Origin of the sequence: Gilliamella sp. B3817 (assembly GCF_026536705.1) — a bacterium.
GTDB classification, from domain to species: Bacteria; Pseudomonadota; Gammaproteobacteria; order Enterobacterales; family Orbaceae; genus Gilliamella; species Gilliamella apicola_I.
This window is the reverse complement of record NZ_JAFNNV010000003.1, coordinates 115,343-172,414: the sequence shown is the minus strand read 5'-3', so window position 1 is coordinate 172,414 and position 57,072 is coordinate 115,343. Positions and strand designations below refer to the sequence as shown.

At 36.6% G+C, this 57,072-nt stretch carries 70 protein-coding genes (2 of these 70 only partly in view); 22 read left to right on the top strand and 48 right to left on the bottom strand.

Annotation, left to right across the window (positions count from 1 at the left end; translation table 11 throughout):
• Nucleotides 1-371 carry the 3' portion of a gluconokinase, GntK/IdnK-type gene (locus J3U36_RS05795; protein ID WP_416379834.1) on the top strand. Its footprint begins 124 nt before the window's first position, so the window shows 371 of its 495 coding nt (coding positions 125-495); its start codon lies off the left edge, out of view; the stop codon is at nt 369-371.
• Nucleotides 372-464: 93 nt separating this feature from the next.
• On the opposite strand, the gene J3U36_RS05790 is transcribed toward J3U36_RS05795, so the two are convergent.
• On the bottom strand, nt 465-2,186 hold the full coding sequence (locus J3U36_RS05790; protein ID WP_267379683.1) for a thiamine pyrophosphate-dependent enzyme: 1,722 nt from the start codon (nt 2,184-2,186) through the stop codon (nt 465-467).
• Between the two features lie 272 nt (nt 2,187-2,458).
• Between J3U36_RS05790 and J3U36_RS05785 the strand changes: the two genes are divergently transcribed.
• Both J3U36_RS05785 and fmt read left to right on the top strand, forming a co-directional pair.
• Entirely contained in the window at nt 2,459-4,315 is a 1,857-nt protein-coding gene (locus J3U36_RS05785; RefSeq protein WP_411589700.1) for an SLC13 family permease, read from the top strand.
• A 115-nt stretch (nt 4,316-4,430) separates the two neighbouring features.
• Nucleotides 4,431-5,393 carry a methionyl-tRNA formyltransferase gene (gene fmt / locus J3U36_RS05780; protein WP_267381808.1) on the top strand — a complete coding sequence of 321 codons (963 nt, stop codon included), beginning with the start codon at nt 4,431-4,433 and terminating at the stop codon, nt 5,391-5,393.
• Nucleotides 5,394-5,436: 43 nt separating this feature from the next.
• On the opposite strand, the gene tehB is transcribed toward fmt, so the two are convergent.
• On the bottom strand, nt 5,437-6,297 hold the full coding sequence (tehB, locus tag J3U36_RS05775; protein WP_267358894.1) for an SAM-dependent methyltransferase TehB: 861 nt from the start codon (nt 6,295-6,297) through the stop codon (nt 5,437-5,439).
• A gap of 194 nt (nt 6,298-6,491) precedes the next feature.
• Here tehB and fabI point away from each other — a divergent pair, with 194 nt between their 5' ends.
• The 4 genes from fabI (at nt 6,492) to J3U36_RS05755 (ending at nt 9,298) form a co-directional block, all read left to right on the top strand.
• A complete protein-coding gene (gene fabI / locus J3U36_RS05770; RefSeq protein WP_065558597.1) occupies nt 6,492-7,280 on the top strand; it encodes an enoyl-ACP reductase FabI in 789 nt (262 codons plus the stop codon).
• A 351-nt stretch (nt 7,281-7,631) separates the two neighbouring features.
• Nucleotides 7,632-8,201, top strand: a complete 570-nt coding sequence (gene slyD / locus J3U36_RS05765) for a peptidylprolyl isomerase (protein ID WP_267379676.1) — start codon at nt 7,632-7,634, stop codon at nt 8,199-8,201.
• A gap of 166 nt (nt 8,202-8,367) precedes the next feature.
• Complete coding sequence (radC, locus tag J3U36_RS05760) at nt 8,368-9,036, top strand: RadC family protein (protein WP_267379674.1); 669 nt, start codon at nt 8,368-8,370, stop codon at nt 9,034-9,036.
• A gap of 58 nt (nt 9,037-9,094) precedes the next feature.
• A complete protein-coding gene (locus J3U36_RS05755) occupies nt 9,095-9,298 on the top strand; it encodes a SlyX family protein (protein WP_267350314.1) in 204 nt (67 codons plus the stop codon).
• Nucleotides 9,299-9,680: 382 nt separating this feature from the next.
• Here J3U36_RS05755 and rplQ read toward each other — a convergent pair whose 3' ends face one another.
• The 35 genes from rplQ to iscR all read right to left on the bottom strand — a co-directional run bounded on the left by rplQ (nt 9,681) and on the right by iscR (nt 28,970).
• Nucleotides 9,681-10,067 carry a 50S ribosomal protein L17 gene (gene rplQ / locus J3U36_RS05750; protein ID WP_065558593.1) on the bottom strand — a complete coding sequence of 129 codons (387 nt, stop codon included), beginning with the start codon at nt 10,065-10,067 and terminating at the stop codon, nt 9,681-9,683.
• A gap of 29 nt (nt 10,068-10,096) precedes the next feature.
• Entirely contained in the window at nt 10,097-11,086 is a 990-nt protein-coding gene (locus J3U36_RS05745; RefSeq protein ID WP_065558592.1) for a DNA-directed RNA polymerase subunit alpha, read from the bottom strand.
• Nucleotides 11,087-11,111: 25 nt separating this feature from the next.
• A complete protein-coding gene (gene rpsD / locus J3U36_RS05740; RefSeq protein WP_065558591.1) occupies nt 11,112-11,732 on the bottom strand; it encodes a 30S ribosomal protein S4 in 621 nt (206 codons plus the stop codon).
• A 43-nt stretch (nt 11,733-11,775) separates the two neighbouring features.
• Entirely contained in the window at nt 11,776-12,165 is a 390-nt protein-coding gene (gene rpsK, locus J3U36_RS05735) for a 30S ribosomal protein S11 (protein WP_034948028.1), read from the bottom strand.
• A gap of 15 nt (nt 12,166-12,180) precedes the next feature.
• On the bottom strand, nt 12,181-12,537 hold the full coding sequence (gene rpsM, locus J3U36_RS05730; RefSeq protein ID WP_065558590.1) for a 30S ribosomal protein S13: 357 nt from the start codon (nt 12,535-12,537) through the stop codon (nt 12,181-12,183).
• A 170-nt stretch (nt 12,538-12,707) separates the two neighbouring features.
• Nucleotides 12,708-12,821, bottom strand: a complete 114-nt coding sequence (rpmJ, locus tag J3U36_RS05725; RefSeq protein WP_025314403.1) for a 50S ribosomal protein L36 — start codon at nt 12,819-12,821, stop codon at nt 12,708-12,710.
• 26 nt (nt 12,822-12,847) lie between these two features.
• Complete coding sequence (gene secY / locus J3U36_RS05720; RefSeq protein WP_065558589.1) at nt 12,848-14,188, bottom strand: preprotein translocase subunit SecY; 1,341 nt, start codon at nt 14,186-14,188, stop codon at nt 12,848-12,850.
• 8 nt (nt 14,189-14,196) lie between these two features.
• Complete coding sequence (rplO, locus tag J3U36_RS05715) at nt 14,197-14,631, bottom strand: 50S ribosomal protein L15 (RefSeq protein ID WP_065558588.1); 435 nt, start codon at nt 14,629-14,631, stop codon at nt 14,197-14,199.
• Nucleotides 14,632-14,636: 5 nt separating this feature from the next.
• Nucleotides 14,637-14,816: a 50S ribosomal protein L30 gene (gene rpmD, locus J3U36_RS05710; RefSeq protein WP_267350311.1), complete on the bottom strand. Its 180-nt coding sequence runs from the start codon at nt 14,814-14,816 to the stop codon at nt 14,637-14,639.
• Between the two features lie 6 nt (nt 14,817-14,822).
• Nucleotides 14,823-15,323: a 30S ribosomal protein S5 gene (gene rpsE / locus J3U36_RS05705; protein ID WP_025314399.1), complete on the bottom strand. Its 501-nt coding sequence runs from the start codon at nt 15,321-15,323 to the stop codon at nt 14,823-14,825.
• Between the two features lie 14 nt (nt 15,324-15,337).
• Entirely contained in the window at nt 15,338-15,691 is a 354-nt protein-coding gene (gene rplR / locus J3U36_RS05700) for a 50S ribosomal protein L18 (protein ID WP_025314398.1), read from the bottom strand.
• A gap of 9 nt (nt 15,692-15,700) precedes the next feature.
• Nucleotides 15,701-16,234 (bottom strand): 50S ribosomal protein L6, encoded by a 534-nt coding sequence (gene rplF / locus J3U36_RS05695; RefSeq protein ID WP_065558586.1) that lies wholly within the window; start codon nt 16,232-16,234, stop codon nt 15,701-15,703.
• 11 nt (nt 16,235-16,245) lie between these two features.
• Nucleotides 16,246-16,638 carry a 30S ribosomal protein S8 gene (gene rpsH / locus J3U36_RS05690; RefSeq protein ID WP_065558585.1) on the bottom strand — a complete coding sequence of 131 codons (393 nt, stop codon included), beginning with the start codon at nt 16,636-16,638 and terminating at the stop codon, nt 16,246-16,248.
• 17 nt (nt 16,639-16,655) lie between these two features.
• On the bottom strand, nt 16,656-16,961 hold the full coding sequence (gene rpsN, locus J3U36_RS05685; RefSeq protein WP_025314395.1) for a 30S ribosomal protein S14: 306 nt from the start codon (nt 16,959-16,961) through the stop codon (nt 16,656-16,658).
• A gap of 11 nt (nt 16,962-16,972) precedes the next feature.
• A complete protein-coding gene (gene rplE, locus J3U36_RS05680) occupies nt 16,973-17,512 on the bottom strand; it encodes a 50S ribosomal protein L5 (RefSeq protein ID WP_065558584.1) in 540 nt (179 codons plus the stop codon).
• A gap of 17 nt (nt 17,513-17,529) precedes the next feature.
• Nucleotides 17,530-17,844, bottom strand: coding sequence for a 50S ribosomal protein L24 (gene rplX, locus J3U36_RS05675; protein WP_065558583.1), 315 nt, complete (start codon nt 17,842-17,844; stop codon nt 17,530-17,532).
• Between the two features lie 10 nt (nt 17,845-17,854).
• Entirely contained in the window at nt 17,855-18,226 is a 372-nt protein-coding gene (gene rplN / locus J3U36_RS05670) for a 50S ribosomal protein L14 (protein WP_025314392.1), read from the bottom strand.
• A 196-nt stretch (nt 18,227-18,422) separates the two neighbouring features.
• Nucleotides 18,423-18,683, bottom strand: coding sequence for a 30S ribosomal protein S17 (gene rpsQ / locus J3U36_RS05665; RefSeq protein ID WP_025314391.1), 261 nt, complete (start codon nt 18,681-18,683; stop codon nt 18,423-18,425).
• Between the two features lies 1 nt (nt 18,684).
• Nucleotides 18,685-18,876 carry a 50S ribosomal protein L29 gene (rpmC, locus tag J3U36_RS05660; RefSeq protein ID WP_267379663.1) on the bottom strand — a complete coding sequence of 64 codons (192 nt, stop codon included), beginning with the start codon at nt 18,874-18,876 and terminating at the stop codon, nt 18,685-18,687.
• On the bottom strand, nt 18,877-19,287 hold the full coding sequence (gene rplP, locus J3U36_RS05655) for a 50S ribosomal protein L16 (protein ID WP_025314389.1): 411 nt from the start codon (nt 19,285-19,287) through the stop codon (nt 18,877-18,879).
• A gap of 12 nt (nt 19,288-19,299) precedes the next feature.
• On the bottom strand, nt 19,300-20,037 hold the full coding sequence (rpsC, locus tag J3U36_RS05650) for a 30S ribosomal protein S3 (RefSeq protein WP_065558582.1): 738 nt from the start codon (nt 20,035-20,037) through the stop codon (nt 19,300-19,302).
• A gap of 14 nt (nt 20,038-20,051) precedes the next feature.
• Nucleotides 20,052-20,384 carry a 50S ribosomal protein L22 gene (rplV, locus tag J3U36_RS05645; RefSeq protein WP_034884235.1) on the bottom strand — a complete coding sequence of 111 codons (333 nt, stop codon included), beginning with the start codon at nt 20,382-20,384 and terminating at the stop codon, nt 20,052-20,054.
• A 13-nt stretch (nt 20,385-20,397) separates the two neighbouring features.
• The gene (gene rpsS / locus J3U36_RS05640) at nt 20,398-20,676 is read right to left on the bottom strand and encodes a 30S ribosomal protein S19 (RefSeq protein WP_065558581.1); all 279 of its coding nucleotides are present in this window, start codon (nt 20,674-20,676) and stop codon (nt 20,398-20,400) included.
• Between the two features lie 19 nt (nt 20,677-20,695).
• Entirely contained in the window at nt 20,696-21,520 is an 825-nt protein-coding gene (gene rplB / locus J3U36_RS05635) for a 50S ribosomal protein L2 (protein ID WP_065558580.1), read from the bottom strand.
• A gap of 18 nt (nt 21,521-21,538) precedes the next feature.
• Nucleotides 21,539-21,841 carry a 50S ribosomal protein L23 gene (gene rplW, locus J3U36_RS05630; RefSeq protein ID WP_065558579.1) on the bottom strand — a complete coding sequence of 101 codons (303 nt, stop codon included), beginning with the start codon at nt 21,839-21,841 and terminating at the stop codon, nt 21,539-21,541.
• Nucleotides 21,838-22,440: a 50S ribosomal protein L4 gene (gene rplD / locus J3U36_RS05625; protein WP_065558578.1), complete on the bottom strand. Its 603-nt coding sequence runs from the start codon at nt 22,438-22,440 to the stop codon at nt 21,838-21,840. The genes rplW and rplD overlap by 4 nt, the downstream gene beginning before the upstream one ends.
• Nucleotides 22,441-22,456: 16 nt before the next feature.
• Entirely contained in the window at nt 22,457-23,083 is a 627-nt protein-coding gene (rplC, locus tag J3U36_RS05620; protein WP_065558577.1) for a 50S ribosomal protein L3, read from the bottom strand.
• Nucleotides 23,084-23,114: 31 nt separating this feature from the next.
• Nucleotides 23,115-23,426 (bottom strand): 30S ribosomal protein S10, encoded by a 312-nt coding sequence (gene rpsJ / locus J3U36_RS05615; RefSeq protein ID WP_006120582.1) that lies wholly within the window; start codon nt 23,424-23,426, stop codon nt 23,115-23,117.
• A 329-nt stretch (nt 23,427-23,755) separates the two neighbouring features.
• On the bottom strand, nt 23,756-24,094 hold the full coding sequence (gene fdx / locus J3U36_RS05610; RefSeq protein WP_065558576.1) for an ISC system 2Fe-2S type ferredoxin: 339 nt from the start codon (nt 24,092-24,094) through the stop codon (nt 23,756-23,758).
• Nucleotides 24,095-24,108: 14 nt separating this feature from the next.
• Nucleotides 24,109-25,968 (bottom strand): Fe-S protein assembly chaperone HscA, encoded by a 1,860-nt coding sequence (gene hscA / locus J3U36_RS05605; RefSeq protein ID WP_267379659.1) that lies wholly within the window; start codon nt 25,966-25,968, stop codon nt 24,109-24,111.
• A gap of 37 nt (nt 25,969-26,005) precedes the next feature.
• Nucleotides 26,006-26,524, bottom strand: coding sequence for a Fe-S protein assembly co-chaperone HscB (hscB, locus tag J3U36_RS05600; RefSeq protein WP_267350304.1), 519 nt, complete (start codon nt 26,522-26,524; stop codon nt 26,006-26,008).
• Nucleotides 26,525-26,538: 14 nt separating this feature from the next.
• Entirely contained in the window at nt 26,539-26,862 is a 324-nt protein-coding gene (iscA, locus tag J3U36_RS05595; protein WP_065558573.1) for an iron-sulfur cluster assembly protein IscA, read from the bottom strand.
• A complete protein-coding gene (gene iscU, locus J3U36_RS05590) occupies nt 26,862-27,248 on the bottom strand; it encodes a Fe-S cluster assembly scaffold IscU (RefSeq protein ID WP_065558572.1) in 387 nt (128 codons plus the stop codon). The genes iscA and iscU overlap by 1 nt, the downstream gene beginning before the upstream one ends.
• A gap of 15 nt (nt 27,249-27,263) precedes the next feature.
• The gene (locus J3U36_RS05585) at nt 27,264-28,478 is read right to left on the bottom strand and encodes an IscS subfamily cysteine desulfurase (protein WP_065558571.1); all 1,215 of its coding nucleotides are present in this window, start codon (nt 28,476-28,478) and stop codon (nt 27,264-27,266) included.
• Nucleotides 28,479-28,520: 42 nt separating this feature from the next.
• Entirely contained in the window at nt 28,521-28,970 is a 450-nt protein-coding gene (gene iscR, locus J3U36_RS05580) for a Fe-S cluster assembly transcriptional regulator IscR (RefSeq protein WP_065558570.1), read from the bottom strand.
• Between the two features lie 163 nt (nt 28,971-29,133).
• Here iscR and sltY point away from each other — a divergent pair, with 163 nt between their 5' ends.
• Both sltY and trpR read left to right on the top strand, forming a co-directional pair.
• Entirely contained in the window at nt 29,134-31,071 is a 1,938-nt protein-coding gene (gene sltY / locus J3U36_RS05575) for a murein transglycosylase (protein WP_267379654.1), read from the top strand.
• Between the two features lie 11 nt (nt 31,072-31,082).
• Nucleotides 31,083-31,364 carry a trp operon repressor gene (gene trpR, locus J3U36_RS05570; protein WP_218837341.1) on the top strand — a complete coding sequence of 94 codons (282 nt, stop codon included), beginning with the start codon at nt 31,083-31,085 and terminating at the stop codon, nt 31,362-31,364.
• A gap of 61 nt (nt 31,365-31,425) precedes the next feature.
• Here the strand turns inward: trpR and robA are convergent, their stop codons facing one another.
• From robA to J3U36_RS05555, 3 genes are all read right to left on the bottom strand, one after another.
• Entirely contained in the window at nt 31,426-32,340 is a 915-nt protein-coding gene (gene robA, locus J3U36_RS05565) for an MDR efflux pump AcrAB transcriptional activator RobA (protein ID WP_267379652.1), read from the bottom strand.
• A 94-nt stretch (nt 32,341-32,434) separates the two neighbouring features.
• Nucleotides 32,435-33,010: a Fe-S biogenesis protein NfuA gene (nfuA, locus tag J3U36_RS05560; RefSeq protein ID WP_065558691.1), complete on the bottom strand. Its 576-nt coding sequence runs from the start codon at nt 33,008-33,010 to the stop codon at nt 32,435-32,437.
• 105 nt (nt 33,011-33,115) lie between these two features.
• Complete coding sequence (locus J3U36_RS05555; RefSeq protein WP_267379649.1) at nt 33,116-33,787, bottom strand: phosphoribosyltransferase family protein; 672 nt, start codon at nt 33,785-33,787, stop codon at nt 33,116-33,118.
• Nucleotides 33,788-34,097: 310 nt separating this feature from the next.
• On the opposite strand from J3U36_RS05555, the gene J3U36_RS05550 reads away from it, so the two are divergent.
• Nucleotides 34,098-34,661 (top strand): peptidylprolyl isomerase, encoded by a 564-nt coding sequence (locus tag J3U36_RS05550; RefSeq protein ID WP_267379647.1) that lies wholly within the window; start codon nt 34,098-34,100, stop codon nt 34,659-34,661.
• A 100-nt stretch (nt 34,662-34,761) separates the two neighbouring features.
• On the opposite strand, the gene J3U36_RS05545 is transcribed toward J3U36_RS05550, so the two are convergent.
• Together J3U36_RS05545 and pepB are read right to left on the bottom strand one after the other, a co-directional pair.
• Nucleotides 34,762-35,364: a tetratricopeptide repeat protein gene (locus J3U36_RS05545; protein WP_267358907.1), complete on the bottom strand. Its 603-nt coding sequence runs from the start codon at nt 35,362-35,364 to the stop codon at nt 34,762-34,764.
• A gap of 153 nt (nt 35,365-35,517) precedes the next feature.
• Nucleotides 35,518-36,810 (bottom strand): aminopeptidase PepB, encoded by a 1,293-nt coding sequence (pepB, locus tag J3U36_RS05540; protein WP_416379833.1) that lies wholly within the window; start codon nt 36,808-36,810, stop codon nt 35,518-35,520.
• A 94-nt stretch (nt 36,811-36,904) separates the two neighbouring features.
• Here pepB and J3U36_RS05535 point away from each other — a divergent pair, with 94 nt between their 5' ends.
• Both J3U36_RS05535 and ftnA read left to right on the top strand, forming a co-directional pair.
• On the top strand, nt 36,905-37,678 hold the full coding sequence (locus J3U36_RS05535; RefSeq protein ID WP_267379642.1) for a tyrosine-protein phosphatase: 774 nt from the start codon (nt 36,905-36,907) through the stop codon (nt 37,676-37,678).
• A gap of 107 nt (nt 37,679-37,785) precedes the next feature.
• Entirely contained in the window at nt 37,786-38,304 is a 519-nt protein-coding gene (gene ftnA / locus J3U36_RS05530; RefSeq protein ID WP_267358913.1) for a non-heme ferritin, read from the top strand.
• Nucleotides 38,305-38,355: 51 nt separating this feature from the next.
• Here the strand turns inward: ftnA and J3U36_RS05525 are convergent, their stop codons facing one another.
• Nucleotides 38,356-38,994, bottom strand: a complete 639-nt coding sequence (locus J3U36_RS05525; protein WP_267379640.1) for a 4'-phosphopantetheinyl transferase family protein — start codon at nt 38,992-38,994, stop codon at nt 38,356-38,358.
• A 77-nt stretch (nt 38,995-39,071) separates the two neighbouring features.
• Here J3U36_RS05525 and metC point away from each other — a divergent pair, with 77 nt between their 5' ends.
• Both metC and tilS read left to right on the top strand, forming a co-directional pair.
• Entirely contained in the window at nt 39,072-40,289 is a 1,218-nt protein-coding gene (metC, locus tag J3U36_RS05520; RefSeq protein WP_267379637.1) for a cystathionine beta-lyase, read from the top strand.
• 32 nt (nt 40,290-40,321) lie between these two features.
• Entirely contained in the window at nt 40,322-41,602 is a 1,281-nt protein-coding gene (gene tilS, locus J3U36_RS05515; protein ID WP_416379832.1) for a tRNA lysidine(34) synthetase TilS, read from the top strand.
• Between the two features lie 91 nt (nt 41,603-41,693).
• On the opposite strand, the gene J3U36_RS05510 is transcribed toward tilS, so the two are convergent.
• A complete protein-coding gene (locus J3U36_RS05510) occupies nt 41,694-43,883 on the bottom strand; it encodes a heavy metal translocating P-type ATPase (protein WP_267379631.1) in 2,190 nt (729 codons plus the stop codon).
• A 240-nt stretch (nt 43,884-44,123) separates the two neighbouring features.
• Here J3U36_RS05510 and J3U36_RS05505 point away from each other — a divergent pair, with 240 nt between their 5' ends.
• A complete protein-coding gene (locus tag J3U36_RS05505; RefSeq protein WP_267379861.1) occupies nt 44,124-44,450 on the top strand; it encodes a winged helix-turn-helix transcriptional regulator in 327 nt (108 codons plus the stop codon).
• Between the two features lie 108 nt (nt 44,451-44,558).
• On the opposite strand, the gene suhB is transcribed toward J3U36_RS05505, so the two are convergent.
• Entirely contained in the window at nt 44,559-45,362 is an 804-nt protein-coding gene (gene suhB, locus J3U36_RS05500; protein WP_267379629.1) for an inositol-1-monophosphatase, read from the bottom strand.
• A gap of 425 nt (nt 45,363-45,787) precedes the next feature.
• On the opposite strand from suhB, the gene J3U36_RS05495 reads away from it, so the two are divergent.
• From J3U36_RS05495 to csdE, 5 genes are all read left to right on the top strand, one after another.
• Nucleotides 45,788-46,738, top strand: a complete 951-nt coding sequence (locus tag J3U36_RS05495) for a tetratricopeptide repeat protein (RefSeq protein WP_267379626.1) — start codon at nt 45,788-45,790, stop codon at nt 46,736-46,738.
• 306 nt (nt 46,739-47,044) lie between these two features.
• Nucleotides 47,045-48,040 (top strand): ubiquinone anaerobic biosynthesis protein UbiU, encoded by a 996-nt coding sequence (ubiU, locus tag J3U36_RS05490; RefSeq protein ID WP_267379622.1) that lies wholly within the window; start codon nt 47,045-47,047, stop codon nt 48,038-48,040.
• 158 nt (nt 48,041-48,198) lie between these two features.
• Nucleotides 48,199-49,077 carry a U32 family peptidase gene (locus J3U36_RS05485; RefSeq protein WP_267358926.1) on the top strand — a complete coding sequence of 293 codons (879 nt, stop codon included), beginning with the start codon at nt 48,199-48,201 and terminating at the stop codon, nt 49,075-49,077.
• On the top strand, nt 49,034-50,257 hold the full coding sequence (csdA, locus tag J3U36_RS05480; protein ID WP_267379619.1) for a cysteine desulfurase CsdA: 1,224 nt from the start codon (nt 49,034-49,036) through the stop codon (nt 50,255-50,257). Before J3U36_RS05485 ends, csdA begins: the two co-directional genes overlap by 44 nt.
• 69 nt (nt 50,258-50,326) lie before the next feature.
• On the top strand, nt 50,327-50,722 hold the full coding sequence (gene csdE / locus J3U36_RS05475; protein WP_267379617.1) for a cysteine desulfurase sulfur acceptor subunit CsdE: 396 nt from the start codon (nt 50,327-50,329) through the stop codon (nt 50,720-50,722).
• Nucleotides 50,723-50,771: 49 nt separating this feature from the next.
• Here the strand turns inward: csdE and dolP are convergent, their stop codons facing one another.
• Nucleotides 50,772-51,350, bottom strand: a complete 579-nt coding sequence (gene dolP / locus J3U36_RS05470) for a division/outer membrane stress-associated lipid-binding lipoprotein (protein WP_267358932.1) — start codon at nt 51,348-51,350, stop codon at nt 50,772-50,774.
• Nucleotides 51,351-51,579: 229 nt separating this feature from the next.
• On the opposite strand from dolP, the gene J3U36_RS05465 reads away from it, so the two are divergent.
• Nucleotides 51,580-52,278 carry a DUF1266 domain-containing protein gene (locus tag J3U36_RS05465; protein WP_267379613.1) on the top strand — a complete coding sequence of 233 codons (699 nt, stop codon included), beginning with the start codon at nt 51,580-51,582 and terminating at the stop codon, nt 52,276-52,278.
• The gene (locus J3U36_RS05460) at nt 52,275-54,950 is read left to right on the top strand and encodes a J domain-containing protein (protein ID WP_267379609.1); all 2,676 of its coding nucleotides are present in this window, start codon (nt 52,275-52,277) and stop codon (nt 54,948-54,950) included. Before J3U36_RS05465 ends, J3U36_RS05460 begins: the two co-directional genes overlap by 4 nt.
• 75 nt (nt 54,951-55,025) lie before the next feature.
• On the opposite strand, the gene J3U36_RS05455 is transcribed toward J3U36_RS05460, so the two are convergent.
• Together J3U36_RS05455 and xseA are read right to left on the bottom strand one after the other, a co-directional pair.
• The gene (locus tag J3U36_RS05455; RefSeq protein WP_267358938.1) at nt 55,026-56,696 is read right to left on the bottom strand and encodes a molecular chaperone HscC; all 1,671 of its coding nucleotides are present in this window, start codon (nt 56,694-56,696) and stop codon (nt 55,026-55,028) included.
• A 178-nt stretch (nt 56,697-56,874) separates the two neighbouring features.
• On the bottom strand, nt 56,875-57,072 hold the 3' end of the coding sequence (gene xseA / locus J3U36_RS05450; RefSeq protein WP_267379607.1) for an exodeoxyribonuclease VII large subunit. The gene runs 1,134 nt beyond the window's last position; the window shows 198 of its 1,332 coding nt (coding positions 1,135-1,332); its start codon lies off the right edge, out of view; it ends in the stop codon at nt 56,875-56,877.

Genomic DNA, 57,072 nt, shown 5'->3' with positions numbered 1-57,072 from the left:
TGCCTCTAGATGATGAAGATAGAATGCCGTGGCTTCGTTTAATTAGTGATGCAGTATTTGCCATGAGCAATGTTAATCCTATTTCAATTATTATATGCTCAGCGTTAAAAAAACAATACCGAGATATTATTCGAGGCGAAAATAAAAATATTCATTTTATTTATTTAAAAGGTGGGTTTGAGGTCATTGCAAACCGTTTAGCTGAACGTCAAGGTCATTATCAAAAAACGGGAATGTTACAATCCCAATTTGATACTTTAGAAGAACCATCACAAGATGAAAACGATGTTTATACCGTTAATATCGAACAACCTTTAGCCGATGTAGTCAATGATACCGAATGTATCATACAGAAAATCTGTAACAGCTAAACAATCACTCAAAGCAATGATTGTTAATCAGTTGGTAATGTATCATCAACTATTCTGCCGATGTATCGGCAGAATAATCGAGATAATTTATCATTATTTTTTAATAAAATTATCCACTAATAAATTTACAACATCCCCCATTTTGCCACTCAATGATGCTTTGACGCTATATAGCGCCATTCCCATCACTTGAGACGCTTGAATTTCCGGTGGCATAACCAGCTCATTAGCACTTGTTTTGACATCTAATAAGGCAGGTCCAGAATGTGCTAAAAATGATTGCATCGCTGCTTCAAGTAAATCTGAATCTTCTACTCTGATCGAAAACAGTCCCATTGCATTAGCCACTTTAGCAAAGTCTGGATTGTGTAAATCGGTGTAATGATCCACAATTCCTTCTACTTTTTGCTCTAATTCGACAAAGTTGAGAGAGCTGTTATTTAATACAATAATTTTTATCGGTAACTGTTCTTGAATTGTCGTCAGTAAATCCCCTAATAGCATACTAATGCCACCATCACCCGATAACGTTATCACTTGTCGGTTAGGAAATGCTTTTTGTACGCCTAAAGCTTGTGGCATAGCATTAGCCATGGTGCCATGTTTTAAACTGATGACCGTGCGTCTTTTTCCATTAGTATTAAAGTGTCGACAAGCCCAAACCATTGCTGAACCCACATCAGCACATAGAACAGCATCATCATTAGCATATTTATCAACTAATTCCGTTAAATATTGCGGATGAATCGTTGATTTTGAAGGCATGGCTTTTTTGTTCAATTTATCCATTGCTTTCATATATAATTGGCGGCATTTTTCTAAAAATGCAGCATCTTGTTTTTTTTCAACTAAAGGGATTAAAGCCGCCAAAGTAGGTTGACTACTGCCGACAACACCTACACTCACTGGATGACGTCGACCAAGGTGAGTTGCATCGATATCAACTTGAATAATGGTGGCATCATTTGGGTAAAATTGAGACCATGCAAAATCAGCGCCTAACATTAGCAGCACATCACACTCTTTAATGGCGGTTAATCCTGATTCAACGCCAAACATGCCCGTCATACCGACATTATAAGGGTTATTGTATTCGACAAAATCCTTACCTCTTGATGTATGCACAATGGGCGATTTCAATTTTTCGGCAAGTGCAATTAATTCATCATGAGCGCCATTCGCGCCTTGTCCGGCAAAAATAGCCACTTTTTGATTTTTATTTAAGATTTCTGCAATTTGGGTAAGCTCTGTATCTGATGGGCGAATGATCGGATTAGGATGATAAATTTTATGCCCACTTTTATCTTCCACTTTTTCTAAACTAATATTATAAGGGATAACCAGAACAGCAACGCCACGTTGATTTACTGCGGCTTGAACGGCAGCCGTCGTAATCTGTCTTGCTTGAGTAGGATCGTTAATTTGACGACAAAATACAGAACAATTTTTATAAACAGACTCAAAATCAACTTCTTGCGGGAAATCTGTTCCCTGTTGTGAGGTAACCAGTTGACTGGCTAAGAGAATAACAGGTGCTTTATTGCGCTGAGCTTCATAAATACCATTGATAAAATGTAAGCTTCCCGGCCCACAAGAACCTGCACATGCAGTTAGCTGATCAGTCAGATAAGCCTCGGCTCCTGCTGCAAAAGCTCCAACTTCTTCGTGTCGAACATGCACCCACTCAATGTCACTTTTTTTAATGGCACTGGTAATGTAATTGAGTGTATCACCCACAATACCATAACAGTGTTTAACACCAGCTTCCTCTAAGACTTCGATAATAATTTGTGCAACTGATTTTTTTAATGACATACTGTCTCCTAGACACAATTAACAGATTAAATAATCTAAGTTAACTAAATTACACCTAAGTTTTAATAAAGCGAATAGGTTATGAAAAAAAAAGCAAAAAATGTTAAAAATGTAATGTTCGTTAATTTTTTTGAGAATAAACTTTTTTGGAAAATATTCCCTATTACAATAAATCAAGGTAATATGGTTAAAATCCAATCGTTCTCATAGAGTGACTTTTTGTGGAAAATTTGTCATCCGGGCAAAATTTATTAACCTCTTTAACTGCATTTTTGCCTCATTACTTTATCGAATATTATCCGCTTATTACTGTTTGTTTATTGCTATTTATAGCAATTTTAATGTTTTCATTCAGCAAATTAAGAATGGATATTATTGCATTGCTAACCATTACAGCTATTTCAGTCACGGGTATTTTAACGCCTGCTGAAGCGTTTTCGGGGTTTAGCGATCCTAATATCATTTTAATTGCGTTATTGTTTATCATTGGTGAAAGTTTAGTCCGTACTGGCATTTCGTTCAAAATGAGCGAATATATTCTTAAGGTATCCGGAAAAAATGATGTTCGAATTATTACCTGTATTATGCTCGGTGTGGCGTTACTGGGTTCAATAATGAGTTCCACAGGCGTTGTCGCTATCTTTATTCCTGTTGCCATCAGTATTGCCAATCATACGGGTATTCATGTTAAAAAATTAATGATGCCACTGTGTATTGCCGCTTTAATTAGTGGCATGATGACATTGGTTGCAACCGCACCTAATCTGGTGGTTAATAGTGAGTTAAATCGAGCAAATTTAACCGAATTCGGTTTTTTCTCTATCACCCCTATTGGGTTAGGCGTGCTTGTTGTTGGCGTCATTTATTGTATATTAACGCGCAATTGGTTATTAACAGCTCAACAAGTTTCTCCGACAAATACCCAGCCACAAAGAAGAAAAATCACAGATTTAATCAGAGACTATAAATTAATTGGTCGGGCACATCGTGCACAAATATTACCAGGCTCGCCTTTTGTTGGTCGTACGATTGATGGTCTACATTTACGAAGTGAACACGGTGTCAATGTTATTGGTATTGAACGTTGGCGAAAATTTCAAAAAGTATTAATCCCCGTAAATGGGGCAACAGAATTTCGGGAAAACGATATTTTATTATTAGATATGTCCCACTCCGAAGCCGATTATCGAACATTTTTATCGACCAATAATCTTGAACCTAAAGTTTTACGAGGTGAATATTTTTCGGAACAAGTGAAAGAAGTTGGCATGGCAGAAGTGGCGCTATTACCTGAATCGTCACTTTGTGGCAAAACACTCAATGAAATCGATTTTAGAGAAAAATACTTTTTAACCGTAATTGGAATTTGGCGTAATCATGCCCCTGTTGATACCAATAACTTATTCCAAGAACGTTTAGAAATGAGTGATACTTTACTGGTATGTGGGGATTGGGGATCGATTCAAAAATTACAAACTCGTACCAATGATTTTGTTGTTTTAGATTATCCGTCGGATATTGATGATGTTGCACCTGCAAGTTCTCAAGCATTTGCAGCATTAATTAATTTGGCCATTATGATTATATTGATGGTAACGGGGCTTGTTCCTAATGTCGTAGCTGCCCTAATAGCTTGTCTTTTAATGGGAGCAACACGCTGCATCGACATGAATAGTGCTTATAAATCGATACACTGGCCAACACTCATTTTGATCATCGGTATGATGCCGTTTGCTTTAGCACTGAATAAAACCGGCGGCATTTCGCTCATATCGGCATGGTTAGAAATTCATTTACGTTCTTTCAGTCCGTATATGGTGCTGACCTTCATTTTCTTATTATGTTCAACTGTTGGTCTCTTTATTTCTAATACGGCTACAGCAATACTCATTGCCCCTATTGCAATTGATCTGGCAATAAAATTTGGTTATTCACCTTATCCGTTTGCAATGACTGTGGCTATAGCGACCTCTGCTTCCTTTATCACGCCGGTCTCTTCGCCGGTAAAAACCATGGTCGTTGCGCCAGGTGGTTACAGCTTTAGTGACTTTGTAAAAGTCGGTGTACCTTTAACCTTTCTCGTTATGGCGGTGAATATTGCATTAGTACCTATATTTTTTCCTTTTTAATTATTAATTCATCATCAGTTTGATAAAACCAACATATCGATTCTTTTTGATTAAAGATTCTTAATGAAAATTAAGTTATAATTATCCGAGTTTTTTGATGATGGACTATAGACATATGCCACAAACAGCCAAGCCATTAAATATTATTTTTGCTGGTACTCCTGACTTTGCAGCAACCCATTTAAAAGCATTAATTGATGCTAAACATAATGTCATTGCGGTTTTTACTCAGCCCGATCGCCCTGCCGGACGTGGTAATAAGTTAACCGCAAGTTCGGTTAAACAATTAGCAATTGAAAATCATCTTCCTGTTTATCAACCGGCAACACTCAAAACGGAAGAAAATCAAAAAATCATCGCGGAGCTAAATGCCGACATTATGATTGTGGTGGCATATGGTCTTATTTTACCGCAAGCTGTGCTTGATATGCCTAAACTAGGTTGTTTAAATGTGCATGGTTCATTACTACCAAGATGGCGAGGCGCAGCTCCTATTCAACGCGCTTGTTGGGCTGGAGATACTTTAACCGGTATCACAATTATGCAAATGGATGCTGGGCTTGATACGGGTGATATGTTATATAAACTCACCTGTCCAATTGAACCTTCTGATACAAGTGCAACGTTATATAACAAACTGGCGCAATTAGGTCCACAAGGACTACTTGATACTTTAACACTCATTGCTGAAGGGAAAATCCAACCTGAAAAACAGGATCCATCACAGGTCACTTACGCTGAAAAATTATCTAAACAAGAAGCTAAACTTGATTGGAATTTATCGGCACAGCAACTTGAACGTTGTGTTCGCGCCTTCAATCCTTGGCCTGTTAGTTATTTTGAAGTTAATGGTGAACCAGTGAAAGTATGGCAAGCAGAAGTGATATCCACTCACCACAATCAACCAGTCGGTACTATTTTACAAGCAGACAAAAAAGGGATATGCATTGCAACAAGCGATGGTGCATTAAATATGACACTGTTACAACCAGCCGGAAAAAAACCGATGTCAGCTCAAGATTTATTAAACTCTCGCAAAGCTTGGTTTGTTGTTGGTGAAAAACTAAGTACCAACTAATTAATCAATGTAAAAAATTACAGGATGAATCATCCTGTAATGATTATCTTTTTTTAGCCAGCAAAGTCGCAAATCTCAATTTAATTCGATTACCATGACTATCGGTTTTATGTAATTCTCCAACATTTTCGTTATATTTCAGTATTTCCCAATCCTGATAATATTCCCGCAATTCATTTTCTTTAAACGTAAATGAAAAACCCACAGAACAAGGATAATCAGAAGTAGACATAGCGCTTACAATAAGATTATAACCACCCGATTTAGTCAATTTTTGCATATTATCAATAATTTTAGGGATTTTTTCAGGTTGTAAAAACATCATGACAACCGTTGAAAGAACAAAATCATACTCACCTTCTAAATTTGCTTGATTGATATCATATACTTTTGCATTAATGTGCTTTAGGTTTTCATCATTGATGATTTGATTTAAATTACCAATACTTAATTCGGATTTATCAACTGCATTCACATCAAAACCAAGTAGCTGTAAATAGAGCGAATTGCGTCCCGAACCACAGCCTAAATCCAATACCTTTCCTAACGGGATAATTTTGCTTGCCGCTAGCACTTCAGAATGTGTTTTGGTCATTTGATACTTTTTAAAAGTATAGTCTTCTGGTAAACAGTAAAATGATAGTTGGCATTGTAAATTTTCAGATACCTGAGCGATACGATGCCATTGCTGAGGCAAAATAAAGGGAGGCTGGTGAGAAACATCATAATGATGTTGCGATATGATTTCCCCTTGTTCAGTTAATATCTCAAAATCGATACTGCCCACCAGGATATTGAGCTTAGCCCAAGTGCCAACTTGCGTATTATGTTTTTCACAAAATGATTGAGGTAATGATTTAGCATTCCAAACAGGTAATGTTTTATAACAAATTAGGTTTTTCAAAATTTTATCACGAGTTAACTAAATTAATAGTTGACTATTATAGTCAATTATTGATGAGATAAACAACGTTTTGTTGGTAACTCAGCAACCAAAACAAAATCATTAAAAGTAAATTTATAGTAGCGAAGTTGACTTTATCAACATATAATCTTCATCATCCTAGACTGTATAGTAAAATAATAGAGGAAAACTTTATGGGATTTTTAACAGGTAAACGCATACTCGTTACCGGTGTTGCAAGTAATCGTTCTATTGCTTATGGTATTGCACAAGCAATGCATCGTGAGGGTGCAGAATTAGCATTCACTTATCAAAGTGATAAATTAAAAGCACGCGTTGAAGAATTTGCGGCTGACTTTGGTTCTAAAATCGTGTTACCTTGTGATGTTGCTCACGATGATAGTATTACTAACCTATTTACAGAACTGGCAAAAACATGGGATAAATTTGACGGTTTTGTTCATGCTATTGCTTTTGCGCCTGGCGATCAATTAGATGGTGACTATGTTAATGCCGTCACTCGTGAAGGTTTTGCTATCGCTCACGACATTAGTTCTTATAGCTTTGTTGCAATGGCTAAAGCATGTCGTTCGATGTTGAATCCAAATTCAGCGTTAGTGACCCTTTCTTATCTTGGTGCTGAAAGAGCGATCCCTAACTATAATGTAATGGGTCTTGCTAAAGCGTCTCTAGAAGCAAACGTGCGTTATATGGCAAATGCTATGGGGCCAGAAGGAATTCGTGTGAATGCTATCTCTGCTGGTCCAATTCGTACTCTTGCTGCATCAGGCATTAAAGATTTCAAAAAAATGCTATCACATTGTGAATCGGTTACGCCAATTCGTCGTACAGTTACAATTGAAGACGTGGGTAATTCTGCGGCATTTTTATGTTCAAACTTAGCATCGGGTATTACGGGTGAAGTTGTGCATGTTGACGGTGGATTTAGCATTGCTGCAATGAACGAGTTAGAACTTAAATAATGGGTATTATTTAAAAAATAAAAAAAGGGCATCAACATTGATGCCTTTTTTATTCGTCTATTTTCTAATTTTTTAGGATTAAAAAAGGCAGTTATTACATTAATTATATTTCATCCTTTGGTTTTTGAATCTATTCAGATATATCGTAAGTTCCACACTTTTCTTGTAAGAATTCTTTATCGACTGTTTTTATCGTGTTAACACTAACACGATGTTAATCATTATTCATTTCATGATCTTTTATCATTTCATTGGTCAGTTTTAGTCAAAAATAAAAATTATGAATACTTATCCTTCATTTTCCGTTAAAATCTTAAGATGTTTGCTCAATACAAGTTTGTTGGAGAAAAAATGAAAATAGCAAAAAATACAGTAGTCAGTTTGGCATATCAAGTTCGCACTAAAGACGGGGTTTTGGTTGACGAAGCAACAGCTGTTGCACCTCTAGAATATTTACAAGGCGCTGGTAATTTATTACAAAAGCTTGAAAATGCACTAGAAGGCCATCAAGTTGGTGATAAATTTGATGTTGAACTTATCAATGCTTACGGTGATTTTAATGATGCACTGGTGCAAAATGTGCCACGTGATGTATTTGTCGGGGTTGATGAACTTGAAGTTGGCATGCGCTTTTTTGCTGATACCGACCATGGCGCTTTACCTGTTGAAATTACCGCAATTGATGGGGATACTGTGACAATTGACGGAAATCATATGTTAGCGGGACAAGATTTAAAATTTAATGTTGAAGTATTAGCTATTCGTGAAGCAACAGAAGAAGAAATTGCGCATGGACATATCCATGGTGAACATGGTCACGAACATGGGCATGGTGGTTGTGACTGTGGCGGACACGATCATGAAGATGAAGAAGATAGTGGTTGTTGTGGTGGCGGTCATGGAAGCTGCGGTTGCCATTAAGTCATCATATTAATTTACAAAAAAGCGCTATCAAGCGCTTTTTTTGTCATCATGTGAAATATTATTCATTTTTTTGAGAAACAGTTCACAGTTTTCTCAATTTTCAATTCTTTTAAGCCAATTTTCTAAGAATAATTAGTTTTTTTATGAGTGGAATACAAATACTATGCATCCTCTATGTCCAAAACTGATGCCGAGAGAAAAACTTTTACAATTTGGTGTTGAAATGCTAAGTGATGCAGAACTGCTTGCGCTATTTTTACGGACAGGTACACGAAAATTACCTGTTTTAGAACTAGCTCAAAATTTATTAAATGAATTTGGCTCATTTTATCATTTAATGAACGCTACTCATGAGCAGTTTTGTAAAAAACATGGATTAGGTACCGTTAAATATACTCAGCTCAAAGCTGTCGTTGAATTATCGCACCGATATTTGAAAGTAAAAATGACAAATGAAAATTATCTCACTTCACCTTCGTTAACTCACCATTATTTAGCTAGTCGCTTAGCTAACAAAGATCGTGAAATCTTCATGGTTATTTTTCTGGACAATCAAAATCACGTCATTACATCTGAAGAAATGTTTATTGGTACTTATAACTGTGTAGAAGTTCATCCCAGAGAAGTAGCCAGAAAAGCATTACAATATAATGCTGCCTCTTTAATTTTAGCCCACAATCACCCTTCTGGTTTAGCAGAACCAAGCCAAGCAGATCGGAATTTAACGCGCAAGTTGGATCAAGTTTGTGAATTAATCGATATCCGTATTATTGATCATATTGTAATTGGTAAAGGTGAATATGTCTCATTTGCTGAACGTGGATGGATTTAATTGTTATTTTTACTTACAATAGAGGTCAATATTTAAAAAGTCTAATTGTGAAAATAATATGAGACAACAAATTGAATTATTAGAAACCAAAGTTGCGTTTCAAGAAATCACCATTGAAGAATTAAACCAAGCAGTAACCAACCTTCAAGCCGATGTTAGTAAACTAAAAGAGCAATTAATGTTATTATCACAAAAACTACAAGCCACTCAAACATCGAATATTGCTAATTTATCTGAGGAAACCCCACCACCACACTATTAATTATGTTTATAGTCAGATATCTCAATGATGAAATAATAATGTAGCCTATTTTTAAAAAACTATTAATACTTATTTATTAGATGCTCTTAAATTAACATTAGAAATATCCAGAAGAGTTATAAAAACATCGATATCTAAATCTACTTAAAAATAAATTAACATTGAAATTTCAATTAAACTAATCCCTCTCAATAGATTTTCATGCCATATGTTTATTAAAAACAACATAAGCTTAATTTTTAATCAATTAAAGAATAGGAATATAGTAGATTTAGATACGATGAACTTAAGGATAAGGAAACCAAAGTTAAAGGATCTGTGATAGATATCATCAATAAAAAACCGGCGTATAGCCGGCTTTTGTATACAATGATTTAAAATCTTATTCAGCTGTTGCTTCTGCTTCTACTGCAGGGCGATCAACTAATTCAATATAAGCCATTGGAGCATTATCTCCGTCACGGAAACCACATTTCAAAATACGTACATAACCACCTGGACGGGTAGCAAAACGTGGACCTAGATCTGAAAATAATTTTTTCACTGTATCTTTATCACGGATACGAGCAAAAGCCAAACGGCGATTAGCTACGCTATCGCTTTTGGCTAGCGTAATTAACGGTTCAACAACACGACGCAACTCTTTTGCTTTAGGCAATGTAGTTTTGATGATTTCATGTTCAACAAGTGAACTAGTCATGTTACGAAACATTGCTTGACGATGGCTGCTATTTCGGTTCAGTTGACGACCACTTTTACGATGGCGCATAACTTTATCCTTCTTATATAAATTTTATTTTAGTCTTCAACAATACTTGCTGGTGGCCAGTTCTCAAGACGCATGCCTAAAGACAAACCACGAGATGCGAGCACATCCTTAATTTCAGTAAGTGATTTCTTACCAAGATTAGGGGTTTTAAGTAGCTCAACTTCTGTACGTTGTACTAAATCACCAATATAATGAACTGCTTCTGCTTTTAAGCAATTAGCAGACCGAACAGTTAATTCGAGATCATCTACTGGACGTAGAAGAATCGGATCAAATTCCGGTTTATCTTCTTTAACTTCAGGTTGACGTACATCACGTAAATCAACGAAAGCTTCAAGTTGTTCAGCCAAAATAGTTGACGCACGACGAATAGCTTCTTCTGGATCGATAGTACCATTAGTTTCCATATCAATAACCAGTTTATCTAAATCGGTGCGTTGTTCCACACGAGCTGCATCGACAGAATAAGCGATACGCTCGACAGGACTATAACATGCATCAACTAATAAACGACCAATTGGTCGCTCTTCATCTTCTGACTTAACGCGAGCAGAAGCAGGGACATAACCACGTCCTCGTTGTACACGAATACGCATACTAATTGAAGCATTTGCATCAGTAAGATGACAAATCACTAAATCAGGATTAACAATTTCAACATCACCATCATGAGTGATATCAGATGCAGTTACCGCACCAATGCCTGATTTGTTTAAAGTCAGCATAACATCATCTTTGGTATGTACACGTACTGCTAATTTTTTCAAATTAAGCAAAATATCAAGTACATCTTCTTGAACGCCTTCTTTAGTACTGTACTCATGCAGAACACCGTCAATTTCAACTTCGGTTACTGCATATCCAGGCATTGATGATAATAAAATGCGGCGTAGTGCATTACCTAAAGTATGACCAAAACCACGCTCAAGTGGCTCTAAAGTCACTTTCGCATGAGTTTGAGTGTATTGAACAACATCAACTAGGTGAGGTTTTAAAAACTCTGTTACAGAACCCTGCATTATGTCCTCTCTTAAGTGCTAAACTTTACTTAGAGTAAAGTTCGACGATCAAATGTTCGTTGATGTCAGCAGATAAATCTGAACGTTCTGGTAAGCGTTTAAATACACCTTCCATTTTGCTAGCATCAACTTCTAACCATGTAGGTTTTTCACGTTGCTCAGCTAACTCTAAAGCAGCTTTAATACGTGCTTGTTTTTTTGATTTTTCGCGAACGCTGATCACATCTTCAGGCGAAACTTGATAAGATGCAATGTTCACAACATGACCATTAACAAGAACAGCTTTATGACTAACTAATTGACGAGCTTCAGCGCGAGTTGCACCAAATCCCATACGATAAACAACGTTATCTAAGCGACGTTCTAAAAGACCTAATAGGTTTTCACCTGTATTACCTTTAATACGTGCTGCATTTTTGTAGTAATTACGGAATTGACGTTCTAAAATTCCATAAATACGTCTAACTTTTTGTTTTTCGCGTAACTGAACACCATAATCTGATAAACGCGGTTTACGCGCACCATGTTGTCCAGGAGCTTGTTCTAACTTACATTTACTGTCAACCGCTCGAACACCAGATTTAAGGAATAAATCAGTACCTTCACGACGACTTAATTTGAGCTTTGGTCCCAAATATCTTGCCATTTTATTTCTCCAATAATCCTAAACATTCAATGTTTAATAAACATTAAACACGACGTTTCTTTGGTGGACGACAACCGTTATGAGGAATCGGAGTAACATCAGTAATATTAGTGATGCGATAACCCGCTGCATTTAATGCACGAATTGTTGACTCACGACCAGGACCAGGTCCTTTTACCATAACTTCCAGATTCTTAATTCCGTAATCTTTTACGGCTTCTGCACAACGTTCTGCTGCAACTTGAGCTGCAAACGGAGTGGACTTACGAGAGCCACGGAAACCAGAACCACCAGCGGTTGCCCAACCCAACGCATTACCTTGACGATCGGTAATAGTTACGATTGTATTGTTAAATGATGCATGAATATGAGCTACACCATCAGAAACTTGTTTTTTTACACGTTTACGTGTACGAACAGGTGTCTTTGCCATTTATTATCACCTCAATTATTTCTTGATTGGCTTACGCGGTCCCTTGCGGGTACGAGCGTTAGTCTTAGTGCGTTGACCACGAACTGGAAGTCCACGACGATGACGGATGCCACGATAACAACCAAGGTCTAATAAACGCTTGATACTCATAGTTACTTCACGACGTAAATCACCTTCAACAGTAAATTTAGCGACTTGTTCACGTAACTTCTCAATCTGATCTTCAGATAGTTCTCTGATCTTAACATGTTCAGGAATACCTGCTTCAGCACAAATTGTCTTAGCGCGAGTATTACCGATACCATAAATTGCTTGTAACGCAATTACAGCATGTTGCTGATCAGGAATGTTAATGCCTGCTATACGGGCCACTATGCACTCCTTTATTGTTAATGTTTAACAAACTCACCATACTGAAAAGCCCGTTTTCAGGATACTCAAACAGTAAGTCTGCAAATAAAATTTAGGCTGGCTATTCTAGCCAGCTTTACTATACTTTGGCAAGTAAAATATGCAAAAGTTCAACTTTTAGGCTAAATAAATTAACCTTGACGTTGCTTATGTTTACCTTCAACACAAATAACACGAACGATGCCATTGCGTTTAATGATTTTACAATTTCTGCATAATTTCTTGACTGAAGCACGAACTTTCATTTTTTTCTCCGTAACTTCTGGCTAACTTATCGGCCGTAGCCTTTAAGGTTCGCTTTCTTTAACACTGACTCATAACGATTTGGCATCATTAAAGTCTGTACTTGTGCCATAAAATCCATGATTACAACAACCACAATTAATAAAGATGTTCCACCAAATTGAACTGGAACCTTCATTGCACTTGTCATAAACATTGGTACCAAACATACAAAAGTAATGTAGATTGCGCCTATTAATGTTAAACGTGTCATTACTTTGTCAATATATTTAGATGTTTGCTCACCTGGGCGGATACCTGGAATAAATGCACCAGATTTTTTAAGCTGATCTGCTGTCTCTCTAGGGTTGAAAACCAACGCTGTATAGAAGAAACAAAAGAAGATTATCGCTGCCGCAAAAAAGATTATGTATAACGGTTGGTCATGAGAGAAATATTGACCAATAAGTACAAATACATATCTCCAGCCTTCACCATTTCCTTGAAACCAAGATGCCATCATAGATGGTAACATAATAATTGTTGAGGCAAATATCGCTGGAATAACGCCAGCCATATTAATTTTTAATGGTAAATGTGATGTTTGCGCTGCATAAACGCGACGCCCTTGTTGACGTTGGGCATAGTTAACTACGATTCGACGTTGACCACGCTCAACAAAAACAACAAAATAAGTCACACCTATCACTAAAGCTGCGACAACTAATAATAGAATCGGATTCAATTCACCAGAACGAGCTTGTTCAATTGTTTCATATATTGCATGAGGAAGACCCGCCACAATTCCAGAGAAAATAATGATTGAAATACCATTACCTACTCCACGTTCCGTGATCTGCTCACCAAGCCACATAAGAAACATAGTGCCAGTAACTAAACTAACCGATGCAATAAAATAGAAAGAAAATCCTGGATTAGTCACAACACGCTCATAACCAGGAATATTTGGTAAACCAGTCGCAATACCAACTGCTTGTACAATAGCTAAAGCCAATGTGCCATAACGAGTGTACTGGCTAATTTTCTTACGACCTGATTCACCTTCTTTCTTCAATTCTGCCAATTTAGGGTTAATGGCCGTTAATAACTGCACAATAATCGATGCAGAAATATAAGGCATTATCCCTAATGCAAAAATTGAAGCACGGCTTAAAGCACCACCAGAGAACATATTGAACATATCCACAATACCATTAGATGATGCTTGTGAAAGTATGTCCGATAACGCTTTAGTATCAATGCCAGGAACTGGAATATAAGAACCTAAACGAAAAACAATCAGTGCTAAAAGCACAAATAGTAAACGCTTCTTAAGTTCACCCCCACCACCACGGGCACTTTGAAAATCTAATCCTGGTTGCTTTGCCATCTTTCTAATTATTCCTCAATTTTTCCGCCAGCAGCTTCAATTGCAGCTTTAGCACCTTTCGTTACACGAATACCACGAACTGTTACTGGTTTTGTAACTTCACCAGATAACATGATTTTTGCGTATTCGATTTGTGAATTAATCACATTTGCAACTTTTAAGCTATTTAGGTCAACAACATCACCTTCAACTTTCATTAAATCTGAAAGGCGAACTTGTGCTGTAACTAGAGCTTTACGAGAAGTAAAACCAAATTTTGGTAATCGACGATATAAAGGCATTTGACCACCTTCAAAGCCACGACGAACGCCGCCACCTGAACGTGATTTTTGACCTTTGATACCACGGGTACCTGTTTTACCTAATCCAGAACCGATACCTCGACCTAGACGTTTTGGTGCATGCTTTGAACCTTCAGCAGGAGATAAAGTATTTAAACGCATTACTATTACTCCTCAACTTTGACCATGTAATAAACTTGGTTTACCATACCACGAATAGCAGGAGTATCCTCGCGCTCAACAGTATGACCAATATGACGTAATCCAAGTCCGACTAACGTTGCTTTATGCTTCGGTATGCGTCCAATAGAACTACGAGTTTGTGTAATTTTAATTGTCTTTGCCATGGTTAATTACCCCAAAATTTCTTCGACGGTTTTACCACGCTTAGCAGCAACCATTTCTGGTGATTTCATATTTTCTAAGCCATCAATCGTTGCACGAACCACATTAATTGGGTTTGTTGAACCATATGCTTTAGCTAGAACGTTACGAACACCAGCAACTTCTAATACAGCACGCATTGCACCACCGGCGATAATACCAGTACCTTCTGATGCTGGTTGCATATAAACACGAGAACCTGTATGAGCACCTTTAACAGGATGCTGTAAAGTATCGTTATTTAAAGCAACATTAATCATATTACGACGTGCTTTTTCCATTGCTTTTTGGATTGCTGCTGGCACTTCACGTGCTTTACCATATCCAAAACCTACGCGGCCATTACCGTCACCAACAACTGTTAGTGCAGAAAAACTAAAAATACGACCACCTTTTACGGTTTTAGAAACTCGGTTAACTGCGATTAGTTTTTCCTGCAGTTCACCAGCTTGTTTTTCGATGTTTGACATCTTTAACTCCTACCTTAGAACTGTAGGCCAGCTTCGCGAGCAGCATCTGCTAGCGCCTGAACTCGACCATGATATTGGAAACCCGAACGATCAAAAGAAACTTCTTTGATATCTTTCGCTAATGCTCGCTCTGCGATTGCTTTACCAACTGCAGCTGCTGCATCTTTGTTTCCGGTGTATTTTAAACTTTCACTGATAGCTTTTTCTAATGTAGAAGCAGCTGCCAGTACTTCTGATCCGTTTGGTGCGATAATCTGCGCATAAATATGACGCGGAGTACGGTGAACCACTAAGCGAGTTGCAAGTAGTTCATGCATCTTGCGACGCGCTTTAGTTGCACGACGGATACGAGCTGATTTCTTATCCATAGTGTTACCTTACTTTTTCTTAGCTTCTTTAGTACGCACAACTTCATCTGCGTAACGAACACCTTTACCTTTATAAGGCTCAGGACGACGATAAGCACGGATATCTGCTGCCACTTGTCCAATTAACTGTTTATCAGCACTTTTCAGTATGATTTCAGTTTGTGATGGACATTCTGCGGTCACACCAGCAGGTAATTGATGCTCAATTGGATGTGAATATCCAAGAGATAGACCAATAGCATTACCTTTAACTTGTGCACGATAACCGACACCAACTAGCTGAAGTTTTTTAGTAAAACCTTCAGTAACACCAATAACCATTGCATTAATCAACGCACGTGCAGTACCAGCTTGAGCCCAAGCATTTGCAAAGCCGTCACGAGGAGCAAATTTAATTTGACCTTCTTCTTGATTAATAACAACAGCATTATTAATTGTACGAGTTAACTCGCCATTTTTACCTTTAATCGTAATTACCTGACCATTGAGTTTTACCTCTACGCCAGCAGGAACAACGACAGGTGCTTTTGCAACACGAGACATTTTTTTCTCCCTTACGCTACGTAGCAGATAATTTCACCACCAAGACCTGCTTGGCGTGCTGCTCGATCAGTCATAACACCTTTAGAAGTAGAAACAACTGCGATACCTAATCCAGCCATAACTTTTGGCAATTCGTCTTTACGTTTATAAATACGTAAACCTGGACGGCTAACACGTTTAATACTTTCTACTACAGCCTTACCTTGGAAATATTTTAATGAAATTTCCAATTCTGGCTTAGTGTCACCAACAACTTTATAGTCTCCGATGTAACCTTCTTCTTTTAGCACATTGGCAATTGCCACTTTTAGCTTAGAGGAAGGCATGGTGACTGCAACTTTATTCGCAGCTTGACCGTTACGAATACGGGTCAACATATCTGCTATAGGATCTTGCATGCTCATCTATAACACTCCCCTGATTACCAACTTGCCTTTTTAAGACCAGGAATCTCACCACGCATGGCTGATTCACGAACCTTAATACGGCTTAAACCAAACTTACGAAGGACGCCATGAGGACGACCTGTTTGACGACAACGACGACGTTGACGTGATGGACTAGAATCACGAGGAAGCGTTTGCAATTTAAGCACTGCATTCCAACGATCTTCATCTGATGCATTAAGATCAGAGATAATCGCTTTTAATTCTTGACGCTTTGCAAAATATTTTTCTGCTAGCTTTACGCGTTTCTTATCGCGTTCAATCATTGATTGTTTAGCCATTATGCCCTACCTTACTTACGAAATGGGAAGTTAAAGGCAGATAATAAAGCTCGGCCTTCTTCATCTGATTGTGCACTTGTTGTGATAGTAATATCTAAACCACGAACACGATCAACTTTATCATAATCGATTTCAGGGAAAACGATTTGTTCACGAACACCCATGCTATAGTTACCACGACCATCGAAAGATTTTGCGCTTAAACCGCGGAAATCTCGAGTACGAGGAAGCGCAATATAAACTAGACGTTCAAAAAATTCCCACATACGTTCGCCACGTAAAGTGACTTTACAACCAATAGGATACCCTTGACGGATTTTAAAACCAGCAACTGATTTGCGTGCTTTTGTGACAAGTGGTTTTTGACCACTGATTGCTGCTAAATCTGCAACCGCATTATCTAATAATTTCTTATCAGTAATTGCTTCACCCACACCCATATTCAAGGTGATCTTTTCGATCCGAGGGACTTGCATGACAGATTTGTAGCCAAACTGTTCTTGCAGTTTATTTACTACCTGTGCTTTGTAGTAATCATGCAGTTTCGCCATCGTACACTCCAAATTACTTAATTGATTAATTCATTAGTAGACTTATAAAAACGGACTTTTTTACCATTTTCAATTCTAAAGCCTACGCGATCTGCTTTGCCTGTAGCTGGGTTAAAAATTGCCACATTAGAAACATTAATAGCTGCTTCTTTTTCAACAATTCCACCTTCTTGATTTAATGCAGGTACTGGTTTTTGGTGTTTTTTCACCAAATTAATACCTTCAACAATCACTTTGCCTGTAGACAAAACACTTTTTACTTTACCGCGTTTACCTTTATCTTTACCGGTTAACACGATAACTTCATCTTCTCGACGGATTTTCGCTGCCATTACCCGCTCCTTACAGTACTTCTGGTGCTAATGAAATGATCTTCATAAACTTCTCAGAACGAAGTTCACGAGTGACCGGTCCAAAAATACGCGTACCAATCGGTTGCTCACTGTTATTGTTTAAAATAACACAAGCATTGCGATCGAAACGAATGACAGATCCATCAGGACGACGAACACCTTTTCTAGTGCGCACGACAACAGCTTTAAGTACATCACCTTTTTTTACTTTACCACGTGGAATTGCTTCTTTAATGGTAACCTTGATGATATCACCAACCGCTGCATAACGACGGTGCGATCCACCGAGAACCTTGATACACATTACACTACGTGCGCCAGAGTTATCGGCAACATCTAGCCTAGTCTGTTCTTGGATCATTTTAATGCTCCGTATAAATAAATTATTGTCTAATCTACCTTCATCCACCTCAACTACCATGGATAAGAATAGACAACCAAAAACCCACATATGTGAGGGCGCATAGTATAACACCACTCAAATAAAATGGATAGCATAAAATAAACGGCTGCATTTAGCCGTTTATTATATTATGTACAGTTTTTAATCGATTAGATTAACTAACTGCTTTTTCTACGATTCGAACAAGAGTCCAAGATTTGGTTTTTGATAATGGACGACACTCTTTAATTTCTACAGTATCACCAATACCACACTCGTTGTTTTCATCATGTACATGCAATTTAGTCGTACGTTTAATGAACTTACCATATAACGGATGCTTCACTTTACGTTCAATAGCTACAGTAATAGATTTATCCATTTTGTCGCTAATAACACGACCTTGCTGAGTACGAATTTTTACTTCAGTAGTCATATTACGCACCCGCCTTTTCAGTTAATAACGTTTTAACTCGTGCAATATTACGACGCACTTGTTTTAACATATGAGTCTGTGCCAACTGACCTCCAGCTAATTGCATACGTAAGTTAAATTGCTCACGTAATAAATTAAGAAGTTCAGTATTTAACTCTTCAACGCTTTTTTCGCGTAGCTCTTTTGCTTTCATTTACATCACCGTCTTAATCACAAAGGTGGTTTTAATTGGCAGTTTTGCAGCTGCCAACGCAAATGCTTCACGAGCAACTTCTTCCGGTACTCCGTCCATTTCATAAAGGACTTTACCTGGTTGAATCTGAGCAACCCAGTATTCAACGTTACCCTTACCTTTACCCATACGCACTTCAAGTGGTTTTTCAGTAATTGGTTTATCAGGGAAAACTCGAATCCAGATTTTACCTTGACGCTTAACTGCACGAGTCATTGCACGACGTGCTGCTTCGATCTGGCGCGCAGTCAAACGACCACGACCCACAGCCTTAAGACCGAATGTACCGAAACTTACGTCAGTACTCACAGCTAGACCACGATTGCGGCCCTTGTGCACTTTACGGAATTTTGTACGCTTTGGTTGTAACATCAGCGACGCTCCTTATTGTTTTCGGCCTTTGCGCTGCTTTTTCGGTTGAGCAGCAGGTTGTTTTTCTGCTTGTTCAACGGCAGCCATACCACCAAGGATCTCACCTTTGAAGATCCACACTTTAACACCAATAATACCATAGGTAGTTAATGCTTCAGACACTCCGTAGTCGATGTCAGCTCGTAGTGTATGTAGAGGTACACGACCTTCACGATACCACTCTGAGCGAGCAATTTCAGCGCCGCCTAAACGACCACTTACTTCAACTTTGATACCTTTAGCACCCGCTTTCATTGCGTTTTGTACCGCACGTTTCATTGCACGACGGAACATAACACGGCGTTCTAACTGAGAAGTAATGCTGTCAGCAACTAATTTTGCATCAAGTTCAGGTTTACGAACTTCAGCAATATTAATTTGTACTGCAACATCACGTTTTTCTCTTTTGTCTTTATACTTATTGACAATAGAAGCTACGGCATTACGTAATTTTTCAACGTCCTCACCTTTTTTACCAATCACGATACCTGGACGAGCAGTGTGAATAGTAATGCGAACGTTAGTTTCTGCTGAACGGTCGATTACAATTTTAGAGATTGACGCTTGTGCTAATTCTTTATTTAAGAATTCACGCACTCTAAAATCACTTTCTAAATTATCAGCGAATGTCTTTGTACCCGAATACCATGTAGATGTCCAAGGCTTGACAATGCCTAATCGGATACCATTTGGATTTACTTTTTGACCCATTGCTATTCTCCAGCCTAGCGATCTGAGACGATCACGGTGATGTGACTCGTACGCTTCAAAATTCGATCTGCACGACCTTTCGCACGAGGCATAATACGCTTCATGGTTGGGCCTTCGTCTACGAAAATTTTCGCAACTTTTAGATCATCAATATCAGCACCATCGTTATGCTCTGCATTAGCAATAGCAGACTCTAATACTTTTTTAACAAGTACAGCCGCTTTTTTATTGGTGTACGTTAAAATATCAAGTGCCTGAGACACTTTTTTACCGCGAACAAGATCTGCAACTAAGCGAACTTTTTGTGCAGAAGAACGAGCGTGGCGGTACTTTGCAATTGTTTCCATCTCTTTCTCCTACTTATTTCTTCTTAGCTTTCTTATCCGCAGCGTGACCGCGATAAGTACGAGTCGGCGCGAATTCACCCAATTTATGACCAACCATTTCGTCGGTAACATAAACTGGAACGTGCTGACGACCATTATGGACAGCGATGGTCAAACCGATCATGTTAGGAAAGATCGTTGAACGACGGGACCAAGTACGAATTGGTTTCTTGTCCCCGCTTTCCACCGCTTTCTCTACCTTCTTCAGCAAGTGTAGGTCAATAAAAGGACCCTTCTTGAGAGAACGTGGCATAGCTAATCCTCTATATTAATTATTTCTTATTGCGACGGCGAACAATATACTTATCAGTACGTTTGTTGCTACGCGTTTTCAATCCTTTGGCTTTTTGACCCCATGGAGACACAGGATGTTTACCAAAGTTACGACCTTCACCACCACCATGTGGATGGTCTACCGGGTTCATTGCTGTACCACGAACAGTAGGACGAACACCACGCCAACGCGTTGCACCCGCTTTACCTAGTACGCGAAGCATATGTTCTGAATTACCGACTTCACCAATAGTGGCACGACAATCAGACAATACTTTACGCATTTCACCTGAACGTAGACGTAATGTTACATATGCACCATCACGCGCAACGATTTGAACATAGCTACCAGCTGAGCGAGCAAGTTGTCCGCCTTTACCTGGTTTCATTTCAATGTTATGCACGGTAGAACCGACTGGAATATTGCGCATTGGTAAACAGTTACCTGTTTTAATCGATGCATCAACACCAGATTGGATCTGATCACCTGCTTTTAAGCCTTTAGGCGCTAAAATATAACGACGTTCACCGTCTTTATATAAAACCAATGCAATATTTGCACTACGGTTTGGATCATATTCCAAACGTTCAACAACTGCTGGAATACCATCTTTGTTACGCTTAAAGTCAACAATACGATAATGTTGTTTATGACCACCACCGATATGACGGGTAGTGATACGACCATTATTATTGCGACCACCAGTTTTGCTTTTTGAATCAAGCAACGGTGCATAAGGCTTACCTTTATGCAACTCTGGGTTAACCACTTTAACAACGTGGCGACGACCCGGAGATGTAGGTTTACATTTAACAACTGCCATTGTTCTTACTCCTCCGAATTACTCAGCGACGCCAGCAAGGTCTAAGTTTTGACCTTCTGCTAAAGTTACGTAAGCTTTTTTCCAGTCGCTACGGCGACCAAGTTGTTGACCACGACGTTTTACTTTGCCTTTAACAACAAGTGTATTAACGTCATCTACTTTAACTTCAAATAGTTGTTCAACTGCGGCTTTAATCTCTCTCTTAGTAGCATCTTTAGCAACTTTCAATACTAATGTATTTGTTTTTTCCATTGAAATAGATGCTTTTTCAGAAACATGTGGTGCTCGCAGGACTTTAAGCAGACGCTCTTCACGAATCATGCTAACATCTCCTCTACTTGTTTAACGGCATCAACAGTGATAACCACTTTGTCAAATGCAATCAAACTAACTGGATCAATACCTGCCACATCACGCACATCAACTTTATGCAAGTTACGTGCTGCTAAGAAAAGATTCTCATCAACTTCAGTTGTAATGATAAGGACATCATTAAGATTCATATCATTTAATTTCTGAGTTAATAATTTAGTCTTAGGTGCTTCAACAGTAAATGTTTCAACCACAACTAAACGCTCTTGACGCACTAATTCAGAGAAAATACTCTTTAATGCACCACGATACATTTTACGGTTAACTTTTTGGCTATGATCTTGTGGTTTTGCTGCAAATGTTACACCACCACTACGCCAGATTGGGCTCTTAATAGAACCTGAACGAGCACGACCTGTGCCTTTTTGACGCCATGGTTTTTTGCCTGAACCAGCGATTTCTGCACGAGTTTTTTGTGCGCGTGAGCCTTGACGAGCAGCAGATGCATAAGCAACAACTACTTGGTGAACTAACGCTTCATTAAACTCACGTCCGAAGGTAGTTTCGGAAACAGAAAGCGCTTTCGCGTCTTTTACTACTAATTCCATCTCTATCTCCTCGACGTTAAGCCTTGATTGCCGGTTTAACAATTACGTCACTATTGATTGCGCCTGGAACTGCACCTTTAATTAATAAAAGGTTGCGTTCAGCATCAACACGTACAATATCTAAGTTTTGAACAGTTACACGTTCATTACCTAGGTGACCTGCCATTTTACGACCTTTGAACACTTTACCTGGAGTTTGGTTTTGACCGATAGAGCCATGACCACGGTGTGCCAAAGAGTTACCATGAGTTGCATCTTGAGTACGGAAGTTCCAACGTTTAGTTACGCCAGCAAAACCTTTACCTTTAGATGTTCCAGTAACATCAACTTTTTTAACGTCTGTGAAAATATCAACGTTAATACTTTGCCCTACAGTAAATTCGCCTTCTTCAAAACGGAATTCCCATAGACCACGACCAGCTTCAACGCCAGCCTTAGCAAAATGACCTGCTTCAGGTTTATTTACACGGCTTGCTTTTTTGCTGCCAGTAGTAACCTGAATAGCTTGATAACCATCGTTCTCTAAAGTTTTAACTTGAGTAACGCGGTTGCTTTGAACTTCAACTACGGTGACAGGAATAGAAACACCTTCTTCGGTGAAGATTCGTGTCATTCCTACTTTACGACCGATTAAACCAATCATTGTTTAGACCTCTCAATCATTCAGCTTAGGATTAACCTAAACTGATCTGCACATCAACACCGGCAGCAAGATCTAGGCGCATTAAAGCATCAACTGTTTTTTCAGTTGGCTCAACAATATCAACTAGACGTTTATGAGTACGAATCTCATATTGATCACGCGCGTCTTTATTAACGTGCGGAGAAATCAATACGGTGAAACGCTCTTTGCGTGTCGGTAATGGAATAGGACCACGAACTTGCGCACCAGTGCGCTTCGCAGTTTCTACAATTTCAGCAGTTGATTGATCAATCAAACGATGATCAAACGCTTTTAACCGGATACGGATTCTTTGGTTCGACATGAGACCAGAGCTCCACTATTTAAAAGTTATAACAAAAGACTACTCCTCTTACCCTGTTTCGATTGACAGGAGAGTGTAATCCGTTCTTTTCGTAACCCCCAGATCGGGAGTATTGTTGATATAATTCAATATTATTAAATAAGGATTATATCTTCATACGCATTTGCTTACATAAAGACAATAAACAAAGTGGCGGAATTATACCCCGTTGGTGTACCAACATCAAGTATTAATTATCATATAGATAGAAAAAATATGATCATTTATGGTTACCGAAAAGTTGAGGAACGGGCTTTTTGAGGAAATCACGTCGCCATAAAGGCGACTAATTAATGATCTTCTTTGGCGTGATTTAGGCTATATCTTGGAATTTCGACTTCAAGATCTTCATCGGCAACACGAGCCTGACAACTTAGTCGACTATGCGGTTCAACGCCCCACGCTTTATCTAACATATCATCTTCTTGTTCATCACTCTCTTCAAGTGAGTCAAAACCTTTACGGACAATACAATGGCAAGTTGAACAAGCACATGACATTTCACAAGCATGCTCAATTTCAATATCGTTACGTAAAGCGACTTCTAAAATAGATTCACCTTCTTGCGCTTCAACTGTTTTCCCTTCAGGGCAAAGTTCAGCATTTGGTAAAAAAGTAATTTTTGGCATAATAATCTCGTTAGTTAAATATCATCAACTTTATGACCGGTTAAAGCTTGACGAATGGATCTATCCATACGCTTAGCCGCAAAATCCTGCGTCACGTTATCAACAATTTTAATTTGCTTTTCAATTTCGTATATATCATCAGATTCGCTTACCGCTTGTAAACGATGTTTAGCATTTAAAATTTGATTAAGCTGATGCTCATTCAATAAGTCAGCATCTTTATCTAATGCATTTTGTAAACTCTCAAGGACTCTTGCTGCTTCAACTTTTTGTTCAGCAAGCATTCTAGTTTGCTTATCTTGTTGAGCGTAATTGATGGAATCTTGAATCATAGTTGCAATTTCTTTATCAGTTAGCCCATAAGATGGCTTAACTTGTATTGCAGCTTCAACGCCTGTTGATTTTTCCATTGCCGTTACGCTCAGCAATCCATCAGCATCCACTTGGAAAGTGACACGAATATGTGCGCCACCAGCAGGCATTGGCGGAATGCCACGTAAGATAAATTGCGCCAACGATCGACAATCGGCTACATTTTCACGTTCACCTTGTAAAACATGAATCATCATAGCGGTCTGACCATCTTTAAACGTTGTAAATTCTTGCGCCCTTGCACAAGGGATCGTACTATTACGAGGAATGATTTTTTCAACCAATTCGCCCATTGTTTCGATGCCTAAAGATAAGGGAATTACATCAAGCAACAACATATCGGAATCGGGTTTATTACCCACTAAAATATCCGCTTGAATGGCAGCCCCAATAGCGACTACTCTATCTGGATCGATAGAAGTTAAAGGTTTTGTTTTGAAATAATTACCGACCGATTCACGCACAAACGGAATTCGGGTAGATCCCCCCACCATGACCACTTCAACAATTTCATCGATATCAATATCAGCATCTTTTAATGCTCGCCGACAAACAGCTAAGGTTCGTTTAACTAGCGGTTCAATAAGTTGTTCAAATTGATGTCGGGTTATAGTTAAGACCTGATTATCAAATGTTATCGTGACAGAATCTTGATGGCTGAGTGCAATTTTAATGTCAACCGCTTGATGAATCATTCTCTGATTCAACTGTGCATCATGATGATCAATCAACCCTAATTCGTTTTTAATATACTCCGCAAGTAAACGATCGAAGTCATCACCACCAAGAGCAGAATCTCCCCCTGTTGATAGAACTTCAAAAACGCCTTTATGTAAACGCAGAATAGAGATATCAAAAGTTCCACCACCTAAATCATATACAGCAATGATGCCTTCTTTTCCAGAATCAAGGCCATAAGCGATAGCTGCAGCAGTAGGTTCATTCAACAAACGTAAAACGTGTAAACCAGCTAATTTAGCAGCATCTTTTGTTGCCTGTCGTTGAGCATCATCAAAATAGGCGGGAACGGTGATGACGACACCATCGATTTCACCATTTAAACTCGCTTTAGCCCGATCTGCTAGAGCAATCAAGATTTCAGCAGAGACTTGTATAGGATTAACTTGCTGATTCGGTAAATTTAGTAATGGCACACCATTTTCTGTCATGGATAATGGATAAGGGAAATGAGATGTGTCTATATCAGAAAGACGTCTTCCCATTAATCGCTTAACTGAACTTACTGTATTTTTTGGATCAGAAGTAGCACTGTTTTTAGCATTTTTACCAATTGTGATAATAGTATTATCATCATGATCAACACCATAATGTACAACTGAAGGCAATAAAAAATCGCCTTCTAAATCTGGCAGGACTTCAGATTTACCGCTTCGAACGGTTGCAACTAGTGAGTTGGTCGTACCCAAATCAATGCCAACCGCAATCCGACGTTGATGTGGTTCTGGTGTTTGACCTGGTTCACTAATTTGTAATAATGCCATTTAACTTATCTCTACTTGATGTGTTATTTGTCTTAAATTATAAAGCATATTGCTTTTCTTGTAACTTTTCGATCTGTTCTATTAATCGAGTAAGATAACGAATCTTGTAGATTTGATTTAGGGCGGATTGCCAATCTTGTTGCGATATATTATTCAACAATTGATTATAAATATCTTTTTTACGCCCTGATATTTCAGACTCAAAGCTATCTAATAGTTCAAAGTTTGACTGACTTTCAATATCATCTAGCTTTTCACGCAAAACAAATTGCTCCATTAAAAAATCTGCATCATGAATAATATGTTGTTCCGTTGCCACATTAAAGCCTTGCAAAGATAGGAAATATTCAGCTGCTTTTATAGGATTTTTTAATACTTGATAAGCATCATTAATCATGGCTGATTTCTGAATAATCGCCATTTTTTCACTATCCGATGCCGTTGCAAAATTATCAGGGTGATACTGTCTTTGTAATTGTTGATATTGTAATGTTAACTGCTGCGTATCGACAGGTAATTGAATAGGTAGATGAAATAACTCAAAATAATTATTCACGCTTGATGCCTCAGTTAAACATTAAAGCTTTCGCCACAACCACACTCATTATGCGCATTAGGATTATTGAATTTAAAACCTTCATTTAATCCTTCTTTAACAAAATCAAGTTCAGTGCCATCAATATAGACTAAGCTTTTTTTATCCACGATAACTTTGACATTTTTGTCTTCAAATACACTGTCATCGTCATTAATCGTATCAGCAAACTCTAAAACATAAGCCATACCCGAACAACCAGATGTTTTAACGCCTAATCTTAGACCGATTCCTTTTCCACGATTAGTTAAAAAAGCTTGAACACGATCAGCTGCACTAGTGGTTAATGTAATAGCCATTAACTTTGCCCTTTTTTAGTCTTATAGTCATCAATTGCCGCTTTGATTGCATCTTCAGCTAAAATTGAACAGTGAATTTTAACTGGCGGTAAAGCGAGTTCTTTAGCAATATCCGTATTTTTTATTGCTTGTGCTTCATCTAAAGATTTACCTTTAATCCATTCGGTAACTAACGAACTTGAAGCAATTGCGCTACCACAGCCATAAGTTTTAAATTTCGCATCTTCAATAATGCCATCATCATTCACTTTAATTTGAAGTCGCATGACATCGCCACAGGCTGGTGCACCAACCATACCACTACCAACATTCGGATCGTTTTGATCGAACGATCCGACATTGCGAGGGTTTTCGTAATGATCGACTACTTTTTCACTGTATGCCATAATTTACTCCTAATTTTAATGGGCTGACCATTTTATTTTTGATAAATCAACACCATCTTTAAACATTTCCCAAAGTGGAGATAAGTTTCTTAATTTATCAATAGAGTTTTTGATTAACTCAATAACATAATCCACTTCTTCTTCAGTACTAAATCGACCTAGTGAAAAACGGATTGAGCTATGTGCTAATTCATCATTAAGACCTAGTGCCCGCAATACATAAGAAGGTTCTAAACTCGCTGACGTACAGGCTGAGCCAGAAGATACAGCCAAATCTTTTAATGCCATCATTAACGATTCACCTTCAATATAAGCAAAACTGACATTTAAAATATTTGGTGCACTGTGTTCTAAAGATCCATTTAGATAAACTTCTTCTATATCTTTTAAACCGTTCCATAACCGATTTTTGAGTGCCAATAGACGTGGCATTTCAGTAGCCATTTCTTCTTTTGCTATCCGATATGCTTCACCCATACCAACAATTTGGTGCACAGGTAGCGTTCCAGAGCGCATACCTCGTTCATGACCACCACCATGCATTTGGGCTTCGATACGAACACGAGGTTTACGTCTTACATATAGCCCACCGATACCTTTTGGACCATAAATTTTATGACCTGAAAAAGACATCAAGTCTACTTTCAATTTGGTTACATCAATCGGTAATTTACCAACAGCTTGGGTTGCATCCACGTGAAAAACAATGCCTCTTTCACGACACATTTCACCAATTTTTTCGATATCTTGTATGACGCCTGTTTCATTATTAACGTGCATGATTGATACCACTGTCGTATCACTACGCATTGCCGCTGCAAGTTTGTTTAAATCTAATATTCCATCAGATTCAGGTGCTAAATACGTTACTTCATAACCTTCACGCTCAAGTTGGCGACAAGTATCAAGCACGGCTTTATGTTCAGTTTTACACGTAATAATATGTTTACCTTTAGCTTGATTAAAGTGTGCTGCACCTTTAATGGCTAAATTGTCCGCTTCAGTCGCGCCAGAAGTAAAAACGATTTCTCGTGAATCGGCACCAATAAGATCGGCTATTTGATTTCGTGCAATATCAACCGCTTCTTCAGCTTGCCAACCAAATTTATGTGAACGAGATGCGGGGTTACCGAAAATACCATCCAAGGTTAGATACTGCATCATTTTTTCAGCAACTCTAGGATCGACAGGCGTTGTTGCTGCATAATCCATATAAATAGGTAGTTTCATTAAATACTCCCAATGACAAAATCTGTGTGCAAATTTTATTGCTTAATTTATTGATATTAGATTGCTTTGTCGACTAGCCACTTCTTTAACTTCTTTATTATTGACTAATTCGCTTAAAGTGATACTTGTTAAAAACTCATCGATACGTTCACTTAGGTCATTCCACAACGTGTGAGTTAAACATCTCACGCCACCTTGACATCCATCATGACCATAACATTTTGTTGCGTGAACCGTTTCATCGACGGCTTTAACAATTGAACTAATCGCAATTTGATCCATGCTTCGACTAAGCACATAGCCACCACCCGGCCCCCGAACACTAGAGACCAAACCATGTTTACGTAAACGGGCAAATAGTTGTTCAAGATAGGAAAGTGAGATTTGTTGACGTTCTGAGATATCTGCAAGTGATACGGGCCCTAAACCAGAATGTAATGCAATATCCAACATTGCAGTTACTGCATATCTCCCTTTTGATGTCAATTTCATTATTTATTCCCCTTTATATATGGAAGGTATTTTATATATCCTTCAATTTTAGTCAAGTATTTAGTTGACTATTTTAGTGGGAATTAAACCTTAAGTTCTTTCATCGACGAACAATGGTGAAATATGCTAATCTAGTAAACTAATTTGATATAGGAGTTGAGCAATGAAATCACTATTAAAGTGTATTTTAATAATAGGATTACTCTTTACTAAAAGTGCAATCGCGGTTAATACGCAGCAAGATTTACGAGCTAATTACAAAAAATGGCTTAACTCATATCAATCACTCAATCTTAATGAACAAACCGCTCTTTTAAAAGAGCTAAAAGATTACCCACTGTATCCTTATGCTGCAGTACAATATTTTCAAACAAATATCAAAACGGTTTCCCCAGACATGGTGAGCAATTTTGTCACTCAGTATAGTAAATTTCCGTTAACAGCATCATTAAGTCAATCTTTCTTATCAGAATTGACCAATCGTCAAGATTGGGCTGCTATTGTTGACTTTCCTAAAGATAACTCAATTCAATCTAACTGCCGTTATCAATACGCTTTGTTACAACAGGGTAATCAATCTGTTATAGAGACAGTAGAATCATTGTGGCTAACAGGAAAAGAATTACCTTCTGCCTGTGATCCTCTTCTTAATGCATGGAAAGATGCTGGAAAACAAACAAACAATATCATTTTGTTACGAATTGAACTTGCCATAGAAGCGAATAATTTAAAATTAGCACGATATTTAATCAATTTATTAGATAATGACTATAAAACAACCAAAAGTAATTTATATGCTTTATTAGATAATCCGAAAAAATTAGAGGATTTCTCTAAAAATATCAAAACCAGCAATTTTACTAAAAAAATTGTATTGGCTTCTTTTCCTCGAGTAGTTAAAGCGGATATGAATTTTGCGCAAATACTATTGCCAAAACTGGTACAGCAGCAACATCTAAGCGAAACCGAACTCATTGCATTACAAAAAAATTTAGCAAACAGATTTTTCAGTGATTCTGCGACAAATGAGCAAATTAAATGGCGTGATGATTACATTTCCAAGTATCATGATACAACGTTAGTTGAAAAACGCATTCGTGTTGCGATTGATGAAAATAATTATAAAGATATTGCTTATTGGTTATCACAATTAACACCCGAAGATAAATTAAAAGAAGAATGGCAATATTGGCAAGCTCGCGTCTATTTAGACCAAAACAAAAAAAATGAAGCCAATACCATTTTGAAAAAATTATCGGCTAATCGTGGATTTTATGGCATGGTCAGCGCTCAATTGCTTAAGCAAAAATATTCTCTTAACAACCAATCCAGAAAAATTACACAAGCCGAGATAGCAAATTTAAAATCTAAGTATGATAATCAAACTGTTATAAAACGAATTAAAGAATTACGTTTCTGGAAGAAGTTAACAGAATCAACACGCGAATGGCGCTTTATGTTGAATAATCACGTTGAAAATAATGAATATTTAGATTTAGCTCAATATGCTTATTATAAAGGTTGGGGAGATCTTAGTATCCAAGCAACAATATCTGGAAAACTTTGGAATAATTGGACAGAGCGCTTACCTATTATGTATGAAGATATATATAAACAGGCATTAAAAGGTAAAGAGATATCTCTTTCTTATGCTCTGGCTATATCTCGTCAAGAGAGCGCTTTTGATGCCACGATACAATCACCAGCTGGGGCAAAAGGTTTAATGCAATTAATGCCTGCGACAGCAAAAGAGACAGCAAAAAAAGTTAGCTCAATTAGTTATACATTAACATCTCAGCTATCTGATCCCATGACAAACATAGAATTAGGGACATATTTTCTTAATAATGTTTATCAACAAAATGCTAAAAATCGTATTTTGGCGTCAGCAGCCTATAATGCTGGACCAAGTCGAGTTAAACGATGGTTGAATAATAGTGATGGTAAACTTGATGCAGTAGCTTTTATTGAAAGTATTCCTTTTACTGAAACACGTAATTATGTTAAAAATGTTTTAGTTTATGATTATATTTATCAAAATTTGTTAGGTCAAAAAAGGCATAATATTTTTACAACAAACGAATTTAACAGAACCTATTAATGGTGGGCATTATGAAAACTCAAGAATGGAAACAAACAGTTGAAATACTACACCAAGCATTTAATGATGGTTATTCACTGGATATATTTAAACTCCTGCTAACCGCAGATGAACGTGATGCTTTAATTACCCGAGTGAAAATAATTCACTCTTTACTTGATGGTTCAATAAATCAAAGACAGCTTAAAGAACAATTAGGTATTGGTATTGCCACTGTCACACGTGGATCAAACAGTTTGAAAGAAGCATCACCAGAATTTAGACAATGGTTAGAAAAAACATTGTTAAATTGATTATAATGCTAGGTTATTACAATTAGTCACAAGATTGATTACAGATAACAACTTAGAATTACTACGAATTTTTCTTTAGAAGAACTTCATTTTCTGTTGCAACTGGCACACAATAATCGCATTCCATACGTTGGATATCTTTTGCCGTTTCAACCGTATTTTTATCTCGATTATGATGGATTTCAATTAAACATCCGGCACGTAAATGAACTTTTAAAGCTGGCATCGCAGCTAAATGCACCTGAGAAATAAAATCTTTAAAGTTTTCTGGTGTGCCAATATATTTAAAACAAAGATACAGACCACCTTCGCTAACAAACTGTTCAATATACTCAAGATGATTATTTTGTTCTAACGCTATAGTATAAAGTAACTCTTGTTCATTAGCATTTTCTTTACTTTTCAAGATACGGTTAAAAGCATAAATTTTATCCGGCAGAATTTCATTTTTATGGGTATAACGAGAAAGATAATTGTGAAAAAATTGCCCTCGCAACTTATTTTCTTCCTCTAATAATTTACTTAAATTACAGTTATTTTTATAAGTAATACCCCAAAATGTCTGTTTTGGCATATTAACGAATTTGGGTTCGGGTAATGTAAGCTGAGTTTTATTAAGTTCAATTGCTGGCGTTAATCCTGTCGGATCCCAAAATTCAGCGCGTCGATAACTTGCTGGGGTTTCATTGAACTGTTTTTTAAAAGAACGGGTAAATGTTTGCTGAGAATCAAAACGATATTGCATGGCAATATCTAAAATCGGTTTACTGGTCATTCGTAAAGAAAGTGCAGCATAAGTTAACCTACGATGACGAATGTAAGTACCAAGTACCTGACCGGTTACTTCTTTAAACATACGTTGTAAATGCCACTTTGAATAACCTGATTTTTGAGCAACATGATCAATAGACAAAGGCTGCTCCAGATTTTTTTCAATCCAAACGATAAGATCTGAAATAATGCTGACTTGATTCATAAAACCCCATCATAAAGTGAACTGGCAGACATCATGCGATTATGACTTAATCTTAGCAATAAGCAAGATTTAAATCCAAATTATTTAGTTTTTCTTAACAAAAAGAGTGTGTTCCTGCTTGATGCTCAGTCACATCTTTAACGCCTGCTAATTCAGGAAATTCCATTAATAATTGTTTTTCAATTCCTTCTTTCAACGTATAATCAACCATTGAACAACCGTTACAGCCCCCCCCAAATTGAAGGACAACATAATTGTCTTCCGTTAGTTCAATTAAACTTACCATACCGCCATGACTAGCAAGTTGAGGATTAATTTGAGTTTGAATCGTATAATTGACGCGTTCAATTAAAGGTGCATCATCGCTGACTTTTCTCATTTTGGAATTTGGCGCTTTTAACGTCAATTGCGAACCCAATTCATCAGTAACATAATCGATAACGGTTTCTTCTAAAAATGGTGCACTCATTTCATCAATGTATACCGAAAAATCTGCAAACTTTTCTTCTATATCACTATCTTCTACAGTATCAGCAGGACAATAAGAAACACCACACTCTGCACTTGGCGTACCAGGATTCATGACAAAGACACGAATTTGTGTATCTTGTGGTTGATTGGCTAGTAGTTTTTTGAAATGTTGCTGAGCTGATTCAGAAATGGTAATAATAGACATAACCCCTCACTTTTGATGCAATTAGGTAATAAACTAGCTAATTGATTTGTTGTAATAGTTGACTAACTATGTTGGTTATTATAGGGACTGTTTACAATTTTACAATACTGTGCGACATAAACAAATCACTTGAATATTCATTGCCCCGCATTTTTTTAGCTGCTGACTAACAGCATTTATTGTGTTTCCCGTAGTGACAATATCATCAATAAGCATCACCGATTTTTGAGAAAGATTTTTTCGACATTCATAAAGTGTTTCTACATTTTGTTTACGTTCTTTTAATGAAAGCTTTTTCTGATCTATTGCTCGTTGATGTCGATAGAGTAAATGAGGATAAAAATCACAATTTAACCATTTCGCTATCACTTTTGCCAACAATTCTGCTTGATTAAATCCTCTTGACCAATAACGTATATGATGTAATGGAACGCAAGTGACTAAATCCGGTTTTATGATTTCATTTGCAAGTCGTTTTTTATACCATGTTAAAAACATTAATCTTGCCAGTGCCAATGTCAGTTCCGTTTTATGATAAAACTTTAATTGCTGAATTAATTTTTTTAACGGATTAATGTATTCGCTAGTCGCAATTAATGTATCCCAATAGGGTTTATTTTCAAGACAACGATAACAAATCTGAGTGGATAAAGAATGCGGTAAACTACATTGCGGACATACCTTGTTTAATTTCGGTATGTTTTTTGAACATTGATAACAAATTCCATGATGTGCCAAATATAATGGCATATTGCATAAGAAGCAACGCATAATTCTCCAACTTTAAAAATAATGTCATCCAAAAATTTAAAACAATCATTTAATAAAGGATAAAACGTCAATACTAAGAGTTTGTTTTCAGACCATCGCATATCGTTAAAAAAATACTTTTTTCAGCCATAAAAATAGTACTCAAATGCAAAAACTTACTTATAATATCTTGTTTAACATGTTGAAAAATATTAAATAAACAATAACTCGAACTATTTCACAAAATTTTTTTGTATTTTGCACAATTGTTATTTAAATAAATTTTATATTCGGTATAATCAACAAACAAATGGACTAAGGAACAAATATAATGAATAAAATCAGATCATTAATCATCACATTGTGCTTAATTTTACTTTCACCCATTGCATTAGCAGATACAAAAGTATTGTTGCAAACCAGTATGGGGGATATTGAAATTGAATTAGACAATGAGCATGCACCAATTACGACCAAAAACTTTCTTGATTATGTTAAAAGTGGTTTCTATGAAAACACCACTTTTCATCGTGTGATCCCTAATTTTATGATTCAAGGTGGTGGAGCAGACGGTGAATTAAAATTTAAAGAAACAAATGCCCCAATTAAAAACGAAGCAGATAATGGATTAAAAAATGTGCGTGGTACGATTGCAATGGCCAGAACCGGTGTCATCGATAGTGCAACGAGCCAATTTTTTATTAATGTTGTCGATAATCATTTTCTCAACCACGATCCATCCAAAGATTATGGTTACGCAGTATTTGGAAAAGTGATAAAAGGAATGGATGTTGTTGATAAAATTGTCAATGTGCCAACTAAACGGATGGGCCCACATCAAAATGTACCGATTGAGCCAATTTATATTAAAAAAGCAATTATCATAACAGAATAAATGATTTTATTTATTCTACTTCATTTATTCAAAAGAACTGTCTTAATGATTTAAGACAGTTCAGTTTTAACATATTTTAATTAGTTCTATTTGTTTTATATTATCGCAAGCTTTTATTATCACAAGCTTCATCTATGCCAAGACTACAGGCTTTCTTAAAGTACTTAATGGCTAACAGTCTATTTTTTTCTACTCCTTCACCATTGTAATACATGACACCTAAATTATTTAACGCTTCTGGCGAATCTTGCTCCGCTGCTTTCTTATACCAGAACACAGCTGTTTCTTTATTTTTTTCGACACCTTCCCCTTCATCATACATTATCGCTAAATTATATTGAGCATCAACTAAACCTTGTTCGGCAGCTTTTTTATACCAATAAACAGCCTTTTGATCATCTTCTTCAACACCTTCACCTTCATCATACATTAGTGCTAAATAATATTGTGCCTGATCATATCCTTGTTCTGCTGATTTAGTTACCCAATGTAATACCTTATCGAAATCTCCCTCAACGCCCAAACCTTCCTCATAAGCTTGAGCTAAATAAAATTGAGCTTTTTTATCACCTTGTTCGGCTTCTTTTTGGCAAGCATCAAAAGCTTTATCATACTCTTCTGAATTCCAATATTTCTCACACTCGCCAGCGTAGGTTGCATTTGAAAACAATACTGTTAACAAAATAAAAAATACTTTTTTCATACCTTTCCTTATATCTCTAAATTATAAACATTTGACAAATTTTAAACTCTGCCTATTGTAGGAAAAAAACTCAAATTAGCAATAACAAAAATTATTAAGAATTATTAAACTAATCGGTTTTAATAAATAGATATTACATCCCTTAACAATGAATCATGCTTTTTTTAATTTACTCAATAAGTGAGCAATAGTTCTGACCCCAACACCTGTTGCTCCCGTTGCCCATAATGCAGTTGCACTTTTACGGAAAGTAGCTGAGCAATCGATATGTAACCAGTTTTGCTGATAATTTTTAATAAAATGTGATAAAAATGCCGCTGCAGTACTTGCCCCTGCTGTATTAGGTAATCCAGAATTAGACATGTCTGCAAAGGATGAAGGAAATTGAGAGCGATGAAATTCGGCTAATGGTAAACGCCAAAATGCTTCATGTTCAATATCGCTACTTGCCAATAACAATTGAGCAAATTTATCATCAAATGAAAGTAGTGATTGATAATCATTACCCACCGCAATTTTTGCTGCACCCGTCAATGTTGCACAATCGATAATATAATGTGGTTTATCATTATCGGCACAAATTAACCCATCGGCTAACACTAAACGACCTTCAGCATCGGTATTATCAATTTCAACTGTTTTACCATTACGATAACAAATAATATCCCCTAGTTTAAAAGCGCTACCACTCACTAAGTTATCTGCACAACATAGATAAAGTTTAATACGGTGATTTATGCCTCGTGCAATAGCAAGCGCTAATGCACCAGCGACTAGCGCTGCTCCGCCCATATCTGAGCGCATCGACTCCATAAAACTACTTGGTTTTAAACTATAACCACCAGAATCAAATGTGATCCCTTTACCCACTAAACAAGCAGTAATCGGTGTTGTTGGATTTTTACCCGGATTATAATCAAGTTCAAGTAGCGCTGCCAGTCTATCTGAGCCTTTACCAACAGTATAGATCCCCATATAATCATGCTCTTTTAATGCTTCGCCTGAAATAATTTTGTATGTTACGTCTGTCGAATATTGACTGATGAGTTTGGCACTTTGCGTAGCTAATTCAAGTGGGCTCAATGTTTCCGCTTGCTGGTTAACAATATCTCGACACCAATCAATAATGGCCAGACGATGTGTTAATTCTGCTTTATCTTTGCTATCCAGCTTTGCCCAAGTGACTTTATTGTTGTTTTTTGCATTACGATAACCCAACCAAAAATGCCAACAAGCTTCTAAATCCCATCCTTGACCACTAAGTTTAACCGATTTAATACATTGATTATCGAGTTTACGCCCTGCACGTTGAATTGCCCCTAAACGATGCTCAGTTTTATAATGAATGGTAATTGATTCATCTGAAAAACTCAGTAGTGCATCTTTACCCCATTGCGAGGGTGCAGGTTTTTCAGAAAGTAAAATAGATAACATCGACATAAGCAGAACTCCAATTATTGATAAAAATAAAACAATGGCTTAATTCTAATCAGAAACATGCTAATATAGCAAGCAGGTTAAGAATAAATAAGGATTCGTTATGACATCTGCTGTACCAATAAAAAATGGAATTAATTTTCGTGATTTAGGTGGAATTAAAACACAAGATGGACGTCAAATACGTAAAGGAAAATTATATCGTGCAGGTGAATTTTCACGTATTAGCGAACAAGAAAAAGACTTCTTAGCGAATGAATTAAAATTACACTACATTTTAGACTATCGAGATCCGAACGAAATCAATCGCTATCCCGACAATTTATGGCGTAATGCCAACTATATTAATGTTCCGGCAAATCCATTAAGTGATGAAGTGACAGCCAGTTTAACCTCAGAAATTGAAGATGATATTTTTACCATTAAAAAAACGTCACCCTTTGATTTTATGATCAAACTTTATCAATTATTACCTTTCAATAATCCTGCTTATCAAAAACTCACTGACATTTTATTAAATGGTAATGGGCAGCCCTTAGTTCAGCATTGTGCTGTCGGCAAGGATAGAACGGGCATTGGTGTCGCTTTAACACTGTTTGCATTAGGCGTGAGTGAAGACGTTGTCATGCAAGACTATCTACTTACCGAACAATTATTAAAAGATTTTCGTGACACCATTCTTAACCAGAATAAAAACCAATTAACGGCAACCGAACTTGAAAATCAAAAAGTGATTTTTGCTGCTAAAGAAGCATACCTAACCGCCGCAATAACGGCAATTAAACAGCGTTATCAGACTATTGATAATTGGTTAGCTCAGGAATATCAATTAGATAATAACAAAAGAAAGGTACTTCAAGACCTTTATCTAATTTAGACAATATTAACGATATAGATAATTAATCTATACATAAATAATAATCACATCAACGAAGTTATCGATTGAAATGTGAAGTCATAAAATAGCAATGTGAGGAAATAAAAATGTTAACCGATCAAATGGTCAAAAAGCTTAATGAGCAATTAAATTTAGAGTTTTACTCTTCAAATCTGTACCTACAAATGAGTGCTTGGTGTGATGACCAAAATTTTCCATCTTTCGGAAAGTTTTTAAGAGATCATGCGGGTGAAGAACGCCAACATATGGAGCGTTTATTTGATTATGTTTTAGATTGTGGCTCCTTAGCTTTAATTGGCAAAATTGAAGCCCCTGAATCACAATATCCTTCTTTACTTGAATTATTTAAAGTGGCTTATCAGCACGAACTTAAAATTACCAAAGCAATTAATGCGCTAGTTGATTATGCGTTAACACAGAAAGATTTTTCGACATTTAACTTTTTACAATGGTATGTTTCTGAACAACATGAAGAAGAAAAACTCTTCAAAAGCATTGTCGATAAACTAGAATTAGTCGGTGAAAATAAGCGTGACCTATTCTTTATGGATAAAGATTTTAACAAAACGTTAAGTGAATCAGGTTTATTAACGACCAACGAATAATTAATACAACATGTTAATCTGCTACATTTTTTATGTGGCAGATTAGCGCCTTTAACGTTGTAAGATAAACCTTGTTATTGGCACACTACTATTGACCGCCAAATGGACATCATCAATATGCTGATATTGATAATAAAAATGACTTGCAAAAGGAGCATGAATCAATTGGTGATTAAGGTCAATTTTCACAGATTTCATTTGCCAAACACCTTTCGCATACAGCTTTAAAGCAGACTCTTTTAACGTCCATAATTGCCAAAAAGCCGATAATGTATCGGTTTGCGCTATCATCCATTGATATTCATCATCATCAAAAAAGTTTTCTGCTACTTTTAAATAGTGTTTACGCTGGCGAGCAAGTTCAATATCTAAACCTACTTTACCGTTTAAAGATATCGCGACAGCTACCCTATCTTGGCTATGGCTGATATTAAAATCAGGAAGAGTTCGATCTAAAAAACATGGGCGACTATTTTCACCGATTACGATTGTTGGCAAGGTAGAGCAATGGCAATAGTGATTAAGCAAATCTGCTAATATCGAGCGACAGATTAAAAACTGTTTTTTACGTTGCCCATTCATCTGATTGGCATCGTTGATAATTTGCTCTGATAACAACGCATAATTAATTGTCGCCGTATTTAAATTGGCAAGTTGGACGATTAGCATAATTGAAAAGCCAGTATTCATAAAAATTATTTTTTACTATTTTAACAGCATGCTATGCTAACTGTTATTAAAATTTCTCAGATAGCTAAGGATACATCATGTCATTACAAACCAAATTAGTGAATGCTGGTCGCAAAAAACGCTATACCCAAGGCGCTGTAAATTCGGTAATTCAGCGTGCTTCTTCATTAGTCTTCGACACTGTCACTGCCAAAAAAGAAGCAACAGAAAATCGAGCCAAAGGGGCACTATTCTATGGACGCCGAGGCACATTAACCCACTTTTCACTTCAGGATGCTATGATTGAAATTGAAGGCGGAGCCGGATGTTATCTTTATCCATGTGGTGCAGCTGCAATTGCTAATGCCATTTTAGCTTTTGTAAAAACCGGGGATCATATCCTTGTATCCGAAGCCAGCTACGAACCTACTCAAGAATTTTGTAATCATATTTTAAAGGATCTTGGCGTCGAAACCGATTACTTTTCACCTTTAGTTGGTCGCTATATCACTAACCATATTAAACCGAATACCAAAGTCGTATTTTTAGAATCGCCAAGCTCCATTACCATGGAAGTGCATGATGTACCGGCCATCGTTAAAGCGATTCGTCATGTAAATCCTGATATTATCATTATGATGGATACGACTTGGGCTGCTGGTGTATTATTTAAAGCCTTAGATCATGATATTGATATCTCAATTCAGGCAGGCACAAAATATTTAATTGGTCATTCTGATGCAATGTTAGGTACCGCGGTTGCTAATGAAAGATGCTGGGATAGACTACGAGAACGTTCTTATTTAATGGGACAAATGTGCGATGCCGATACGGCTTATATGGCAGCACGAGGGTTACGCACCTTAGCTATCAGATTAAAGCAACATCATGAAAGTGGATTAAAAATAGCAAAATGGTTGGCTAGTCACCCGCAAGTTGCAACAGTGAATCACCCAGCATTAGAAAGTTGCAAAGGACATGATTTTTTTAAGCGTGATTTTACGGGAGCAAGTGGACTATTTTCTTTTATACTTCATGATCGCCTAAGTGATGTTCAACTTTCCGATTTTCTGGATAATTTAACCCATTTTTCTATGGCTTATTCATGGGGCGGATTTGAGTCATTAATTTTAGCCAATCAACCGGAAGAACTAGCTAAAATTAGACCTGTTTCGGGTATTAGTTTTACAGGCACACTCATCCGATTACATATCGGTCTTGAAGACCCTGATGATTTAATTGCTGATCTTGCTGCTGGTTTAGAAAGAATCAATCAGCATAATCATAAAGCAAATGCACTACAAAGCTTAGTATAATCAGGAAAAACATGGATAACCAAAGTCAACTCATGATTGATCAAACCATCACACAGACCATTTCAACATGTTTAAAAAAACACCGTAAGCTATTGGTAGCTTATAGTGGCGGGGTTGATTCCACTGTATTGTTACATGCACTAGTCAAATTGAAACAACAAGCTGATTTAGCAGTACGAGCCATTTATATTCATCATGGTTTAAGTCAAAATGCAGATAATTGGGCAAGCCATTGCCAACAACAATGCCAACAATGGGAAATCCCTTTTATTATTGAAAAGGTTAAGCTTGATATCTCGGCAGGCAATATTGAAGAACAAGCTCGACATGCTCGTTATCAAGCGATTTATCATCATTTGAAAAGCGATGAAATGCTATGCACAGCACAACATCTTGATGACCAATGCGAAACGTTTTTGTTAGCTTTAAAAAGAGGAAGCGGTCCATCAGGGTTATCAGCCATGCCCGTTGAAAACCAACAACATCTTCGACCGTTACTCACTATTTCACGTAAACAAATAGAAGCGTATGCCAATTGGCATCAATTAACTTGGATAGAAGATGAAAGTAATCAAGATGACCATTATGATCGCAATTTTCTTAGATTAAATGTTTTGCCAATTATTGATCAACGTTGGCCTCAGTTTTCACAAATGGTTTCCCGAAGTGCATCGCTTTGCCAACAACAAGAAGCTTTAATTAACGAGCTGTTACTTAACGATTTTCATCAAGTATTAACCCAGCAAGGTCAGCTACGCTTGTCGCCATTACGCGATTATTCAGAATATAAACGCAATGCCATTTTACGCATGTGGCTACGACATCAACACGTTATGATGCCTAGCCAAAAACAACTAGCACTTATTTGGCAAACCGTTGTTCAAGCAAAGAACGATGCTAATCCGCAATTCGTTTTACACCATAAGCAAATTCGCCGTTATCAAAATTTACTTTATCTATTGCCATTCTATAAAGATACTGAACAACAAGTCATAAATTGGGATCTGACTTCGCCTTTAGTTTTACCTGATCATATCGGTGAGTTACATGCTCTTTATCAAGATGATTTAACGTGTCGTCTACCGAACAGAAACGAACATGTTACCGTACGCTTTCATGCTCAAGGACAACTTCAAATCGTTAATCGTCAAGGCTCAAGAGCAATCAAAAAACTATGGCAAGAACACCATATTCCACCTTGGATGCGAACACGCATCCCTTTGATATATTATAATGAACAACTTATTTGCGCTGTCGGTGTGTTTGTGACTGAGCAAGGAAAAGGATCACAAATTGATTTTCGTGTCACTTAGGAAATAAGCCACTTGCTCATTATCAATCAGCTATCAAATCATTAAGGGACACCATCCATTGCCCCTTAAGTTAAAGGTTAACAAGCTAATTTTATTTTGCTTCTGCTCTTGGCTTCCAGCGTTTTAGTAATAATGCATTAGTCACCACACTAACACTACTTAAAGCCATAGCAGCGCCAGCAATCATTGGGTTTAAAAAACCAAATGCCGCTAATGGAATACCAATTAAATTATAGAAAAACGCCCAAAATAAGTTTTGTTTGATCTTATTATATGTTCGACGAGAAATATCAATAGCATCAGCGATAAGGTATAAATTACCTCGCATTAAGGTAATACTTGCCGTATGCATTGCCACATCAGTACCTGTTCCCATGGCAATGCCGATATCAGCGGCCGCCAACGCTGGCGCATCATTAATGCCATCCCCTACCATTGCTACTTGATTATTGGTATTGGTATGGCTCTCTTTTTGCAATTGATAAATATAGTTGGCTTTATCTTGGGGTAACACTTCGGCTATCACTTTATCTAAATTTAATTGTTGACCCACATAATTTGCCGCTTGTTGATTATCACCAGTTAGCATGACAGTGTTAACATGCAATTGATGTAATGCATCAATTGCATTTCTCGCTTCAGGTTTAATCACATCAGCAAAGCCAAATAAAGCAAGTATCACGACACTATCTTCAGCTTGTTGTTTAGCCAAAAATGAAATAGTGTACCCTTTACTGGTTAGCTCATCTATTTTATCATCCATGTTTACAAAATAGGCGTTTAACGATTTCATCCAACGCAAACTTCCTAAATAGTATTCGGTATTATCAATCGTTGCCATGACGCCCGATCCTGTTACTGATGTGATATTTTTCGCATAATCATACTTTTTAGCTTTAGATAACATAGCTTTTGCTAATGGATGTTCACTACCAGCTTGCATCGATGCAGCAAGTGACAAAATCTGATCGGGTGTTTCAGTTCCAACGACATCGATTTCCACCAAGTCAGGTTTACCTTCTGTTAAGGTGCCTGTTTTATCAAATGCGACAGTGTTAACATTATGCAAGGTTTCTAAAGCTTCAGCATCTTTAATCAAAATACCTTGACGTGCAGCCACACCCGTGCCAACCATAATCGCTGTGGGTGTTGCCAATCCTAAAGCACATGGGCAAGCAATCACCAATACAGCAACGGCATGAAGTAATGCTTGTTGCCAATCATGATAAATAATTCCCCAAGCCAATAAGGTAATCAAAGCAATGATCAAAATGACTGGGACAAAAATTGCGCTGATACGATCGACAATTCGCTGAATAGGTGCTTTTTTAGCCTGTGCAGATTCGACCATTTCAATAATTTTAGACAGTTTTGAATCAGATTGGATAGCGGTAGTTTTGACGATTATCAGTCCTTCACCATTAATGGTGCCACCCGTGACCACATCATTAACAGTTTTATTAACTGGAAAACTTTCTCCGGTTAACATCGATTCATCACTACTGGATGTGCCTTCCATAATAATACCGTCAACTGGAATACGTTCACCGGGTTTAATCACGACAATATCGTTCACTTTAACTTGGCTAATCGGTAAACTAATTTCGTGATCCCCTTGTCTGACTAATGCGACTTCAGGTCTTAATGCTGAAAGTGCTTCGATCGCTTGTGTGGTTTGATGTTTCGCTCTTGACTCTAACCATTTACCCACTAAGATTAAAGTTATAATTACAACAGATGATTCGAAATAGAGATGATCATAATGCCCTGTAATTAATTGATATAACGATAAACCATAAGCCGCACTGGTACCTATAGCCACTAATAAATCCATATTACCAGTGAAAGCTTTTAAAGCACTAAAACCACTTCGGTAAAATTTAGCACCAAGACCGAATTGAACAATCGAAGCCAGAATAAGTTGTAACCATGCAGGCATCATTAAATGGAAACCAAATGGCTCGAGTAACATTGGTAAAACAAAAGGAAGAGCGAATAAAATGGACACCACAATCGGCCAAAGTGATGCTTGTTTTTCAGTATCTTTTGCATGTGTTTGCTGATCCGTCATTTTCACCGCATGATAACCTGCTTTATCTACCGCTGACATCAGTGTTGCTAAATTAACATTTGAATTTGCTTTAACGGTTGCTTTTTCAGTTGCTAGATTCACGCTAACATCAATTACTCCATCAACCTTTTTAATCGCCTTTTCAACACGACTAACGCATGATGCGCAGCTCATATCTTCAACATAAAAATTATATTCAACTGTTTTCATTTGACGCATCCTTTGGTGATAGGGTTGTTAAGATTAAAAAACGTTCTCAACAAATTTTTTTGATTACTTAACAAATATTTTAATACTAATTATTCGAATAACAAGAATGCACTTTTTTGATATATACTATCCAAAAAGATACTATTGAGGCATTAAGTGAAAAATCATTTAGTTAAAACCTATAACAACGAGCAAAGCTTGGAATCTGTTATTCACTGTCCGGTTGAAACAACAATCAATATGATTGGAGGTAAATATAAATCATTAATTTTATGGAAACTGATGACAAACAAAACATTAAGATTTTCTCAGTTACGAAAAGAGATTCCTTGCGCCACACCAAAAATGTTAACTCAGCAGTTACGTGAACTCGAATCCAATCAATTAATCAACCGAAAAGTGTTTCCTGTCGTCCCACCAAAAGTAGAATATTCCTTAACAGATTTTGGCAAAAGTATTAAACCTGTATTAGAAGCAATGTATCAATGGGGAAGCCATTGTTTAAATCGCCAAGGGCTGAATATCAATTGTACAATGGCAGCAATAGCTGACCATCCTAAACAATAATCACTTTAATACAAGATGCTTTGCATCAATTACTTTTTCTTAGTGATCAAAAAGACAAGCAATAAATAAGAGGAAACAGCGTTATTACAACGCTGTTCATAATAGAAATTAATTACGTAATTTTTCTGGCAAATCGTTTTGAGTAGACACTAATAAATCTTTCACAACTCGTGGATTACCAGCCACAACATTACCAGATACCATATAATTATTACCACCGGCAAAATCGGTAATGACACCACCAGCTTCACGTAAGATGAGTTCACCTGCCGCAATATCCCAAGGTTTTAAACCGATTTCGAAAAATCCATCTAAACGACCTGCTGCCACATAAGCCAAATCTAATGCTGCTGAACCAGTGCGACGAAAATCACCGCATTTAGTAAATAATTTTTGTAAAACTGCAAAATAGCTATCGCTATATTGTTTCGCTTTAAATGGAAATGCAGTTGCCAGTATACTTCCATTTAAATCTTTAGCATTGCTGACACGAATACGATAGCCATTTAGCTGAGCACCTTTACCACGTGCAGCAGTATACAATTCATTGCTCATTGGATTATAAACCACTGCCACTTCGGTTTTACCTTTGACTCGAGCAGCGATAGATACAGCAAAATGTGGGATATTCTTAATAAAATTGGTGGTACCATCAATTGGGTCGATTATCCACTGCGTATCGGCATCGCTACCTTTAGCAAGACCACTTTCTTCAGCGATAATAGTGTGATCTGGATACGCTTTTTTAATTGTTTCAATAATTAAAGCTTCAGCAGCACGATCTGCATTGGTTGCAAAATCGTTAGCACCTTTAGTATCAATTTCGATTGAACTAGGATTTTCATAAGCCTTAATGGCAACATTTCCTGCTTTGCGAGCAGCACGAATAGCAATATTAAGCATCGGATGCATAATTTTCTTCCAATTGATGATGTTAAAGAACGGGTTGTTTTGGCAAACCTAAAAAGTGATACCAAAATTTACGGCATAGTATAAAGGTTTTATAAGCTTATTGCCAGATTATGTTGGGAATGTCAGCGATATTATTGATTTTGAGAAAAATAACGCAACATCCCAAATTCACCGCATTAAATAATGTTTTGATACGTTAATAATTTATCAAAGAGACTAGCTGCTACATAAATAATTCCTATCAACATATTATTCACTTATCACTAACATTATTTTTGATTTTCACCGTATGCATTGCTAAATAATTTTCACATATTACAAACTTATTTAATAAAACTTTATTAAAAGACGATACTTATAAACCATTATCGATGTAATTTGATACAATATATTTGCTATAAATTGTTATAAATAGGAAAAAATGGATGAAGAAATTAATATTAATTTTATGCTTATTTTTTTCAGTAAACACCCCCATTTTCGCTGATGAAAATCAAGAACTTAATTATAAGGATGAGTACAGAAAAGCCACTATCCAAAATGATGCAGAAGCACAATTTCATGTAGGTTATATGTATGAAAAAGGCATTGAAGTTGAGCAAAGTTATACCAAAGCAGCTCAATGGTATGAAAAAGCCGTAAAACAAAATAATGAAAATGCCTCAGTTTATTTAGGTTCCTTATATTTGAATGGTTTAGGCGTCACTCAAAATTTAGATAAAGCAAAAAAACTGATTGAAAAAGGCGCATTGAACGGTAACAGTAGTGGCGAGTTTTATATGGGGCTTTTTTATGATTTAATTGCTCAAAAGCCAAAAGCAAAAGGAATCGAATCCAATTTAAAAAATGACGCAATCAATCAAAATTATATCATGGCTAGAAAGTGGTATGAAAAAGCATTAAAGCATGGAGAACCAGCTGCGGCCGGAAATCTTGGTGTTTTGTATGAAGCTGGAAGAGGTGTCAAACAAGATGACGTCAAAGCAAGAAAGTATTATGAACAAGCCGTAAAAGGAAATGCCATTGTTTCAAATAATAATTTGGCTAACTTTTATTATCTTGGAAAAGGTGGATTGAAACAAGATTACGTAAAAGGTAGAAAATTAGATGAAAAAGCAGCGAAAAAAGGTTACGTTGAGTCACAATTCAAATTAGGTTGGCTATATTTTAACGGAAACGGCGTTAAACAAGATTATCGGCAAGCCCAAAAATGGTTTGAACTGGCTGCTGAACAAAATCATGGTGAATCACAATACTATTTAGGACTTATTTATCAACAAGGACTGGGACGAGAAAAAGACATTAACACAGCTAAACATTATTTTAAGCTGTCTTGCCAAAATACTGGCGATGAAGACGCCTGCCAATTACAATAATCATACGTTGTATTGTTATTCAGTCGATAAAATCACCTTGATTTTTCTCTTCATCAGTCGTTATCGTTAAGGTGATTTTGTCCTATTTTAAGTACAAAATAAAAGAATATTTATCATGATTGACCAACTGCAATTTGTGAGCAATAGAGTTAGTATTCTGGCAATTTTCCTGACAGTTAGTTAATCTATTTAATCCACACTATTGTTACTTTTTTCATCGCATACTTGGCTTTCTAGTCGCTTTAAATTGGGAATTATTGCATAATACACGACGTATAAATTACCGAACTTAACTTAGGAATTATTATGGAACTTCTTTGTCCAGCAGGTTCATTGCCATCACTTAAAATAGCCATCGATAATGGTGCTGATGCCGTTTATATTGGTTTAAAAGATGATACCAATGCGCGTCATTTTGCTGGTTTAAATTTCAATGAGAAGCGATTAATTGAAGCCGCTGATTATGTACATAAACGTGGTAAAAAATTGCATATTGCGATAAATACTTTTGCACATCCTGAAAATTTTCAGCGTTGGCAACATGCGGTTGATACCGCGGCTAACATTGGTGCTGATGCCTTAATTATTGCGGATCTTGCTATGCTCGATTATGCAACCGAAAAGTACCCTAATCTTGAACGCCATGTTTCCGTTCAAGCCTCTTCAACCAATGAAGAGTCAATTAAGTTTTATTATAATAATTTTCAGGTTCATCGTATTGTATTGCCTCGTGTTCTGTCGATGCATCAAGTTAAACAGTTATCAAAAGTTTCTCCCGTCCCTTTAGAAGTTTTTGCCTTCGGTAGTTTATGTATAATGGCTGAAGGTCGTTGCTATTTATCGTCTTATTTAACAGGTGAATCACCTAATACGGTTGGGGCATGTTCTCCAGCTAAATTTGTGCGATGGGAAGAGACCGACAAAGGTCTTGAATCTCGTTTGAATAACGTATTGATTGATTGCCATAAAAAAGGTGAAAATGCCGGTTATCCAACCCTATGTAAAGGACGTTATTTTGTTGGTGAACAGCTTTATCATCCAATTGAAGAACCAACCAGTTTAAACACTATTGAGCTATTACCCGATCTGTTTGCTGCCAATATTGCATCGGTCAAAATTGAAGGGCGTCAACGCAGTCCAGCTTATGTTGAACAAGTAACCAAAGTATGGCGACAAGCAATTGACCGTTATAAAGCCAACCCACAATCATTTCACGCTGAGCAACATTGGATGGATACATTAGGCTCAGTGTCGGAAGGAACACAAACGACATTGGGTGCTTATCACCGTAAATGGCAATAATTGAGTATTTTAGACGCTAAATTCATATTATTAAAAAAGACACTTATTAAAAATAAAGTGGCATTACTTTAATTTATATTGTTGAATTTATTTAATAAAATATCATTTTAAATGATTTGATAAATGATCTAACATAAATCAATATAGTGAGCAAAATTATGAAATATGCATTAGGCCCAGTGCTTTATTATTGGCCTAAAACCGAAACAGAAACTTTTTATCATGCGGCAAAAGAAAGTGAAGCCGATATTATTTATATGGGCGAAACAGTTTGTACTAAACGCCGTGAAATGAAAGTCCCTAACTGGCTTGAATTAGCTAAAGAAGTCGCTAAATCAGGTAAACAAGTTGTGCTTTCAACGTTGGCTTTGCTTGAAGCTCCATCTGAATTAAATGAATTAAGATTACTCGTTAATAATGGCGATTTTTTAATTGAAGCCAATGATTTAGCTGCAATTAATATCGCTCAAGAAAATAAATTGCCTTTTGTTGCGGGCCCTGCGATTAATTGCTATAACGCTTACACATTAAAATTATTACAAAAACAAGGTATGGTACGTTGGTGCATGCCCGTTGAGCTTTCTCGGGATTGGTTAGCAAATGTACTAAATCAATTTGATAGTCTCAATATCGAGCGAAATTTTGATGTTGAAGTTTTCAGTTACGGTTACCTGCCGTTAGCCTATTCAGCTCGTTGTTTTACGGCACGTTCAGAAGATAAACCCAAAGATAAATGCGAAACATGTTGTATCAAATACCCTGTTGGGCGTGAAGTATTCTCACAAGAACAACAAAAAGTGTTTGTTTTAAATGGAATCCAAACACAAAGCGGTTATTGCTATAATTTGGGTAATCAACTCAAAGAGATGAAAGGGTTAGTTGATATTGTTCGTATTTCTCCACTTGGCTTGGAAACACTGGATATTGTGAAACAGTTTAGAGCGAACGAAGAAGGATTAAATCCGCTACATATAGAGCATAAACGAGACTGTAATGGGTATTGGAATGGGATTGCAGGACTTGAACTTAACCAGTAAAAAGTTTTCTCCTCAAATGTTTAGAGCAGAATTTCCTGCTCTGAACAATGAAAACGTGTATCTTGATTCAGCCGCAACATCACTCAAGCCCCAAGCGATGATCGATGCGACGCTGGAATATTATGCACACAATACTGCAACTGTTAAACGCAGTTTGTACCCTAATGCCTTACAAGTGACTGAAATAATAAATCAAGCTCGGCAAAATGTCGCTGATTGGATTAACGCTTCAACCAGCAGTGAAATTATTTGGACAAGTGGTACGACCGAATCCATTAATCTTATTGCACAAAGCTATGCTCGACCTTTGCTAAAAGCAGGTGATGAGATTATTGTCAGTGAATTAGAGCACCATAGCAATTTATTGCCATGGCTAATTGTTGCAGAGCAAACGGGCGCCAAAGTGATTAAATGGTCATCAGTTATTGATGATCTGACTTCACTTCTATCAGAACGCACAAAAATTGTCGCCATTACACAAATGTCCAATGTGACAGGATTTTGCCCGGATTTAGCAGCAATTAGCCAAATCGTTCACCAATATAATGCCATTTTAGTGGTGGATGGTGCTCAAGGTATTGTTCATCATCCCATTGATGTTGATAAACTTAATATTGATTTTTATGCATTTTCAGCGCATAAATTATATGGTCCTACAGGACTCGGTGTATTATATGGTAAACAAATTTTGCTTGAGACTATGCCCGTTTGGCATGGTGGAGGTAAAATGCTAAAAAGTGTCTCTTTCGATCACTTTATACCTGAGCAACATCCGTATAAATTTGAAGCAGGCACACCCAATATCGCCGGAATGCTAGGCTTTAATGCAACGTTTGAATGGCTAAAACGTTGGGATTTTAATCAAGCACAAGTATATTCCGAACAATTAGCCGATTATGCAAAATCACAACTTAGTAAACTAACCAATATTCAATTTTACAGTGTAAATAATAGTTCAATCATCACATTTAATATCCACAATATTCATCATAATGATATTGCTATCTTATTAAGTGAACAAAACATTGCAATACGCACTGGTGAACTTTGTGCTCAACCATTAATGCAAAAGCTAGGTTGCCAAGGTGTCATTCGTCTTTCATTGATGCCTTATAATAACAAACACGATATCGATCGTTTTATAAATGCATTACAACATGCAATACAAATCTTGGATTAATTGTATTATCACCAGCTTTTGTTAACTTTAAATATTTATCATTATGTAAACGACAAATAGGTCTATATTATGCTATCGCAGCAAACATTAACGGAATTATTATTGAAACAACAAAACTGGCAAGATCGTTATCGGCAAATCATTGCGTTATCAAAACAATTGCCTGACTTTCCAGCCGATTTAAAAACAGATAATAACCAAGTCAATGGTTGTGAAAATCGAGTTTGGCTTACTTTTCAAAAACAAGCTGATGATACTTTTATTTTTCAAGGTGATAGTGAGGGTCGAATTGTTAAAGGGTTACTCGCAATTTTACTTATCATTGCAAATCATAAAACAGCGAAGCAAATTCAGGCTATCGATTTTCAGTTTGAATTAAGTAAACTTAAAATTACCGACGAGCTTAGTCAATCTCGCCTAAAAGGATTAGATAAATTAATAGAGCGAATTCAATCAGTTAATTAGAATAATAAAAGGGCGAAATATCTTTCCGCCCTTTCATCGATTTCACTTTTTACTTATCTAAATAAGTAAAAAGTGTGATAACTTTTTTAACACCAGCTACTTTACTGGCAACAACTGCAGCAGCTTTACCCTCTTCAGGTTTGACAATACCAATTAAAAAGACTTCGCCATTTTCGGTAACGACTTTAATATTTCTGGCTTTTGTTGCCGAATTTAAGACTAATTGTGATTTAACTTTGGTTGTAATCCATGCGTCATTGGTAATGGTTCCTGCACCAACAGACTCACCGATACGAATTTGATTAAATACTTTTTTGACACCTTCAACTTCATGAGCAAGATTTTCGGCTTTCATACTCTGTTCATTATTTGCTTGTCCGGTTAAAAGAATATTACCGTCATAAGCACTCGTTGAAATACGTGAACCAATAAAAGCTGATGTATTTTCTTTTAATTTCATACCCATTCGTGAATTCAGCGTTGTATCATCAACTTGAGTCCCGGTTGTACGCGGATCTGAAGCAACTTTGGCTGTAGCCGTTGCACCGGCTCCAATTACCGCAGCAACACAGCCTTGTAACATCAATGAGCCAGACATTAATATTACCGTTAAGGCAATTTTTCTCATTATAACTCCTTCATTTATGGCTTAGTAATGTGTAACTTATGACAAAATAAATTGATTTTATTATGCCTTGCACAAAGTAATTTGCAAAACAATTTTACTGTTATTCATAATAATTATTGTTTATTTTTTTAAAAATAATAAACGAAAAACAGTAAAACAGACTGACGTCTATTTAAAAAATCTGTTATCTTTATACACTAAACTATGTATTGATATTTTATAGGCTAATATGGAACAGGATTATATTGATTGGCTATATGGTTTGTCAGCGCCAATGGTAATATTAAATAAAAGATATGGAGCAAGCTATACCTCACCTTTTTTTTATCCTAACGATGATTTTATAGATTTGAAAGAGAGTTGGGAAATAGATTCTCGGGAAACTTTACTTGATTGCGTTTTCACCATGATTGATGATGGACATGCACCATTATTATCTGAATTCTATTCTAAATATTCTCAATTGTCTGAATTTGATTGGCTCAGCTTTTATGAACGTCAAACTGATTATCATAAAGTGATACTTAAATTTGTTGAGCAAACATTTCCTATCTGTAATATTGCAGGAATTCGTAGTTGGGATTATGCTCGGATGGCCTATCTTCTACGACTTGGCACGACGAATAAATATGTCACTGAAGAAGAATGTTTATGGATTTTGCATAGAATTGGGTTACGTTCAACATACTTTTATCAATCTTGGCAACACTACCTTGTTAGTTGGTTTATTGGTTTACAATATTGGAATAATTTACAGATTAAAGACGATTTAGAAAAATTACGCTGTGAATTATCCCGTCCATCTAACGTCACATCCATGGCAAATTTATATGAAGACAAACAAGCACCCTTTAACCGGTTACCATGGTTTATTGATATTGAGAAATTTGAAAAGCCAGAATCATTAAGGGAGTATGATTGGTTATGAATGAACATATTTGGCAACTACTCGAAATAGAAAAAACGACGGATACTGTCGCAATACGTCAAGCCTATCGAGCCAAGTTACCCTTTTATCATCCCGAAACAGACCCGATTGGATTTAAAGCTTTACGTGAAGCTTATGAGTTTGCAATACAGTATGCACAGTCAACCGAACAAATGGATGGGCAATCACAACAAGAATCACAAGAGCAAGCAGTCACTCACCCCCTTACAGAAAAACAAATCAAAGAAAATGAAATTTATACTGCTTATCAAGCACTTTTGAACGATCCACAACGGTGTTTTAACGCCGATGAATGGCAAAAATTTATTAGTTCATTTTACGATTACCCAATGGCAATCATTGATTCGGTAAAATGGCGTCTATTAGAAATAAGTTATGAAGCAAGCAATGTATCAAACGCTTGTATCAAACTGTTAGCGGATAATTTGCGTTGGCGCCAACAACTGAAAATACAATCTCCCAATCAATCTGAAAGGTATGATATCTTTTTAAATCATATTGAGAGTGAAGATTTATTTGACTATACCCTGTTACCCCCCACAAACAGAGCTCTGCAAGATGCAACGATAAATTATATCGATTATACCAAATGGTTATTTTACGAACGTAGAAGTAGTGATCTTTATGACTTTTTATCACAAGATACCGTCATCTATTTACCCAATGATAAAAGCTTAATGCTTCAATTTGCTAATTGGCACTGCGTTGCAAGAATACCTAATCAAACCTTATTAGATTATGCGTTGAAATGCATCACTCAAGATGATCAAGATGAACATATCAATATCGAATGGAAATATATTGCAGCAATTCAATATACTATGCTTGATAAAAAACATGAGTCTTTACAGGCTTGGCTTGATCTTTATAACTCAGGTCATTATCAAGAAAAAGCAGCCAGTTGGATAGCGGGCTGGTGCTCACATTATGCTAGTGATTATTTTCCATTGTTAATTATCGCATTGAATAACTCTTATTGTATCGCTGCAGAAACATCAGAAACTTACCTTTACGCAGTTCCTCAGTTAACAGCAACAACGGTTGCACGACTAGCACAAATTGATCCTGATGAGTATTCCCCTGAAATTGCAAGTTTTATCAAATGGTCGTTAAATGTGAGTTGGAATTATCGTCAAATTCTTGCACTGTTGTTACTTGATGACGGTACTAATCGTTTATATCGCTTATATCGTCATGCCATTATGTTACGACATGGTAATCAAACTTTATTACAACAAATTATTGATGAACAGAGTAAAGATGACTTTGAGTATTTTATTCTACAAAATTTACAACGCCAAGCTCGGCAACATTTAACATGGCTTGAACAAATTCCACCCGTCAAAGAATTTAAAGCTTGGTTGTATGATAGTGATGAAAATACGCCCATTCCAGATAAATTTGATCCTAACTTGAATGGGTACGAACAATACTATGGTCGTTTATGGTTGGATAGATTCGATGCCATTCCGGAGCGTGCCAAAAAACATCTTGATAATTTCTCGCGTTATGCAAATATAGAGATGTTTGACTGGTTTATTTTCTTAGAATCTGAACATTATTACCAGTTTCCAACTCCACCTGATTCATCGTGTGATAAAAACGTTTATTGGGAGTGGTATCGTCAATTTATTTTGACGATGGCTATAATTAATCAACCCTACGAAACAGCAAAATATCTTCGAAAAGAAAATAATACGTTTAAATTAACCGATGATGATCAAATGCTTCCAGTGATTAATATTTTCAAATATGGAAACTGGCAAAATAAAACTGAGCTCTATAATTTAATGGATAATAATAGTGGGTTAATCAATAGTATTTTAATCAATTACCCAGATTCAATCGAATCTGATATAGACTATCCTGAAAAAATTGATTTAAAAGATATCGAAAATAAAATCGAACAATTGTGGCAAACCAAATTTGCCAATCAAAACCCTTATTATTTAATGATATTAAATGCCATTTTGTTATATAAACCTGAACAAAATCTGAAATTACAACAAACGTTAAATAAAATTGCAGGTGATAATGGTGATTTACAAAAAATCGCAAATTCGCTCGAAAAACAGTGGTTATTTCCATCTTCAGTAAATAAAGATAAATATCAACATAATGATCTAACGGCTAGAATAATATATCTTAAAGAATGTTTAGCCAACTACTGTGGTCTAATTGAAGAAGATGATATTGAGATGTTAGAAGGGCTAAAAAATCATTCAGACAATAATATGATATTACGCTTATGTGCCGCCTTACTTTTAGCTAGAAATCGTGAAAATCAAAAACAAGTTGATGCATTATCTCTACCTGAAAATAAATGGTGGCAATTTTGGCGTTTAAATGGACGAACAAATCGTAAAGGATTTTGTAAACAAATTTTTTATAGTCTGTTAATTATTGGTTTTTCTACCTTATTTCTTGATAGATATTTGTCCGAAGCATCAATATATAACGAAGTTTCAAAATTTGCTTATATGATTTCGGGAATAAATATTATTTTCGCATTAAAACGACGTGCAAATGATAATTATTTAGGTGAACCAAGTTACTTCATTATTTATACCCTATTTTTACTGATATTATTACCTTTCTGGAAACCTAGTTATAAAAAAAATAACCGATATGGACCGCCTGTGAAGGAATAGATAAACTAGTGTATAAACTTCCCCTTTTATATCAATAATAAAAGGGGAGAAGTTTATAAATACTACTTTGAATAATTATCTATCAAGATCTTTAAGTTCAGACTCAATATCACAACGAAACTCATTAATTTCATCTGGATTTTGACGATTTAATACATCAAGAAATGCTTCAAGATAAGATCCAATTAAATGACGTTCATCACCAAGTGATTGCGCCCATGCACGTTCCAATCTAGCTAATAATGTACGATTTTGCATTTGATCTCGGGGATGAATTTTCAGTGATTTTAAACGTTCATGACTTTCCTGTTTTTGTTGTTCTGTTAACCCTATCGGGCTATGATCGATTACCTTGCCGTGTTGCTTACCTGTTTCAAGTACCACAACATCGACCTCTAATAATCCATTTAAATCATAACTGAAACGAATATCAATCCCTTGTATTTTTTCCATAGGCGTTAAAGGAACTTCAAACTCATCAATTAACACATTGTTTTCAACACGTGGATTTTCGCCTTGATAAACGGCTATAGAAATCAATTTTTGTTGTGGACGACTAGTATAAAAAGTCTTCACTTTTGAAGTCGGTACAATTGTATTGCGTTCAATAATGGGGGAAAATAAGCCATGAACATTATCCGACGCACTTTCAATACCTAATGTGTAAGGACAAACATCGGTCAAAATAACTTCTTCCACATCTTTATTACGCAATCGACAAGCTGCTTGTACTGCAGCACCTTGTGCCACAATAGTGGTCGGATTAATATGGCGATAAGGTAATTTGCCAAATAATTTGGTAACCAGTTCACGCACAACGCCCAATTGAGACGAACCACCCACTAACACAATATGTTCTAGTTGATTCGGCTTCAACCGAGCGTCACTTAACGCTTGCTCGATCGGTGCTCGAAGGCGATTTAATAATGGCAACCAAATCATTTTAGCTCGATTTTCGTTAAGCTCAAATTGCCACTCTTTATCTTGCCAAAACCAAGTTAAGTGTTGCATCTGTTCGCCGTTTAACTTGCATTTTAACTGTTCAGCTAAATCAAGTAATCTGGCATAATCATCGGCTGAAACATCTTGCTGTTTAATATTCCATTCACTTAAGCAAGCTTTAACAATATCATGAGTAAAATCTTCTCCACCTAAATAATTATCGCCCGCCGAAGCATGGACTTCGATTATTGGCATAGAGTATTCAAGTACGGTGACATCAAATGTTCCCCCACCCAAATCAAAAACTAATGTATTACCGGATTGTTCATCATGCAAGCCATATGCCATGGACGCTGCAGTTGGTTCATTAATTAAACGTACCGCGTTTAAACCAGCAAGTTCAGCTGCAAAACGGGTTTGTTTGCGCTGCTCATCATTAAAATAAGCAGGGACAGAAATCACCACATCATGAATGTTTTGTTTTAGAAAAGCTTCAGCATCAGCTTTTAAAGATTTTAGGACAATTGCAGAAAGTTCTGTTGGCGTAAACTTCTTATCGCCTAATTCAAAAACTTTATTCGATCCTAAAAAACGTTTAAATGCTGATGCACTCTGATTGGGATGAGTTGTTAATCGTGATAACGCTGCTCGACCAACTAAAATGGAGCCATCTTCATCAATGCTTATTGCTGATGGTGTTACCACTTCTCCAATTGCGTTGGGAATCAGCGTCGGTTTACTATCTTGCCAAACACAAATTAAGCTGTTTGTTGTACCTAAATCAATACCTATTGGGGGATGCATAAATCGTCTATTCTCTTATGTACTTAAATATTATTAGTTATTAAAAAAATTTTTAACGCAGTATTATATACTGTATTACTACAGTAATGACAATTTTATTTGATTAAAATAATCAGTATACTTTATTGTATAAAATTGAAGTTTAGTAATATGATTTTTACCGTAATAATTAATTATTTTATTTCACCTCAGTAATTTGACTGACTAAAATCCCTTCTTTTAACTTTGTCGTGATACATTCACCCACTTTCACTTGTTGACTATTACAAATCACATCATCATGTTGGTTAGTGGTAATTGAATAACCCCGCTCTAACGTTGCCAGCGGACTTAAGTTATTAAGTTGTGAGGTTTGTAAAACAAATTGATGTTGCGA

Bases quoted from the DNA above. Each gene is read 5' to 3' on its own strand.
- J3U36_RS05790 (WP_267379683.1), bottom strand. From the start codon at position 2,186: ATGTCATTAAAAAAATCAGTTGCACAAATTATTATCGAAGTCTTAGAG.
- fmt (WP_267381808.1), top strand. From the start codon at position 4,431: ATGCCACAAACAGCCAAGCCATTAAATATTATTTTTGCTGGTACTCCT.
- fabI (WP_065558597.1), top strand. From the start codon at position 6,492: ATGGGATTTTTAACAGGTAAACGCATACTCGTTACCGGTGTTGCAAGT.
- slyD (WP_267379676.1), top strand. From the start codon at position 7,632: ATGAAAATAGCAAAAAATACAGTAGTCAGTTTGGCATATCAAGTTCGC.
- radC (WP_267379674.1), top strand. From the start codon at position 8,368: ATGCATCCTCTATGTCCAAAACTGATGCCGAGAGAAAAACTTTTACAA.
- J3U36_RS05755 (WP_267350314.1), top strand. From the start codon at position 9,095: ATGAGACAACAAATTGAATTATTAGAAACCAAAGTTGCGTTTCAAGAA.
- rplQ (WP_065558593.1), bottom strand. From the start codon at position 10,067: ATGCGCCATCGTAAAAGTGGTCGTCAACTGAACCGAAATAGCAGCCAT.
- J3U36_RS05745 (WP_065558592.1), bottom strand. From the start codon at position 11,086: ATGCAGGGTTCTGTAACAGAGTTTTTAAAACCTCACCTAGTTGATGTT.
- rpsD (WP_065558591.1), bottom strand. From the start codon at position 11,732: ATGGCAAGATATTTGGGACCAAAGCTCAAATTAAGTCGTCGTGAAGGT.
- rpsK (WP_034948028.1), bottom strand. From the start codon at position 12,165: ATGGCAAAGACACCTGTTCGTACACGTAAACGTGTAAAAAAACAAGTT.
- rpmJ (WP_025314403.1), bottom strand. From the start codon at position 12,821: ATGAAAGTTCGTGCTTCAGTCAAGAAATTATGCAGAAATTGTAAAATC.
- secY (WP_065558589.1), bottom strand. From the start codon at position 14,188: ATGGCAAAGCAACCAGGATTAGATTTTCAAAGTGCCCGTGGTGGTGGG.
- rplO (WP_065558588.1), bottom strand. From the start codon at position 14,631: ATGCGTTTAAATACTTTATCTCCTGCTGAAGGTTCAAAGCATGCACCA.
- rpmD (WP_267350311.1), bottom strand. From the start codon at position 14,816: ATGGCAAAGACAATTAAAATTACACAAACTCGTAGTTCTATTGGACGC.
- rpsE (WP_025314399.1), bottom strand. From the start codon at position 15,323: ATGTCAAACATCGAAAAACAAGCTGGTGAACTGCAGGAAAAACTAATC.
- rplR (WP_025314398.1), bottom strand. From the start codon at position 15,691: ATGGATAAGAAATCAGCTCGTATCCGTCGTGCAACTAAAGCGCGTCGC.
- rplF (WP_065558586.1), bottom strand. From the start codon at position 16,234: ATGTCTCGTGTTGCAAAAGCACCTGTCGTTGTTCCTGCTGGCGTAGAG.
- rpsH (WP_065558585.1), bottom strand. From the start codon at position 16,638: ATGAGCATGCAAGATCCTATAGCAGATATGTTGACCCGTATTCGTAAC.
- rpsN (WP_025314395.1), bottom strand. From the start codon at position 16,961: ATGGCTAAACAATCAATGATTGAACGCGATAAGAAACGCGTAAAGCTA.
- rplE (WP_065558584.1), bottom strand. From the start codon at position 17,512: ATGGCGAAACTGCATGATTACTACAAAGCACAGGTAGTAAATAAACTG.
- rplX (WP_065558583.1), bottom strand. From the start codon at position 17,844: ATGGCAGCGAAAATCCGTCGAGAAGATGAAGTTATCGTGTTAACCGGT.
- rplN (WP_025314392.1), bottom strand. From the start codon at position 18,226: ATGATCCAAGAACAGACTAGGCTAGATGTTGCCGATAACTCTGGCGCA.
- rpsQ (WP_025314391.1), bottom strand. From the start codon at position 18,683: ATGACTACTGAAGTAAAAATTCGTACTCAGCAAGGTCGTGTTATTAGC.
- rpmC (WP_267379663.1), bottom strand. From the start codon at position 18,876: ATGAAAGCAAAAGAGCTACGCGAAAAAAGCGTTGAAGAGTTAAATACT.
- rplP (WP_025314389.1), bottom strand. From the start codon at position 19,287: ATGTTACAACCAAAGCGTACAAAATTCCGTAAAGTGCACAAGGGCCGC.
- rpsC (WP_065558582.1), bottom strand. From the start codon at position 20,037: ATGGGTCAAAAAGTAAATCCAAATGGTATCCGATTAGGCATTGTCAAG.
- rplV (WP_034884235.1), bottom strand. From the start codon at position 20,384: ATGGAAACAATTGCAAAGTACCGCCACGCTCGTTCTTCTGCACAAAAA.
- rpsS (WP_065558581.1), bottom strand. From the start codon at position 20,676: ATGCCACGTTCTCTCAAGAAGGGTCCTTTTATTGACCTACACTTGCTG.
- rplB (WP_065558580.1), bottom strand. From the start codon at position 21,520: ATGGCAGTTGTTAAATGTAAACCTACATCTCCGGGTCGTCGCCACGTT.
- rplW (WP_065558579.1), bottom strand. From the start codon at position 21,841: ATGATTCGTGAAGAGCGTCTGCTTAAAGTCCTGCGAGCACCACATGTT.
- rplD (WP_065558578.1), bottom strand. From the start codon at position 22,440: ATGGAATTAGTAGTAAAAGACGCGAAAGCGCTTTCTGTTTCCGAAACT.
- rplC (WP_065558577.1), bottom strand. From the start codon at position 23,083: ATGATTGGTTTAATCGGTCGTAAAGTAGGAATGACACGAATCTTCACC.
- rpsJ (WP_006120582.1), bottom strand. From the start codon at position 23,426: ATGTCGAACCAAAGAATCCGTATCCGGTTAAAAGCGTTTGATCATCGT.
- fdx (WP_065558576.1), bottom strand. From the start codon at position 24,094: ATGCCAAAAATTACTTTTTTACCAAATGCTGAACTTTGCCCTGAAGGG.
- hscA (WP_267379659.1), bottom strand. From the start codon at position 25,968: ATGGCATTATTACAAATTAGTGAACCAGGTCAAACACCAGAACCACAT.
- iscA (WP_065558573.1), bottom strand. From the start codon at position 26,862: ATGGCTATTACATTAACCACTAGTGCAGCTGATCGTGTTCAAGCTTTT.
- iscU (WP_065558572.1), bottom strand. From the start codon at position 27,248: ATGGCATACAGTGAAAAAGTAGTCGATCATTACGAAAACCCTCGCAAT.
- J3U36_RS05585 (WP_065558571.1), bottom strand. From the start codon at position 28,478: ATGAAACTACCTATTTATATGGATTATGCAGCAACAACGCCTGTCGAT.
- iscR (WP_065558570.1), bottom strand. From the start codon at position 28,970: ATGAAATTGACATCAAAAGGGAGATATGCAGTAACTGCAATGTTGGAT.
- sltY (WP_267379654.1), top strand. From the start codon at position 29,134: ATGAAATCACTATTAAAGTGTATTTTAATAATAGGATTACTCTTTACT.
- trpR (WP_218837341.1), top strand. From the start codon at position 31,083: ATGAAAACTCAAGAATGGAAACAAACAGTTGAAATACTACACCAAGCA.
- robA (WP_267379652.1), bottom strand. From the start codon at position 32,340: ATGAATCAAGTCAGCATTATTTCAGATCTTATCGTTTGGATTGAAAAA.
- J3U36_RS05555 (WP_267379649.1), bottom strand. From the start codon at position 33,787: ATGCGTTGCTTCTTATGCAATATGCCATTATATTTGGCACATCATGGA.
- J3U36_RS05550 (WP_267379647.1), top strand. From the start codon at position 34,098: ATGAATAAAATCAGATCATTAATCATCACATTGTGCTTAATTTTACTT.
- J3U36_RS05545 (WP_267358907.1), bottom strand. From the start codon at position 35,364: ATGAAAAAAGTATTTTTTATTTTGTTAACAGTATTGTTTTCAAATGCA.
- J3U36_RS05535 (WP_267379642.1), top strand. From the start codon at position 36,905: ATGACATCTGCTGTACCAATAAAAAATGGAATTAATTTTCGTGATTTA.
- ftnA (WP_267358913.1), top strand. From the start codon at position 37,786: ATGTTAACCGATCAAATGGTCAAAAAGCTTAATGAGCAATTAAATTTA.
- J3U36_RS05525 (WP_267379640.1), bottom strand. From the start codon at position 38,994: ATGAATACTGGCTTTTCAATTATGCTAATCGTCCAACTTGCCAATTTA.
- metC (WP_267379637.1), top strand. From the start codon at position 39,072: ATGTCATTACAAACCAAATTAGTGAATGCTGGTCGCAAAAAACGCTAT.
- tilS (WP_416379832.1), top strand. From the start codon at position 40,322: ATGATTGATCAAACCATCACACAGACCATTTCAACATGTTTAAAAAAA.
- J3U36_RS05510 (WP_267379631.1), bottom strand. From the start codon at position 43,883: ATGAAAACAGTTGAATATAATTTTTATGTTGAAGATATGAGCTGCGCA.
- J3U36_RS05505 (WP_267379861.1), top strand. From the start codon at position 44,124: ATGATTGGAGGTAAATATAAATCATTAATTTTATGGAAACTGATGACA.
- suhB (WP_267379629.1), bottom strand. From the start codon at position 45,362: ATGCATCCGATGCTTAATATTGCTATTCGTGCTGCTCGCAAAGCAGGA.
- J3U36_RS05495 (WP_267379626.1), top strand. From the start codon at position 45,788: ATGAAGAAATTAATATTAATTTTATGCTTATTTTTTTCAGTAAACACC.
- ubiU (WP_267379622.1), top strand. From the start codon at position 47,045: ATGGAACTTCTTTGTCCAGCAGGTTCATTGCCATCACTTAAAATAGCC.
- J3U36_RS05485 (WP_267358926.1), top strand. From the start codon at position 48,199: ATGAAATATGCATTAGGCCCAGTGCTTTATTATTGGCCTAAAACCGAA.
- csdA (WP_267379619.1), top strand. From the start codon at position 49,034: ATGGGTATTGGAATGGGATTGCAGGACTTGAACTTAACCAGTAAAAAG.
- csdE (WP_267379617.1), top strand. From the start codon at position 50,327: ATGCTATCGCAGCAAACATTAACGGAATTATTATTGAAACAACAAAAC.
- dolP (WP_267358932.1), bottom strand. From the start codon at position 51,350: ATGAGAAAAATTGCCTTAACGGTAATATTAATGTCTGGCTCATTGATG.
- J3U36_RS05465 (WP_267379613.1), top strand. From the start codon at position 51,580: ATGGAACAGGATTATATTGATTGGCTATATGGTTTGTCAGCGCCAATG.
- J3U36_RS05460 (WP_267379609.1), top strand. From the start codon at position 52,275: ATGAATGAACATATTTGGCAACTACTCGAAATAGAAAAAACGACGGAT.
- J3U36_RS05455 (WP_267358938.1), bottom strand. From the start codon at position 56,696: ATGCATCCCCCAATAGGTATTGATTTAGGTACAACAAACAGCTTAATT.